Origin of the sequence: Citrobacter sp. T1.2D-1 (assembly GCF_950098555.1) — a bacterium.
Classification (GTDB): domain Bacteria; phylum Pseudomonadota; class Gammaproteobacteria; order Enterobacterales; family Enterobacteriaceae; genus Citrobacter_A; species Citrobacter_A telavivensis.
On the sequence record NZ_CATNHH010000056.1, the window covers coordinates 115,344 to 173,014 of the forward strand.

A 57,671-nucleotide genomic window follows, 5' to 3' on the forward strand; every position below is an offset into this window, starting at 1 on the left:
CTCACCCCGTTTGCACTGGCGGCAACATCGGTGTTGCCGTAGCGCAAGCGCAGATTCTGCGACACGGCGGGCGTGGCGGAGGTTACCCATGGCTGTTTCTGGATAGCGGCGAGATCGTCGTATTTCAGCGCCTGCTGGTACTGCGGGTCGTCGTCACCAAAATCTTTGCCGGGGTAGATATCAATGGTGTTGGTCCCGATGGCGCGGATGTCCGCCAGCACCAGTTGCTTCGCCGCATCACCGACGACCACAATCGACACCACCGACGCGATACCGATAATAATCCCGAGCATCGTGAGCAGCGTGCGCATTTTGTTGGCCGCCATCGCCAACCACGCCATCGTAAGCGCTTCACGGAATCCGCTGATAAACTGACTCCAGCCGGACGCCGTTTTCACCGTCGGTTCCTGAATCCCCTGTCCCTGAACGGCACGTTTTGCGGGCGGATTACGCACAATTTCGCCATCATGAATTTCAATCACCCGTTCCGCCTGGGCCGCGACCAGGGGATCGTGGGTGACGATAATCACCGTGTGCCCGCGATCGCGCAGCTGATGCAGGATAGCCATCACTTCTTCACCGGAACGGCTGTCGAGCGCGCCCGTGGGTTCATCGGCGAGGATCACCTGTCCGCCGTTCATCAGCGCGCGGGCAATACTGACGCGCTGCTGCTGACCGCCGGAAAGCTGCGAGGGTTGGTAATCGACGCGATCGCCCAGGCCAAGCCGCTGGAGCAGTTCCTGCGCACGCACCAGACGCTGTTTCCGCTCCGTTCCGGCGTAAACGGCGGGGACTTCGACGTTTTGCGCCGCCGTCAGGTGAGACAGCAAATGATAGCGCTGGAAAATAAAGCCGAAATGCTCCCGGCGCAGCTGCGCCAGCGCGTCACGATCCAACGTTGATACATCGCGTCCTGCCACCCGATAGGTGCCGCTGGTGGGTTTATCGAGGCACCCCAGGATATTCATCAGCGTGGATTTGCCAGAGCCAGACGCCCCCACGATCGCCACCATTTCGCCGGCATTGATCTGTAGCGTGATGCCTTTCAGCACCTCCACCTGTTCTTCTCCGGAGGGGTAACTGCGACGAATATTGCTCAGCTCAAGCAATGCCGTCATTGTACGGCTCCCGGTTTACCCTCGCCCGTCACCACTTCATCCCCGGCTTCCAGCCCTTTCACAATCTCCACGTCGGTGTCATTGCGCGCGCCAATTGACACCTCACGTTCACGGGTTTCGCCGTTACGCAGCAGAGTCACCTTGTAGCGATTGTCCCCGACCGGATCGCCCAACGCGGAAAGCGGGATCGTCAGAACGTTTTTTACATCGGTTAGCTGAATGTGGACCTGCGCGGTCATCTCCAGTCGCAGAATGCCTTTTGGATTGGGCACTTCAAAACGGGCGTAATAGAAAATGGCATCATTGACCTTTTCCGGCGTCGGCAACACATCTTTCAGCGTCCCTTCGTAACGGGTTTGCGGATCGCCCAGTACGGTAAACCAAGCCTTTTGTCCCGGTTTAAGGTGAATCACATCGGCTTCAGAAACCTGCGCTTTCACCAGCATCGTGCTCATATCCGCCAGCGTCAGAATGTTCGGCGCTTGCTGCGCGGCGATCACCGTCTGACCTTGTAGGGTGGTAATCTGCGTGACTTCTCCAGCCATCGGCGCGACGATGCGGGTGTAGTCGAGATTGGTTTTCGCGGTATCCAGAGACGCCTGATTACGCTTGATCTGCGCATCGATGGTGCCGATTTGCGCCTGCTTCACCGTCATCTCCGTCGCGGCGGTGTCCAGATCCTGTTGCGATACGGCCTGGGTTTTTGCCAGCTGCTGCTGGCGAGAGAGCGTTACCCGCGCCAGTTTCCACTCAGCTTCGGCCTGCTGGCGTTGGGCGCGCAGTTCCATTAGCGTCGCTTCCACCTCTTTGATCTGGTTTTGTGCCTGTTCAGGGTCGATAACGCCAAGCAACTGGTCTTTCTTCACCTTGTCGCCAATCGCCACCGACAGCGTTTTGAGCTGACCGCTCACCTGCGCCCCCACATCCACTTTACGCAGCGCGTCGAGTTTGCCGGTTGCCAGCACGCTTTGCTGCAGATCTCCCGGACGCACAATCAGCGTCTGATAATTTGGCACTGGCGCATTCAGCGTCCGCCAAAGGGCAAATGCCCCCAGGATGAGAATGAATATAAGCAGCAGATAGCGCTTTTTAATTTTATTTCCCTTAATACCCATAGCGATCCTGATGGTAAGTTTTCAGCTGAAATTCAACAGTATCTAAACAAACCGCAAGCGGAAAGGACAGCGCTCAGGGCATTGACGATTGGTTAAGATTCAGCGTGTTTCAATTTTCGCAATCATCGCATTGCGGATTATGATCATGTCACAGATTACTGATAATACCTTTTACACTTCAGACGTTGCGTCTCCTTTACAATTATTTATGCGCCTGACGCGTGGTCAATTACTGCCGGGTAAATTCTGGCGGAAAGCCAGCTTTCGCCGTAAGTTTTTAATTCGCTCGCTGCTGATGCCAAGAGCCACCCGTCAACTGCTGGAAAATCTGACCCAGTGGCCTGAGCTGAATACGTTACTGACACGGCAACCCCGGTTACCTATCCGTCTGCATCGCCCGTATATGGCCGTAAATATTAAGCGCGATACCGCGCTGACTGCGCTCTGTAGCCATTACGATCTGCTGCGTCAGTTGTTCAGCCGCGAACAACTGGCCTGTTATTTAAGTCAGGGCGGTCTCAACCTGGCAAAAATTGAGGCTAAAGATGGTACGCCATTCCAGCTTGATTTAGTCAGTCTGGTCTCGCTGGATAAAGAAGGGGAAAGTACCGTTGTGATCCGCGACGATCGGATGCGTATTCTGGCAGAAATTACGTTCACATTCTGCACGTTAAACGGAAAACGCACCCTGTTTATCGGGGGCTTGCAGGGCGCGGCCAATGATGTCCCGCATGATGTGATCCAGCAGGCCACCAAAGCCTGTTATGGCCTGTTCCCCAAAAGAATGGTGATGGAAGCGCTGTGTCAGTTTGCGCACATCGCCGGGGCGGAGCAGATTCTGGCGGTCAGCAACGCGGTACATGTTTATCGCAGTTGGCGCTATATGGATAAAAAAACGCAAATGCATGCCGACTACGACGCCTTCTGGACGTCACTGGGCGGTGAAAAGACCGAGGGGGAATACTTCTCTCTGCCGCTGACCATTGCACGGAAAAGCGAGGCGGATATTGCCAGCAAAAAACGGGCTGAATACCGCCGTCGCTATGCGCTGCTCGACAGCGTCGTCACGCAGGTTCCGCAGCGGTTACAGAGTTAATCCGCTCGACCGCGCGCCAGCCACAGCACCCGGGAGAACATATGTCTCAGCAGCGTCGGCACCGCATCCACACCCCGCCGCCCGGCTTCCATCGCCACTTCGATGGCTAAGTCGGGCTTCGATGAGCGATGGATCGCCTTCGAAATGATTTTACGCATATTCATCGGCACGTTTTCCGGGATTTGCGCCACCCGGTGAAAGACATCGGAAAATCCTTGCCGGTACATAAAGTGTTCCATATCCAGCGCGGGTAGCGTGGTCAGGTGCTCTCGCTCTTCCTCCCGGTCGTTATTCAGCAGGCTTCGCACCGTGGCGGCATATTTTTTCCCGGCTTCATCACCATCCACCAGCACATGCCACTCAATGCCCATCCGCCGGGCGAATTTCACCAGCGGCTTGAGACCGGACTGCGCAAATTCGATCACCTTAATCCCTTCGGCGTCAAAATGATGGCCGCACTGGCGGGCCAGTTCGTTAATCACCCAGGTTTCTGTTTCTCCTTCCACCAGCAGCCAGCAGCGGGCAAACAGCGAAGAGGCGCGGTTAAAGCGAATGTGAAAGGCAATGCGTCGGCCATCCTCGGCGCTCAGACCACCCGGCCCCAGACGCCAGGCCGCTACGCGCGAAGATTCACGCACCAGACGACAGACATGCTCCACGGGGGTCAACGAGAGTAATTCGCCCGAGTTAGTGGTCGTGATACGCTGAAGCGGCAGCAGATTCAGCAACTGCCACGCCACTGACAGCATAATAGGATGCAGGCGCGTTTCCGGGTCTTCCACCAACAGCAACGGCCTGGCATCTTTATGCAATCTGACCGTGCCCTTCGCCTGCAATAGCGTGGAGAACAGTCCCAGCAGAATCACCCGGTGAGTACGCCCGCCAGGTTTGTCAATCATCCGGTTGATGATATCGAGATAGCGCCAGCTTCGCTGTTCGTTGGCGGAGCGTCGGCGCATTAAGCGGTGGCGGGACTGTGAAGTACCCTGCTCGGTAAAATAGTGCTCCAGCAGTTGCACCATCGCCGAAAGCCCCTGGCGAATCTGTCCGTCGGTGAGATTCTGCGGGCGCATCGCCAGTTCCCGGGCGAGAAAATCCAGTTGCCGGGCGGTGACTTCCACATCGTCAACCTCCGGCACCGTACCGTTACGGATGCGGCGCATAAACCGTGCATCGCGTAAGCGCAGCACCGGCATCAGGCGCACCAGATGTCGCGCCTGTTCGTTGATATCGTCCACCGCCAGCGGGTGCCCGTCGCCGTCGAGAAAACTGCGCAGCGTCATCACGCTGCCGTCTTCTCCGCATTCGCCTTCAAGGCGATAAAAGATGCGCTGAAAGCCATCGTGGCACGGCGCCCAGCACGCCTCCAGCGACCGGTAGCGTCGAACCCGGTAGCGACCGGGTTGCGATTCACGAAACGTCAGCACGATATGCAGGTGATGTTCACGGCCTTTCATATCGCCAGGAGGAAACCAGAAATCGTCACGGTCAAAATGATACAACTCTGATTCGGGTGACAGCAGCAGCGTTAACGCATCCAGTAAACTCGATTTACCCCAGGCGTTCTCACCAATCAGGACGTTGTTCTGCTCGAGCATCAACGACAGTCGATTGATACCGCGAAATCCCACTATCTCAACGCGTTCGAGAATCATGTTTCCTCCAGAAAACCTTCACTTTTCCTTTAAGCTCCTCGCAGTATAACTGCAAAAGCCGGCGCGGGACGTGATATGGACATTATTACGCTGGCTAACTGTACGAAGGGTGAACGATTTATTCTTTTCTCTTTCATTCGTAATAGAGAGCAGGCATGTTTGGCAGGACATAAATAAATCCGTTTGCGTTAATTCTCCTTCATATGACTATGCGCTACACTTTCCCCTAAGAGAAATCTATGGAAGGAATGACGCCGCATTGCCCTAAATCAAACTAACAGGCTTTATTTGACTAGAGAACGGATGACGATCGTTTTTAAAATAGCGAGCTATTTATTTTGTCGTCATTCAGGCGAACAGTAAATATCAATTACCGCAACGCTTTTGCGGTTATTTTTACATTGAGGTGGATATGTTTAGAAAATTAGCAGCCGAATGTTTTGGTACATTCTGGCTTGTTTTTGGTGGCTGCGGCAGCGCCGTACTGGCAGCAGCGTTTCCGGAATTAGGTATTGGTTTTGCGGGTGTCGCACTGGCATTCGGCCTGACCGTATTAACCATGGCTTTTGCCGTTGGTCATATTTCCGGCGGGCATTTTAACCCGGCAGTGACATTAGGCTTATGGGCCGGCGGTCGTTTCCCGGCAAAAGACGTCATTGGCTACATTATTGCCCAGGTGGTGGGCGGTATTATTGCCGCAGCGGTACTGTATCTGATTGCCAGCGGTAAAACCGGCTTTGATGCGACGGCCAGCGGTTTCGCCTCCAACGGTTATGGCGAGCATTCACCGGGTGGTTACTCCATGCTGTCTGCGATCGTTATCGAAATCGTGCTGACTGCTGGTTTCCTGCTGGTGATTCACGGTGCCACTGACAAACATGCACCGGCGGGCTTTGCGCCAATCGCTATCGGTCTGGCATTGACCTTGATCCACCTGATCAGTATTCCGGTGACCAATACGTCTGTTAACCCGGCGCGTAGCACCGCGGTCGCCATCTTCCAGGGCGGTTGGGCATTAGAACAACTGTGGCTGTTCTGGGTGATGCCGATTATTGGCGGTATTCTCGGTGGCCTTATTTACCGTACGCTGCTCGAAAAACGCGATTAATGAGAAAACGTCCGACGGCATATGCCCGCCGGACCAAACACTCTTCAGCCGGATAAGGCATCGTCCCTGTCCGGCTTTTATTTTGCATCTTTACTGAACCCGCGTTATTGGGTAGTGTCATGGCGCTGTCTCGCTAATTCAAAGGACCCGGCTGTTCATGTTTTCAGGACTACTCATCATTCTGCTCCCGCTGATAGCAGGTTATCTCATTGTGCTTCGGCACACCGCGGCATTAAAACTGATCAATCGGCTCTTAAGCTGGATGGTTTATCTGATTCTCTTTTTTATGGGGATCAGCCTGGCCTTTTTAGATAACCTGGCGAGCAACCTGCTGGCGATATTTCACTATTCCGCCGTCAGTATTACCGTTATTTTACTGTGTAATATTGCCGCATTACTGTGGCTGGAACGCACGTTACCCTGGCGTCACCATCACCAGCAGGAGAAACTGCCCTCCCGTATCGCGATGGCGCTTGAGTCGCTGAAGTTGTGCGGCGTGGTCGTGATCGGCTTTCTGCTGGGCTTGAGCGGTCTGCCCATTTTGCAACACGCCACAGAGGCGAGCGAATATACGCTGATCCTGTTACTGCTGTTGGTCGGGATCCAGTTACGCAATAGCGGTATGACGTTAAAGCAGATCGTCCTGAACCGGCGTGGCATGATTGTGGCGGTCGTGGTCGTCGCCAGCTCCATGATTGGCGGCCTGATCAACGCGCTGATTCTCGACCTGCCAATGAAAACCGCGCTGGCGATGGCGTCGGGGTTTGGCTGGTACTCCCTGTCGGGTATTTTGCTGACCGAATCCTACGGTCCGGTGATCGGCAGCGCCGCGTTCTTTAACGATTTGGCGCGCGAACTGCTCGCGATTATGTTGATCCCGGGACTGGTGCGCCACAGTCGCTCTACCGCGCTGGGACTGTGTGGCGCCACATCGATGGACTTTACCCTGCCGGTGTTACAGCGTACCGGTGGGCTGGAGATGGTTCCGGCGGCGATTGTCCACGGCTTTATCCTCAGTTTGCTGGTGCCCATTTTGATGGCCTTTTTCTCCGCTTAACTCCCTCTCTGGCGGTAGGGTTCTGCCGCCAAAATTGAGCTAAATCAATCTCCCTGTAAATTGTATCAGAAATACCTTTTCTCCCTTTACGCACAGGCATAACCTTAAACATGTATATTAAATATAACTTTAAAAGGTGTGACCATGTTTTGTGTGCAATGTGAACAAACCATCCGTACTCCGGCAGGAAACGGCTGCTCTTACGCGCAGGGTATGTGCGGTAAAACGGCTGAAACCTCTGACCTGCAAGATCTGCTGATTGCCTCCCTACAAGGCCTATCTGCATGGGCGGCTAAAGCGCGTGAATATGGCATCATTAATCATGACGTCGATAACTTTGCGCCGCGTGCTTTCTTCTCCACGCTGACCAACGTTAACTTCGATTCCCCGCGTATCGTCGGCTATGCCCGCGACGCTATCGCGATGCGTGAAGCGCTGAAAGCCCAGTGCCTGAGCGTTGACGCCAATGCGCACTGCGACAACCCCATGGCTGACCTGCAACTGGTGAGCGACGATCTGGGCGACCTGCAACGTCAGGCTGCCGAATTTACCCCGAATAAAGACAAAGCCGCCATTGGCGAGAATATCCTCGGCCTGCGTCTGCTGTGTCTGTACGGCCTGAAAGGTGCGGCGGCCTATATGGAACACGCACACGTTCTCGGTCAATACGACAACGACATCTACGCGCAGTACCATAAAATTATGGCGTGGCTGGGCACCTGGCCTTCCGATATGAACGCTCTGCTGGAGTGCTCAATGGAAATCGGCCAGATGAACTTCAAAGTGATGAGCATTCTGGATGCGGGTGAAACCACCAAATACGGTCACCCGACGCCAACACAGGTCAATGTCAAAGCCACTGAAGGCAAATGCATCCTGATCTCCGGCCACGACCTGAAAGATCTGTACAACCTGCTGGAACAAACCGAAGGTACCGGCGTTAACGTCTATACCCACGGTGAAATGCTGCCGGCGCATGGCTATCCGGAACTGCGTAAGTTCAAACATCTGATTGGTAACTACGGCAGCGGCTGGCAGAACCAGCAGGTCGAATTTGCCCGCTTCCCGGGGCCTATCGTGATGACCTCAAACTGCATCATCGACCCGACCGTGGGCAGTTACGACGACCGTATCTGGACCCGTAGCATCGTTGGTTGGCCAGGTGTGAGCCACCTGGAAGGTGACGACTTCGGTCCGGTTATCGCACAAGCGCAGCAAATGGCGGGCTTCCCGTACAGCGAAATTCCGCATCTGATCACCGTCGGTTTCGGTCGTCAGACGCTGCTGGGCGCGGCGGACACCCTGATCGATCTGGTGAGCCGTGAAAAACTGCGTCACATCTTCCTGGTTGGCGGCTGCGACGGCGCGCGCGGCGAACGCAACTACTTCACCGATTTCGCCACCAGTGTACCGGACGACTGCCTGATCCTGACCCTGGCCTGCGGTAAATACCGTTTCAACAAGCTGGAGTTCGGCGATATTGAAGGTCTGCCACGTCTGGTCGATGCCGGTCAATGTAACGACGCTTACTCCGCCATCATTCTGGCCGTGACGCTGGCAGAAAAACTGGGCTGCGGCGTGAATGACCTGCCGCTGTCTCTGGTGCTCTCCTGGTTCGAACAAAAAGCGATTGTCATTCTGCTGACCCTGCTCTCCCTGGGCGTGAAAAACATCGTGACCGGTCCGACCGCGCCAGGCTTCTTCACGCCAGATCTGCTGGCGGTACTCAACGAGAAATTTGGTCTGCGTTCTGTGACCACCGTTGAAGAAGACATGAAGCAATTGCTGAGCGCGTAAGGAGTTAAGACATGACAATGCCAACGAATCAGTGCCCATGGCGGATGCAGGTTCACCACATCCATCAGGAAACGCCGGATGTATGGACAATTTCGTTGCTGTGCCACGACTATTATCCGTATCGCGCCGGGCAGTATGCACTGGTGAGCGTGCGTCATTCAGCGGACACGCTGCGCGCTTACACCCTCTCTTCAACGCCGGGCGTCAGCGAGTACATTACGCTGACCGTTCGTCGGATTGATGATGGTGCGGGCTCAAAGTGGTTAACCCGCGACGTGAAGCGCGGCGACTACATCTGGCTGTCCGATGCGATGGGCGATTTCACCTGCGAAGATAAAGCCGATGATAAGTTCCTGATGCTGGCGGCCGGTTGTGGCGTCACGCCGATCATGTCGATGCGTCGCTGGTTGGCAAAGTACCGTCCGCATGCGGATGTCCAGGTTATCTTCAACGTGCGTTCGCCGCAGGATGTCATTTTCGCCGAGGAGTGGCGTCAGTATCCGGTCACGCTGGTGGCGGAAAATAACGCCACCGACGGTTTCGTGGCCGGTCGCCTGACCACGGAACTGCTGCAACGTGTTCCTGACCTGACGTCTCGTACCGTGATGACCTGTGGTCCGGCACCGTATATGGATTGGGTCGAGCAGGAAGTGAACGCGCTGGGCGTGACGCGCTTCTTTAAAGAGAAGTTCTTCACCCCGGTGGCAGATGCAGCAACCAGCGGTCTGAAATTTACCAAACTACAACCGGCGAAAGAATTTTACGCGCCGGTCGGTACGACGCTGCTGGACGCGCTGGAAAGCAACCAGGTGCCGGTGGTTGCCGTCTGCCGCGCCGGTGTCTGCGGATGCTGTAAAACAAAAGTCGTGGATGGAAATTACACGGTGAGCAGCACCATGACGCTAACAGAGGCGGAAATTGCCGACGGCTACGTGCTGGCCTGCTCCTGCCATCCGCAGAGTGACCTGGTTCTCGCCTGACAGCAGATTGCCGCATGACGCTGCGCTTATCCGGCCTACGAGAACAATGGTAGGCCGGATAAGGCATTTACGCCGCCATCCGGCAATTTCTCACCGCCACGCCGAATTGCCAGCAACCGAAAACCGTCCCGCCCCTAAAAAAGCCACCGCCAGCGCGCCGATAAAGAAATAGACCAGGCTTTCAATCGCCCATGCCCCGGTTTTATCCAGCGCCCAGGTTTCATTGATCCCGACCATCAGCCACGCCACAATCATGGTGAACGCCAGTACCAGCGCCGCCGGACGCGTCAGGATCCCGAGAATAATCAGGCAAGGCGCAATCACTTCGCCCACCAGCACACCGTACGCAATAAAGCCCGGTAGCCCTTTGGCAATCAGCATTCCGCTGATGCCATCAATGCCGGCAAACAGCTTATGCAGCCCGTGAAACAGCATTAATCCCCCAACCGCCAGGCGTAATAAAAACTTGCCAAAATCCTCGTGCGTCAGCATCCGATTCACTGCATTTAACAATGTTGTAAGCATCTGAGTTTACTCCTGGTTCGCCCTGATTTTTTTTCACGCTACGCGTTATCCCCCCTGAAAGGAAGCTGCTGAAAATAAGGGGGTGCCACGCAGCGTAATCAGTATCTTCATCTAAACTTGTAACCGGTATCACAATTAAGGAGATGGAAAACCATGAAACAAACGGTTGCCGCTTTTATTGCTAAAACACTGGAACAGGCGGGTGTGAAACGTATCTGGGGCGTGACGGGCGATTCGCTGAACGGCCTGAGCGACAGTCTTAATCGCATGGGAACGATTGAGTGGATGTCGACCCGTCATGAAGAGGTGGCCGCCTTCGCGGCGGGTGCGGAGGCACAGCTAACCGGCGAACTGGCGGTTTGTGCAGGCTCCTGCGGCCCCGGTAACCTGCACCTGATCAACGGCCTGTTTGACTGTCATCGCAACCACGTCCCGGTGCTGGCTATCGCCGCCCACATCCCTTCCAGTGAAATTGGCAGCGGGTATTTTCAGGAAACGCACCCGCAGGAACTGTTCCGCGAATGCAGCCACTATTGCGAGCTGGTTTCCAGCCCGGAGCAGATCCCTCAGGTACTGGCGATTGCCATGCGCAAAGCGGTGCTCAATCGCGGCGTCTCGGTAGTGGTCTTACCGGGCGATGTGGCGTTAAAACCCGCGCCAGAAAGCGCCAGCACCCACTGGTATCACGCGCCGTTACCGATCGTCACGCCAGCGGAAGAAGAGTTAAGAAAGCTGGCCCAACTGCTGCGTTATTCCAGCAATATCGCCCTGATGTGCGGCAGCGGCTGTGCGGGGGCGCATAAAGAACTGGTCGAGTTCGCCGCCAAAATTAAAGCCCCCATCGTTCACGCCCTGCGCGGCAAAGAGCATGTCGAATACGACAACCCATATGATGTGGGAATGACCGGGCTTATCGGCTTCTCTTCCGGCTTCCATACCATGATGAACGCCGACACGCTGGTGCTGCTCGGTACGCAGTTCCCCTACCGCGCGTTCTATCCAATCGATGCCAAAATCATTCAGATTGATATCAACCCTGCCAGCATCGGCGCGCACAGCAAGGTCGACATGGCGCTGGTCGGCGATATCAAAGCCACGCTGACGGCGCTTCTGCCGCTGGTGGAGGAGAAAACCGAGCGTAAGTTCCTGGATAAGGCGTTGAGCGATTATCGCGATGCGCGTAAGGGCCTTGATGACCTCGCCAAACCCAGCGAAAAGGCGATTCATCCACAGTACCTGGCGCAACAAATCAGCCATTTCGCCGCCGATGACGCCATCTTTACCTGCGACGTCGGTACGCCGACGGTGTGGGCCGCCCGCTACCTGAAAATGAACGGCAAGCGCCGACTGCTGGGCTCGTTTAACCACGGCTCAATGGCTAACGCGATGCCGCAGGCGCTGGGTGCTCAGGCCACCGCCCCGGGACGTCAGGTGATCGCCCTGTGCGGCGATGGCGGATTCAGTATGCTGATGGGGGATTTCCTGTCGGTGGTCCAGATGAAGCTCCCGCTTAAAATCGTGGTTTTTAACAACAGCGTGTTGGGCTTTGTGGCGATGGAGATGAAAGCGGGCGGTTATCTCACCGACGGCACGGCGTTGCACGACACCAACTTCGCCCGCATTGCCGAAGCGTGCGGCATCACCGGCATTCGGGTGGAAAACGCCGCCGACGTTGATGAAGCGCTGCAGCGTGCCCTGTCGATTGACGGTCCGGTGCTGGTGGATGTGGTTGTCGCAAAAGAAGAGCTGGCCATTCCGCCGCAGATCAAACTGGAGCAGGCCAAAGGTTTCAGCCTGTACATGCTGCGTGCCATCATCAGCGGTCGCGGCGATGAGGTTATCGAACTGGCAAAAACCAACTGGCTCAGGTAAAACAATGCACATCGCCTTTCAAACAATAGGGATGTGCAATGATAGATCTACGCAGTGATACCGTCACCCGTCCGGGTCGCGCCATGCTCGAAGAAATGATGGCCGCCCCGGTCGGAGACGACGTGTACGGAGATGACCCTACCGTTAACGCGCTCCAGCAATACGCCGCTGACCTTTCTGGTAAAGAAGCGGCGTTATTTTTACCCACCGGTACCCAGGCCAACCTCGTGGCGCTACTCAGCCACTGCGAGCGCGGCGAAGAGTATATCGCCGGTCAGGGGGCGCATAACTATCTGTATGAAGCCGGTGGCGCGGCAGTGCTCGGCAGCATTCAACCGCAGCCCATTGACGCCGCGGGCGATGGTACGCTGCCGCTGGATAAAGTCGCCGCAAAAATTAAGGCCGATGACATCCATTTTGCCCGTACCCGCCTGCTGAGCCTGGAAAATACACACAACGGCAAAGTGCTGCCGCGTGAGTATCTGCGCGAGGCGTGGGAGTTTACCCGTGAGCGCGGTCTGGCGCTGCACGTTGACGGCGCGCGTATTTTTAATGCCGTCGTGGCCTACGGGTGTGAACTCAAAGACGTCGCGCAGTATTGCGACTCCTTTACCATCTGCCTGTCAAAAGGGCTGGGAACGCCGGTGGGATCGTTACTGGTCGGCAGCCGCGATTATATCAAGCGCGCCACGCGCTGGCGCAAAATGACCGGCGGCGGCATGCGTCAGGCCGGTATCCTGGCGGCGGCCGGACTGTATGCCCTGAAAAATAACGTTGCCCGTCTGCAGGACGATCATGACAACGCGGCCTGGCTGGCAGAACAACTGCGGGAAGCCGGGGCGGACGTGATGCGTCACGACACCAACATGCTGTTTGTCCGCGTGGGTGAAGCCAACGCGGCGGCCCTGGGCGAGCACATGAAGGCACATGGCGTGCTGATCAACGCGTCGCCGATTGTCCGTCTTGTGACCCACCTGGACGTCTCACGGGAACAGCTTGCCAATGTTGTCGCCCACTGGCGCACGTTCCTGAATCGTTAAGGAGAGAGATGTGCCGCAACGCATAGTGGTTCTTGGCGCCAGTGGTTACATTGGTCAGCATCTGGTGCAGGCGCTCAGCCAGCAAGGACACCAGGTGCTGGCGGCGGCACGTCGCATTGAGCGACTGGAAAAACAACAGTTACCCAACGTCAGCTGTCATAAGGTCGACCTGAACTGGCCGACGCATCTTTCTTCTCTGCTGACAAATGTCGATACCGTCTACTATCTGGTGCATGGTATGGGAGAAGGCGGCGATTTTATCGCCCATGAACGTCAGGTCGCGCTTAACGTACGTGACGCCCTGCGGGAAACGCCGGTCGGGCAGTTGATTTTTCTTAGCTCCCTGCAGGCACCGGAGCACGAGCAGTCCGACCATCTGCGGGCCCGGCAGATAACCGCCGATACCCTGCGTGAATCTGGCGTGCCGATGACGGAACTGCGCGCCGGGATTATCGTCGGTGCCGGTTCCGCCGCTTTTGAAGTGATGCGCGACATGGTCTACAACCTGCCGATACTGACCCCGCCGCGCTGGGTTCGTTCGCGCACCACGCCCATTGCGCTGGAAAATCTGCTGTACTATCTGGTGGCGCTGCTGGAGCACCCTTCCCCGACGCATCGGATCCTCGAAGCCGCCGGGCCGCAGGTGCTCAGCTACCAGGAGCAGTTCGAACATTTCATGGCGGTGAGCGGCAAACATCGCTGGCTTATCCCCATCCCCTTTCCGACCAGTTGGATTTCAGTCTGGTTCCTGAACGTCATCACCTCGGTGCCGCCGACCACCGCGAAAGCGTTGATACAGGGCCTCAGACACGACCTGCTGGCCGATGACAGCGAGCTACGGGCATTGATACCCCAGAAGCTTATCGCCTTTGACGACGCCGTACGCAGCACGCTAAAGGAAGAAGAGGAACTGGTGAATTCCAGCGACTGGGGCTATGACGCACAGGCGTTTGCCCGCTGGCGACCTGAATATGGTTTTTTCGCCAAACAGGCCGGATTTACCGTGAAGACGCACGCCAGCTTGTCGGCATTGTGGCGAGTCGTGAACCGTCTGGGCGGCAAAGAGGGCTATTTCTTCGGCAATGCCTTGTGGAAGATCCGCGCGGCGCTGGATCTGTTAGTCGGTCATCGGCTGGCAAAAGGTCGTCCTGAACATGAACTGCTTCAACCGGGCGATGCCGTAGACAGTTGGAAAGTGATTATCGTCGAGCCGGAAAAACAGCTCACGCTGCTGTTTGGCATGAAGGCGCCGGGGCTGGGACGGTTAAGTTTTACCCTTGAAGATAAAGGTGACCATCGCGAGATTGACGTCCGTGCCTGGTGGCATCCGCATGGTATGCCGGGGCTATTCTACTGGCTGCTGATGATCCCGGCGCACCTGTTTATTTTCCGGGGGATGGCAAAAAAAATTGCCAGACTTGCAGAACAAATCACAGATAAATCGTAAAAACTTACTGTATTGTTTCACGTTTCCCATTGCATACCGACGTAATTCACGGAAGAATGCGCACGACGTTTTATTAAACACAGTGGACTGATATGAAGGTACTGGTTACCGGCGCAACCAGCGGCTTAGGACGAAACGCGGTTGAGTTTTTGCGCAACAAAGGCATCAGCGTCAGAGCGACCGGTCGCAACGAAGCGATGGGTAAACTGCTCGAGAAAATGGGCGCGGAGTTTGTGCATGCGGATCTGACCGAGCTGGTCTCTTCGCAGGCGAAAGTCATGCTTGCAGGCATTGATACGCTGTGGCACTGCTCAAGTTTCACCTCCCCCTGGGGAACCCAGGAAGCCTTTGATCTGGCAAACGTTCGTGCGACCCGCCGTCTTGGCGAATGGGCCGTCGCATGGGGTGTGCGTAACTTTATCCATATCTCCTCCCCGTCGCTTTACTTCGATTATCACCATCATCGCGATATCAAAGAAGATTTTCGCCCGCATCGTTTTGCTAACGAGTTTGCCCGCAGCAAAGCCGCCGGAGAAGAGGTCATCAGCCTGCTGGCCCAGGCCAATCCGCAGACGCGGTTTACGGTGCTACGCCCGCAAAGCCTGTTTGGTCCGCATGACAAAGTGTTTATCCCCCGTCTGGCGCACATGATGCACCACTACGGCAGCGTGCTGTTGCCGCATGGCGGCAGCGCGATGGTTGATATGACCTATTATGAGAACGCTGTCCACGCTATGTGGCTGGCGAGTCAGACACTGTGCGACACCCTGCCTTCGGGTCGGGTGTACAACATCACCAACGGTGAGCCCAGAACCCTGCGCAGTATCGTGCAAAAACTGATTGATGAACTGAACATCCACTGCCGGATCCGCTCAGTGCCCTACCCGATGCTGGATATGATCGCTCGCAGCCTGGAGCACTTTGGTAATAAGTCAGCCAAAGAGCCGGCGTTAACCCACTATGGGGTGTCGAAGCTGAATTTCGACTTTACGCTGGATATCAGTCGCGCCGAAGAGGAACTGGGGTATAAGCCGAGGGTGACGCTGGATGAAGGCATTGTGCAAACCGCCGCGTGGCTACGCGACCACGGAAAACTGCATCGCTAGCCCTGCCCGTACTTCTCCAACAGCGCCTCAGCAATCGCCTGCGTTTCGGCATCGGCAACGCCGTTCCATAGCGTCGGGCGGAAATGCATCTGGAACGCCATCACCACGCGCTGCTGCTCACGTGCGGTCATTTCAGGCTTCACCTCATAACCATAACGCGACAACAGGTCCAGCAGTGATGCCATCTCAACAGGGGCGTTCGGTGCCCGTCCGGCAAGATAGAAATTGACCCGCTGCGCATCAGGCCAGGCGCCAATACCCTGCTCTGCCAGCGCCTGCCAGGGAAACCGCGGGCCGGGGTCGTCTTTTCGCTGCGGGGCGATGTCCGCATGCGCAACCACGTTCTGCGGCTTAATGTCATAACGGGCGATAATGTCTTTCGCCAGCGGTATCAGTGCCTGAATCTGCGCGGTTTCAAACGGGAAAAAATACTTTCCACCCGCCGATTTTTGCCAGCCGCGATTTTCCAGTTCAATGCCAATTGAGGTGTCGTTAATGCGCGTCGCACCGCGCCAAAAGCTGATGCCCGCATGCCACGCCAGATCCTGTTCCGGTACCAGTTGCCAGATACGCGGTATACCCCGATGTAACGGCGGCACCGCCGGGATCAGATAATGCGAGCTGACGTTTTTATCCGTCAACGTCGCCAGCGAGCCATCGAAATCGTCCGCCGTATAGTGGATCACTAACACTTTGATGCGAGGATACGCCGCCTGCGCCTGATGACGGGTATCGAGCTGGTAGCCTTCTCTGTCAACAATCCCCTTTTCACCCGTACACCCCGTTAACAGCAGTGCCAGGGCCACCAGCCACAGCCATGTCTTCATCGGCGGGTTTTCACCGCAGTCCCGCTCACGCTGACCATCAGCATGCTGCTGTCTTTGCCGACCGTTTCGTAATCGATATCAATGCCGACCACCGCGTCAGCACCCAGCGCTTTCGCCTGCTCACCCAGTTCTGCAAAGGCAATCTCACGCGCTTTACGTAACTCTTTTTCATAAGCGCCTGAACGACCGCCGACGATATCGCGAATACCGGCAAAAAAGTCCCGGAAGATGTTCGCGCCCAGAATGGCTTCGCCGGTGACCACACCGCAGTATTCCACGATGCTCTGTCCTTCAAGCGTGGGGGTTGTCGAAAATTGCATGATGTCTCTCCTGGTTACATTCAGCACATTATCAGCGCCATACACTATCATTGAAAGGATATAATTGATTATCGTAGATGACTGTTATCTTAGAAGACTCATGGCAGAAAGCTTATAAGGAAATCACTATGCGCTATTCGAAACTCTCCCTGCTTGTCCCCTGCGCGCTGCTGCTCAGCGCCTGCACCACCGTCACGCCAGCCTACAAAGACAATGGGCCGCGTACGGGTGCCTGTGTGGATGGCGGCCCGGACAGTGTGGCTCAACAATTCTATGACTATCGTATCCAGCACCGCAGTAATGATATCACCGCCCTGCGCCCTTACCTGAGCGACAACCTGGCGAAACTGCTGTCGGATGCCAGTCGGGACAGTGCGCATCGTCAACTGATGAGCAGCGATCCGTTCTCCAGTCGCGCAACGCCGCCGGACAGCGCCAGCGTTGCCAGCGCCTCGACCATACCGAATAGTGATGCACGCAACATTCCGCTGCGCGTTGCACTGAAACAGGGCGATCAGAACTGGCAGGATGAAGTGCTGATGATCCGCGAAGGTCAGTGCTGGGTCATTGATGACGTGCGTTATCTGGGCGGCAGCGTGCATGCCCCTGCCGGTACGCTTCGCCAGTCGGTAGAAAACCGTTAATCCCGCCGCTTTACCGCGATAAAAAACGTAACCCCCGTAAATTGTCTGGCATTCTGCATGGAATGCCGACAATTGTTCTTACCGCGCTTTGCCCTCGCTATTTTGTGCTATGTTTAAGGGGAAATGCGCGCTATATTTAACTTTTAAAGCATAAATATTGCATAACTATTCTGTCAAAGGTACTATCTGCGGCTTCAATAGCTATCAGACGGCCAGTATACGAGTATCAATGAGTATTCAATTAAACGGCATTAACTGCTTCTACGGCGCGCATCAGGCGCTGTTCGATATCACGCTGGATTGCCCGCAGGGTGAAACACTGGTGTTACTGGGTCCAAGCGGGGCCGGTAAAAGCTCACTGCTGCGGGTACTCAATCTACTAGAGATGCCGCGTTCAGGTACGCTCAGCATTGCGGGAAACCAGTTCGACTTCCGCAAAACGCCGTCAGATAAAGCGATTCGCGAACTGCGTCAGAATGTCGGAATGGTCTTTCAGCAATACAATCTGTGGCCGCACCTCACCGTGCAACAGAACCTGATTGAAGCGCCCTGCCGCGTGCTGGGCCTGTCAAAAGATCAGGCGTTAGCTCGTGCGGAAAAATTGCTGGATCGCCTGCGTCTGAAACCTTACAGCGATCGTTTTCCGCTGCATCTTTCCGGCGGTCAGCAACAGCGTGTGGCCATTGCCCGTGCGCTGATGATGGAGCCGCAGGTGCTGCTGTTTGATGAGCCCACCGCCGCGCTGGATCCAGAAATCACCGCGCAAATCGTCAGCATCATTCGTGAACTGGCGGAAACCAACATTACACAAGTGATCGTAACGCACGAAGTGGAAGTGGCGCGTAAAACCGCCAGTCGCGTCGTGTATATGGAAAACGGTCATATCGTCGAGCAGGGTAATGCAAGTTGCTTTGCCGACCCGCAGACCGAAGCATTTAAAAACTATCTCTCTCACTAAGATTCGGGACAACACAATGAAAAAAGTTCTGATTGCCGCGCTTATCGCAGGCTTTAGCCTTTCTGCTACAGCAGCCCAGACCATTCGTTTTGCGACCGAAGCGTCCTATCCTCCGTTTGAATCGATGGACGCTAATAACAAGATTGTCGGCTTTGATGTCGATCTGGCCAATGCGCTGTGTAAAGAGATCGACGCGACCTGTACCTTTACCAACCAGGCGTTTGACAGCCTGATTCCCAGCCTGAAATTCCGTCGTTTCGATGCGGTGATGGCCGGGATGGATATCACGCCTGAGCGTGAAAAACAGGTGCTGTTCACCACCCCTTACTATGACAACTCCGCACTGTTCATTGGTCAGCAGGGTAAATTCGCCAGCATTGATCAGTTGAAAGGTAAGAAAGTGGGCGTGCAGAACGGCACCACTCACCAGAAATTCATCATGGATAAACACCCGGAAATCACCACGGTTCCGTATGACAGCTACCAGAATGCGAAACTGGATCTGCAAAACGGCCGCATTGACGGCGTATTTGGTGATACGGCGGTGGTCACAGAGTGGCTGAAAGACAATCCGAAGCTGGCCCCGGTTGGCGACAAAGTGACGGATAAAGATTACTTCGGCACCGGCCTCGGCATCGCCGTCCGCCAGGGCAACGCGGAACTGCAGCAGAAATTCAACACTGCGCTGGAAAAAGTGAAGAAAGATGGGACTTACGAGACCATCTATAACAAATGGTTCCAGAAGTAAGCCTTGATGAACGAATTTTTCCCACTTGCAAGCGCCGCCGGGATGACCGTCGGCCTTGCCGTTTGTGCACTGATCCTCGGCCTGGCGCTGGCGATGCTGTTCGCCGTCTGGGAGTCAGTGAAATGGCGTCCTGTCGCGTGGACGGGTTCCGCGCTGGTCACCATTTTACGCGGCCTGCCGGAAATTCTGGTGGTGCTGTTTATCTATTTCGGCTCCTCTCAACTGCTGCTGATGCTCTCTGATGGCTTTACTGTCAACCTGGGCGTGGTGCAGATCCCGGTACAAATGGAGATCGAAAACTTCGACGTCAGCCCCTTCCTGTGCGGCGTGATTGCCCTCTCTCTGCTCTACGCGGCCTATGCGTCACAAACGCTGCGCGGCGCGCTGAAAGCCGTACCGCTGGGTCAGTGGGAGTCCGGTCAGGCGCTGGGACTGTCGAAGACCGCCATTTTCTTCCGGCTGGTGATGCCGCAGATGTGGCGTCACGCGCTGCCAGGGCTGGGCAACCAGTGGCTGGTATTGCTGAAAGATACTGCGCTGGTGAGCCTTATCAGTGTCAACGACCTGATGCTGCAAACCAAGAGCATTGCCACGCGAACTCAGGAACCGTTTAACTGGTACATTATTGCGGCGGCGATCTACCTGGTGATTACGCTGGTGAGTCAGTACATTCTCAAACGCATTGACCTGCGCGCGACACGTTTTGAGCGGAGACCGGGCTGATGCTTGAGTATTTACCTGAACTGCTTAAAGGGCTGCACACCAGCCTGACGCTGACGGTTGCGTCCATTGTCGTCGCCCTGATTCTGGCGCTGATTTTTACTATCGTTCTGACGCTTAAAACGCCGGTTGTGGTCTGGCTGGTTCGTGGCTATATCACGCTGTTTACCGGTACCCCGCTGCTGGTGCAGATTTTCCTGATCTACTATGGACCGGGGCAATTCCCGACGCTGCAAGAGTATCCGGTTCTGTGGCATCTGCTGTCGGAGCCGTGGCTGTGCGCGCTGATTGCGCTGTCGCTCAATAGTGCAGCCTATACCACGCAGCTGTTCTACGGCGCGATCCGCGCAATTCCGGAAGGCCAGTGGCAGTCCTGCGGCGCGCTGGGGATGAGCAAGAAAGACACGCTGGCGATCCTGTTGCCATATGCCTTTAAACGCGCCCTCTCCTCGTATTCCAACGAAGTGGTGCTGGTGTTCAAGAGTACCTCTCTGGCTTATACCATTACCCTGATGGAAGTGATGGGATACGGTCAGCTGCTGTATGGTCGCACCTACGATGTGATGGTGTTCGGCGCAGCGGGCGTCATCTACCTGGTAGTCAACGGCCTGTTGACGTTAATGATGCGTCTTATCGAGCGCAAAGCGCTGGCTTTCGAACGCCGCAACTAAGCATTATATTGCATAAAACACAATTCAAAAGACGGACAAGTTTATAACCTGTCCGTCTTTTTTTATTTTTAACAAAATAGTTAATCGTTTTTATTGCATATAAATTCAATTGCTGGCATTGTAAATCCATGCCGCAGAAACGGCGCCTCATCATAACGGGAGTCCAATCATGAAAAAGTTAGTTCTGGCCGCATTACTTGCCTCTTTTGCCGTCGGCGCCTCTGCCGCTGAAAAAATCAGCTTCGGCGTCTCTGCGACCTATCCACCGTTCGAATCTATGGATGCGAATAACCAAATCGTCGGTTTCGACCTCGATCTGGCAAAAGCCTTGTGCAAACAGATGCAGGCAGAATGTACTTTCACCAACCATGCGTTTGACAGTCTGATCCCGGCACTCAAATTCAAGAAATATGACGCGGTGATTTCCGGTATGGATATCACGCCGGAGCGGAGCAAGCAGGTGGCGTTTACAGCCCCCTACTATGCCAACTCGGCGCTGGTAATTTCGAAGAAAGGGACTTACAAAACCTTCGCCGATCTGAAAGGCAAACGTATCGGGATGGAAAACGGCACCACCCACCAGAAGTACTTGCAGGATAAGCATCCGGAAGTGAAAACGGTGGCCTATGACAGCTATCAGAACGCGTTTATCGACCTGAAAAATGGCCGTATTGATGGCGTGTTCGGTGATACCGCGGTGGTGAACGAGTGGCTGAAAACCAACCCACAACTGGGGCCAGCAACCGAGAAAGTGACCGATCCGCAGTACTTCGGCACTGGTCTCGGCATCGCGGTTCGCCCGGACAACAAAGTGCTGCTGGAGAAACTGAATGCGGCACTGGTGGCCATTAAAGCTGACGGGACTTACCAAAAAATCAACGATCAGTGGTTCCCGCAGTAAGTCGAGTCGCTGGTGGTAGAATGCCTGATGACGCTACGCTTATCAGGCCTGGAATATCTGCACCGCTCATAGGCCGGATAAGGCGCCAGCGCCGCCATCCGGCAAACCGTGACTAGTCCCTCAACAACAATGTCAGCACTTCATAATGCGCGGTATGTGGGAACATATCGAACAGCTGTACCCGTTCAATACGGTAGCCCGGCAACGCGGCAATGTCTTTTGCCATCGTCTGCGCATTACAGCTCGAATAAATAATGCACTGCGGCGCCATCTGTCCCAGATAATCGCAGAGCGGTTTGCCGATACCGCGCCGCGGCGGATTCACCAGCACCAGTTCCGGCACCGCCCCTTGCCCGGTGGCAAACTGCGTGGAATCCAGCGCCTGAAAATGAAGATTGGTTAAGCCCAGTTCCAGCGCAGATTGTCTGGCACAGGCAATGGCTTCCGGCGCGATTTCAATTCCAGTCAACTGCATGTCCGGCGTCGCGCAGTGCAGGCCAAAACCACCAACGCCGCAGAACAGATCCCACATGTGGTTCACCGGCAGCTGTCGCACCCAGTCACGCGCCGTCGCATACAACAGGCTAGCCACCGCCGGATTGGTCTGGAAGAAACTTTGTGGGCGAATCCACAGCGGCACGTCGTTAAACCGCTCCGCCAGCGCCTGCTGTTCGGTCAGGAAGATTTCCGTCTCCCCTTCCATAATCGCCATATGCACCGGCTGGAGATTAACGCTGATGACCTTCAGCTGCGGCAGTTGCGTCTGCAACCACGGCAGCGCAGCGCGTAACTGCGCCAGTTTGCTTTCGGAACGCAGCACAAAGCGCAGCATCATACCGCCATCAAACTGGCTTTCCGTCAGCAGGAGGTACTTCAGTTCCCCACGCTTGCGCGCCACGTTATAAGGGGTTAATCCGGCGCGCGCAATAAACGGTTTCAGCACGGCAAACACTGGCGCAAACGAGGCGGGATAGAGCGGGCAATCGCACAAATCTTCCGGCGTCCCGTCGCGGTGCAGCATCCCCAGCAGCGGTTTCTCCACGCTGCCACTGACCACCATTTTTGCTTTATTACGAAACGCCTTTTCCGGGCCGCTAACCGGTGCGCACCATTCTCCGACCGAAAAACCGGCAAGCAGATTTTTCAGATCGGCGGTTTTGGCGGCGTGTTGCTCGCCAACGGGCTGCGTTATCCACTGACAGGAGCGACAGCGACCGGCGTCATAGAGTGCGCACTGCATACAGAAACCTTTATCTAAACAGGGGCGAGGATTATACACATTATTGTAAGCGGAAGAAGCGACGACTGGCCGCGGGCACAAACAGTAATAACAGCACCAGCATATCGGGCAATTTTTGCATCACCAGCGTACGCAGAATCTCCCGCTTTGACTCACCGGCAATGCTGAACAGCTCGGGATAGCCGTAGCCCAGCGAGGCCGCCCACAAATAGCCTGCGGCAATCACCTGTGTGAGGAGATATAGCCACCGCGCCCAGTTGCGCCCTTTCACCAATGAAAATGCGCAGCCTATCTCAACAAACACCAGCACCAGACTGCCCAGAAAAACCAGCGTCAAATTCCAGGTTTGTACGCTGCGATGGATAAACTCAACCAGTCCGCGGACGCCGAGCGTGTTAAAGATCATCAGCAGGTCGAGCCCACGGATCATAATAATGGCGAGCGCCGCCACCTGAACCAGCGCAGGCACGTTCAGGCGGGCATGTGATGAGGATGATTTTTTAAAAAATCCCAACGAGTCGTCTTCCATGAAAACAATGCCGCGACGAGCGCGGCATTGTGTAGCCAGGTTGACCGATTTTAGTGTCTTCAGTCGCGTCTTGCACGTTGGATATCGCGGATCCGCTGTTTTTCCGTACGAGCCATCAGATACCAGGCGATAAAACCGACAATTCCGACCACGCCGAGGATCAGCGTCGCCAGGGCGTTGATTTCCGGATTAACGCCCATCCGCACGCTGGAGAAGACCAGCATGGGTAACGTGGTTGCGCCCGGCCCGGAGACAAAGCTGGCAATGACCAGATCGTCCAGCGACAGCGTGAATGCCAGCAGCCAGCCGGAGACCACCGCCGGCATAATCATCGGCAGCGTAATCACAAAGAACACCTTCAGCGGCGTCGCCCCCAGATCCATCGCCGCTTCCTCAATGGAGCGATCCAGTTCGCGCAGGCGCGATGAAATCACCACCGCCACATACGCCGTACAGAACGTGACGTGCGCCAGCCAGATGGTCAACATTCCACGATCCGACGGCCAGCCAATCGCGTGGCCCAGCGCAACAAAGAGCAGCAGCAGTGAGAGCCCGGTGATCACATCGGGCATAACCAGCGGCGCGGTTATCATAAAGGCAAAGCCGTTCGACCCGCGAAAGCGGCCAAAGCGCACCATCACCACCGCGGCAATGGTGCCGAGTATCGCCGCCATGGTCGCTGCACAGGCGGCGATAGTCAGACTCAGCCCCACCGCGCTCATCATCGCGCTGTCGCGGAACAGTTCGCCGTACCAGCGCGTTGACCATCCTGCCCACACCGTGACCAGTTTGGAACTGTTAAACGAGTAGATGACCAGCATCAGCATCGGCGCGTACAGGAAAGTAAACCCGAGCACCAGAATCACAATACGCCAGGGTGAACGAATTACCGGTAAGTTGTTCATCCGTGGACCCCTCCGCTTTTTTGCTGATGTTTGTGGAACCACATAATCGGTACGATCAACAGCAGCAGCATGACAATCGCGACCGCAGACGCCACCGGCCAGTCGCGGTTGTTAAAGAACTCTTGCCACAGCACGCGCCCAATCATGATGCTGTCCGGCCCGCCGAGCAGTTCCGGGATAACAAACTCCCCAACCGCCGGAATGAACACCAGCATAGAACCGGCAATAATGCCGCCTTTGGTCAACGGGACAATCACGCTAAAGAAGGTTTTCAGCGGGCGCGCGCCCAGATCCAACGACGCTTCCACCAGCGAATAGTCAATCCGCGTCAGTGCGGTATAAATCGGCAGCACCATGAACGGCAGATAGGCGTATACAATGCCGATATACACCGCCAGATTGGTGTGCAGAATGGTCAACGGCTGGTCGATCACCCCCAGCCACAGCAGAAAGTTATTCAGCACGCCATTATTTTTCAGGATCCCCATCCACGCATACACGCGGATCAGAAACGAGGTCCACGATGGCAGGATCACCAGCAGCAACAGAATATTACGCGTTGACGGCTTGCTGTGCGCCACCGCCCATGCCAGCGGATAGCCCAGCAGCAGACAACAAAGCGTCGAAATCCCTGCCACCTGTAGCGACTGCAAATAGGCGTCAAAGTAGAGCGGATCGTCCGTTAGCTGCAGGAAGTTACCGAGATTAAGGGTGACAGACAGTTGGCCGTCGGCCCACGCCATCAGTTCGGTATACGGCGGGATCGCCCGCGCCATTTCCGCGAGACTGATTTTAAAGACGATCAGAAAAGGCAGCAGAAACAGCAGGATAAGCCAGACGTAAGGCAGCGCAATGACCAGCTTGCGCCCGTGTTTCATCTGCACGCGCGCCAGCCAGAGCGTAAAGCCGCCCGGCTTTTCCACGCGTGCCGGAGGTTTAAATGTACTCATCTTCGCTCCTTAAACCGTCAGCACCACACAGCTGTCCGCATCCCAGCACAAACGCACCTCATCGCCCCAGGTCGGCAGACCTTTGCGATAACGGTGGGCATTCTGCAACTGAGCACTGATCATCTGTCCGCTTTTCAGGCGAACGTGATAAATGGAGAGATCGCCAAGATAGGCAATGTGCACCACTTCTCCCACGGCGAAGTTAAATCCGTCGGCGGGCGGCTCGTCGCACAGCATGATTTTTTCCGGGCGCAGCGCCACGTGCACCGGCACGTTGTCCACCACCGACGCATCCGGATCGACCTTCAGTGGATGCACCAGACCTGGGGAATACAGCACCAGACCGTCATCCTGCCGCTCTTTGATAACCCCCTCAAAAACGTTGACCGAGCCGATAAACTCCGCGCTGTAGCGGGTGGTCGGATGCTCATAAATCTCTTCAGGCTCACCGATTTGCACGAACTTGCCACGGTTCATGATGGCAATACGCCCGGCCATGGTCATCGCCTCTTCCTGATCGTGCGTCACCATCACGCAGGTCGCGCCGACGCGCTCAAGAATATCGACCACTTCAAGCTGCATACGGTCACGCAGTTTTTTATCCAGTGCGCCCATCGGCTCGTCGAGTAACAGGAGTTTGGGACGTTTTGCCAGACTTCGCGCCAGCGCCACGCGCTGACGCTGACCGCCGGAAAGCTGATGCGGTTTGCGTTTGGCGAACTCCTGCATATGCACCAGACCCAGCATCTCTTCAACCCGGCTGGCGATTTCCGCTTTCGGCAATTTGTCCTGCTTCAGGCCAAAGGCGATATTCTGTTCCACCGTCATATGAGGAAACAGCGCGTAGGACTGAAACATCATGTTGATGGGCCGCAAATAAGGCGGCACCTGGGACAGGTCGACGCCGTCCAGCATGATTTGTCCGGTAGTGGGTTGTTCAAACCCTGCCAGCATGCGCAGCAGCGTGGATTTTCCACAGCCGGATGCGCCCAGCAGGGCAAAGATTTCGCCTTTATAAATAGTCAGACTCACGTCATCAACCGCGTGCTGACCGTCGAAAGATTTGGTCAGATTGCGGATTTCGAGGAGCGGCGTCAGCGCTTTACGGGTTTTCGCCTGCGGGCGTGGGGTGGCATCATTCACGGGGTGCTCTCCGGCAGAAACAAATCATGGTGCAAACGCACCCAAAAGGTGCGTTTTGCCGGGCAGCGCAGCGCATACCCGGCGCTTCAACGGCGGATTATTTACCGCTCTTCACCTTGGTCCAGGCACGCGTACGGACGCGGTCAATCTTCGGATCCTGAACTTTCAGGGTAAACATTTTCGCGCGCACGTCGGCTGGCGGATAAATGCCTGGATTATCACGCACTTCAGGGCTCACCAGCGCCGTCGCCTCTTTGTTAGCATTGGCGTAGAACACGTGGTCAGAGATATGGGCAATCACGTCCGGGCGCAGCAGATAGTTGAGGAACTGATAGGCCTCGTCTTTATTTTTAGCATCTGCCGGCATCGCGAAGACGTCAAAGAAGGCCATTGCCCCTTCCTTCGGAATTGAGAAGGAGATATTGACGCCATTTTTCGCCTCTTTCGCCCGGTTAGCCGCCTGCCAGACATCCCCTGCCCAGCCAATCGCCACGCAGGTATCGCCGTTAGCCAGGTCGTTGATGTATTGCGAGGAGTGGAAGTAACGGATATTCGGACGCAGCTTAAGCAGCAGATCGGTGGCAGGCCCCGTGTAATCGTCCGCTTTGGTGCTGTTCGGATCTTTACCCAGATAGTTCAGCACGGTAGCAAACACCTCTTCCGGCGCATCGAGGAAAGAGACGCCGCAGCTCTTCAGCTTTTCGAGATTTTCCGGCTTCAGCACCAGATCCCAACTGTTGACGGGCGCATCAGCACCGAGTACCGCTTTCACTTTATCGACGTTATAGCCAATACCGGTGGTCGCCCACATATACGGCATGGCGAATTTATTGTCCGGGTCATGTTTGGCGACCAGTTTCAGCAGTTCCGGATCGAGGTTTTTCCAGCCCGGTAGTTTGCTCTTATCCAGCGGCTGAAAGACACCTGCCGTCAACTGACGCTCAAGGAAGCTCGCGGAAGGCACCACCAGGTCAAAACCGGTGCTGCCGGCCATCAGTTTGCCTTCCAGCACTTCGTTGGAGTCAAAGACGTCATAGACCACTTTGATACCGGTCTCTTTCTCAAAATTAGCCACCGTATCCGGCGCTATATAATCAGACCAGTTATAGATATGGAGTGTTTTTTGTTCCGCAGCGAGCGTGCCGACAGAGACGGCCATCAGAGCACCCGCAACCAGACCCGATAGCCATTTTTTATTTAAGGCGGTCATAATCTCTTTCCTTATCAAAGTTCGTTAACAAACGAACCAAAAAGTTGCACTCAATGCTATGCAAGAAACGTGCATAGTTTGTCATTCGGCAAAAACCAGGAAGAGTGGACGCTCCCCCGACCGTTATTGCTCGCTGTAATTAAGCTTCGCAAGAATAACTTTAGCCAGGGTTTCAGGCTATAGCCCAGATTAAAAAACGCCTTTTATCAATTTTTTATGCAATTTATGTCTATGTGATAAAGCGAAACGGCGGGAAAGGAGGTGAATAATTCTTTAAAGAAAGGTTAAATGCAGTATAAAAGAACGTAAACCGCAGCCGCTCTGGCAGCGACTGCGCTATACGGTCAGACTTCAAGTTGAAATCAGTGAAGAAAATGGCTCTCAGCGCTACTTTTTTGCGTGTCTTCTTCGGCGGTAAACAGCATCTGGTGCGCGCCTGCTTCCAGAATGACCATGGATATCTGCTCTTCGCTCTGGCGTACGAACCATTCGAACTGCGCGTAAGTCACCCCCTGCATAACGGATAAAGACTGGCAAACCACCAGCTTTGGCAGATTATCATCCTGCATATCCAGAAACGCTTTTACGGTGAGGGAGCTGGCATTAATGGCAGACAGATCCGCCGCCAGTGGCAGTAACGCAGAAGGCCTCACTTCCGCCATCGCAGAAAACAGCAGCGTATTGTCGACGAGATCTAATTTTGCATCATAGATGCCGTCAAAATTTTGCATGTGAGGTAAATGCAGTGCCTGACAGGTATCACATTCAAAAAAACTCATGCCCAGGTCGTCGAGCCATTGCCGCAACGTATCCAGAGTGGGAACGACCAATTCTGTCATAATAATGTGCTACCTCTTACGATGAAAAAATACCGGCACAGCTTACGCAAAAAGCGTTCGTCATTCCACGATCATCGGCGATATTAAGACTAGCCGCCCGTTTTGAGACAAAATTCAGCCGTCGCGTGGCGTTCGATCCACTGAATCATCCGCCCGGCGATATCGATGCCGGTGGTTTTTTCGATCCCTTCCAGACCCGGAGACGCATTCACTTCCATCACCAGCGGGCCGCGCTCGGCGCGTAAAATATCGACACCGGCGACGTCAAGCGCCATCGTCTGTGCGGCTTTTATCGCAATCTCTCGCTCACGGGGGGTAATGTTGGCAATGCAGGCCACGCCGCCGCGATGAAGATTAGAGCGAAAATCGCCGTCCTTCGCCCGTCGCTCAATGGCGGCAACCACCTCATCACCCACCACCAGGCAGCGAATATCGCGACCTTTGGCCTCTTGAATATATTCCTGCACCAGAATATGGGCGTTAAGCCCCCGAAAGGCATCCACGACACTCTCAGCGGCCTGACGGGTTTCTGCTAACACCACGCCAATCCCCTGCGTTCCTTCCACCAGCTTCACCACCAGCGGCGCACCGCCGACCATATCGATCAAATCGCTGGTGTCATCGGGCGAGTGCGCAATGCCGGTAATCGGGAGATCGATGCCCTGCCGCGCCAGCAACTGCAACGAGCGCAGTTTATCGCGCGCGCGGGTAATCGCCACGGATTCATTTAGCGGATAGCTACCCAACATCTCAAACTGGCGCAGCGCCGCCGTGCCATAAAAGGTGATAGCCGAGCCGATACGCGGGATGACGGCATCAAAATGAGGCAACTTGCGTCCTTTATAGTGAATCGAGGACGCAGCCGGATTGATGTTCATATAGCAAGAAAGCGGATCGAGTATTTCGACCAGATGGCCACGCTTCATCGCTGCTTCACGCAGGCGCTTACACGAGTAGAGCGTTCCATCCCGGGACAATATGGCAATTTTCACCCTGCACCTCTCTGCATAACCCGATCAAAAAAAATCCCGAGTATCATACACAGCGGCGGAATTTTTAGCGCGTGGCCCAACCCTGTTTATGCAAATATTCCAGGATAAAGGGACGATTTTCCTTAATCAGCGTGCGGCGAATATGATCGCTCCAGGTGTCACGGCGATTATTGCTGCCGCGGCTGAGATAATATTGCGCGAGCTGTTCGTCATAGTCCGCCAGCGCGTCTGTGTCGAGCGGCTGATAGTGGTTCTCATGCATCACAATCGCCGCAGGCAGGCGCGGCTTCAGATCCGGATTATCGGCAGGCCAGCCCAGACACAGCCCAAACAGCGGCAATACGTGTTTTGGCAGCGCCAGCAATTCAGTGACGGCCTCGATGTTATTGCGCAGTCCACCGATATAGACACCGCCCAGCCCCAGCGATTCCGCCGCCGTCAGCGCGTTTTGCGCCATCATCGCGGTATCCACCACCCCCAGCAGCAGTTGCTCTGCAAGACCTAATTGCGCTTCAGGGCAAATCTGCAGATGGCGATTGAAATCCGCGCAGAAGACCCAAAACTCAGCAGCCTGCGCGACGTGCTGCTGCCCCCCGGTTAATGGTACCAGCGCGTCACGTAGCGCCGGATCCGTAATACGAATTATTGACGTGCACTGCAAAAAACTGGAGCTGGACGTCGCCTGAGCGGCGGCCAGAATCGCCTCTCGCTGTTCAGACGTAATCGGTTGATCGGTGAAATGACGAATCGAACGGTGATGACGCAGAAGGTTAATGGTTGGAGTCATTCTCTTTTTCTCTGTCTGAATGGGATGAATTAGATGGGGCCTTCATTAGCTGTGGCGCGAGCCGCTGCGCGACTTGCCAGACAAACGCCAGCGCGGCGGGGATCATCAACAGTACACCCAGAAAAAGCATGACAACGACCGCGAGCGAGGTGTTAAACGGTGCGGGTAGTGTCAGGTAGTGGTTCAGCGACAGCAAAGCCAGCGCCAGAAGCACCATCCCCACTATTTCCAGGATCAATACACTTTTCGGTAACGCGCCAATTGTACGCACAGGAAGCCCTCTTTTGTGAGACATAGTGTAAGGCGTTCAGCGTGAATGTATTTAACAGATATAGACTAAATGTATTGAAGTAAAAGGTGCAACCTACTGTTCAAGGCTGACGATTGGCGTCATCATAGCAGTCATTCGCCGTCAGGCTTTGAGTTCGAGGAGAGAGACTACAATGTTCACCGTTATTTTTGGTCGCCCGGGTTGCCCTTACTGTGTTCGCGCAAAAGAACTGGCAGAGAAACTGAGCAACGAGCACGAAGATTTCAACTATCGCTACATCGACATCCACGCGGAAGGTATCACCAAAGCGGATCTGGAAAAGACCGTTGGCAAACCGGTTGAAACCGTACCGCAGATTTTTGTTGATCAGAAACACATTGGCGGTTGTACCGATTTTGAAGCCTGGGCGAAAGAGAATGTGAATCTGTTTGCTTAACCGCAGTGACAGATGCAAAAACGCCCTCTCAGGAGGGCGTTCGTTACTTTAACGCTACCGCGGTCTGAACAGACTGCTGATGAACAGGAAACACAAGGCACCCAGCGCACACCAAAACACCGCGCTGAATAACCATGCCATCTCCTGCCACAGCGAGCGAGTGGGCGTAAAGAAAAACCGCATGAGTAGCAGGCAACAAGGCGCTGCAACCATCGCACCGAGAAGCGGTTTGACTATTTCCCGACGTTGAGAGCAGTAGCTGGCCACCGCACCTGGCAACGTAAAAAACAGTAGCCCCATTTCTGGATGCCCGGTTGCCCGGAATGCCCCCCTCATGTGCATTGCCAGTGAAAGGCAGACGACCACAAAGAGCACAAAGCAGCAGACCGCGCTTGCCCAACCATGTTTATATTTCAATCATTTCTCCTGACACTGTCTCTATCAAGCACACTTTTCGCCAATGGCGTCCAGTCAGATAAAGCCGTTCAGCATTCCGTGCTAAAATACGCCAACACGATTCTTATAGCCGTTGATACGTAATGAGATTAAACTAGCCAAATATATTGTTGTGTTGCTTATATTCGGGGTGTGGATATGTCACAATCCCCTTAATTGATGGCAAAAACAGTAGCCCAAATTACTATTTCTTTCAACAGCTTACTCGTAAACAAGAAGTTAGTCTCCGTGAATATAAACGTCGCCGATTTGTTAAATGGGAATTACATCCTGTTATTATTTGTTGTACTGGCTCTTGGCCTGTGTCTCGGTAAATTGCGCCTGGGTTCTGTCCAACTGGGTAATTCCATTGGCGTTTTAGTCGTCTCTCTCTTATTAGGGCAACAGCATTTCACTATTAACACCGATGCACTAAATCTGGGCTTCATGCTGTTTATTTTTTGTGTCGGCGTCGAAGCGGGTCCTAACTTTTTTTCCATTTTTTTTCGGGATGGGAAAAATTACCTGATGCTGGCTCTGGTAATGGTCGGCAGTGCGCTGCTGATCGCCCTGGGGCTGGGTAAGCTGTTTGGCTGGGACATCGGCCTAACGGCCGGTATGCTGGCTGGCTCAATGACGTCCACCCCGGTTCTGGTCGGTGCTGGCGATACGCTACGCCATTTTGGGATGGAAAGTGCACAGCTTTCCCGGGCGCTGGATAACCTGAGTCTGGGCTATGCGCTAACTTACCTGATTGGTCTGGTCAGTCTGATCGTCGGCGCACGCTATCTGCCTAAATTACAACATCAGGATCTGCAAACCAGCGCCCAGCAGATTGCCCGTGAACGCGGTCTGGACACCGACACGAACCGGAAGGTGTACCTGCCGGTCATTCGCGCTTACCGTGTCGGTCCTGAACTGGTGGCCTGGACCGACGGAAAAAACCTGCGTGAGCTTGGCATTTACCGCGCGACCGGTTGCTATATTGAACGCATCCGGCGCAATGGTATTCTGGCAAACCCGGATGGCGATGCGGTATTGCAAATGGGCGATGAGATTGCGCTCGTCGGTTATCCGGATGCCCATGCCCGTCTCGACCCCAGCTTTCGTAACGGCAAAGAGGTCTTCGACCGCGACCTGCTCGACATGCGGATCGTTACGGAAGAGATCGTGGTGAAAAACCACAATGCAGTGGGACGCCGTCTTGCCCAACTGAAGCTCACCGACCACGGCTGCTTCCTGAACCGCGTGATTCGTTCGCAGATTGAAATGCCAATTGATGACAACGTGGTACTCAACAAAGGCGACGTATTGCAGGTCAGCGGCGACGCGCGTCGCGTGAAAACAATCGCAGACCGTATCGGCTTTATCTCAATTCACAGCCAGGTGACCGATCTGCTGGCCTTCTGCGCATTCTTCATTATTGGTCTGATGATCGGCATGATCACCTTCCAGTTCAGCAACTTCAGTTTCGGCATTGGTAATGCGGCAGGGTTGCTGTTCGCCGGGATCATGCTGGGCTTCCTGCGAGCCAACCATCCCACGTTTGGTTATATCCCGCAGGGCGCGCTGAATATGGTGAAAGAGTTCGGCCTGATGGTCTTTATGGCGGGCGTTGGCCTAAGCGCGGGCAGCGGCATCGGCCATGGTCTGGGGGCGATCGGCGGTCAGATGCTGATTGCCGGGCTGGTCGTCAGTCTGGTGCCGGTGATCATTTGCTTCCTGTTCGGTGCCTATGTTCTGCGCATGAACCGGGCACTCCTTTTTGGTGCCATGATGGGGGCACGTACCTGCGCACCGGCGATGGAAATCATCAGCGATACCGCGCGCAGCAACATTCCGGCACTCGGTTACGCGGGCACCTACGCGATAGCCAACGTGCTGCTGACGCTGGCAGGGACACTCATCATCATCATCTGGCCAGGCTTAGGATAAAACTGAAGTTGCCCCTTAAGCGAAAATTTTTTGCAGATACGTAGAACTTTTCCTCAAGGCGTCAGTCATAACTATTGCCACTGCTTTTCTTTGATGTCCCCAATTTGTGGAGCCCATCAACCCCGCCGTTTTGGTTCAAGGTTGATGGGTTTTTTGTTGTCTGAAATTCATCCCCCGTCCTTGCACCCCGCCATTCATCACCCATACTTCCTGATTATCGGCCCGTGAAGGTGAATGCCTTATGTTGCTTAAAAACAAAGTCGCTGTGATTTTTGGCGGTAGCGGCGCTATCGGAAGCGCCGTGGCGCGGAATATGGCGCGTGAAGGGGCGCGGGTTTATCTGGTCGCTCGCGGTCAGGAAAAACTGGATCGCGTGGCGCATGAAATTCGTGCCGCAGCAGGAACCGTTGATACCGCCCTCATCGATGTTCTCGACGAGCAATCGATGAGGACGCAAGTAGCAGAACTGGCGAGCAGGAGCGGCGGCTTCGATATTGTCGTCAATGCCACCGGTTTTATGCACGACCAGGGTAAGGAGGTCGCGGAATTAACCCTGGACGAGTTTATGCAGGGGATCCGCCCCTTCCTCACCGCTCAGTTCACTATCGCAAAAGCCGTTACGCCACATATGGGAGGTCAACGCGCGGGGGTGATTCTCAGCGTCGTCGCGCCCGCAGGTGCGATGGCGATCGCAGGCCATTCAGGTCACATTGTGGGCTGTGCAGGAGCAGAAGCGTTTGTTAAAGCTCTGGCTGCCGAACTCGCCCCCAGAAATATCCGCGTCATCGGTATTCGTTCCCATGCGATCGTCGATGCCGTTAAGGCCGGTTCTTATACCGGTGAGATTTTTGCCGCAAAGGCGCAGGAAATGGGATTAACAACAGAAGAATGGCTGGGAGGGGCAGCGCAAAGCACAATGCTCAAACGCCTGCCAACGCTTGCAGACATCGCCGCGCTCATGAGCTTTCTGGCCTCGGATAACGCCAGCGCCATGACGGCAACCATTGTGAATATGACCGCCGGCGCCACGACAGGATAACGGAACCTCACCCGGCGATACGTTTAACCATCAGTAGGATCTCTTCGCGCGTCATCGGTGTCCGGTCGGTCACAAAATGCAGCGTCATCCCTTCAATAAAGGCGTCCAGCGCACGCGCAGTACCCGGTTCGAACCACCGGGAGAGCGTTTGCTGGCTGCGCTGCATCCAGTTTTGCATCACCGTTTTTAACGCAGGTTTGCGATTGGCAAAGGCATACAGTTGATACATCAGTTCCATATTATCCGGCGTGGTAACCTGAGAACTGTAGATCATGTCGGCGATCGCGTGACACGCCCCCTCTTCGTCCGGAACCTGCGTAAAAAAGTCCTGATACTGCACGGACATCGTCTGCGTAAACTGCGTGAATGCTTCGGTCAGCAACTCTTCGATGCCGGAAAAATAGTAGGTCAGCGATCCCAGTGGCACGCCGGCCATCGCGGCGATTTTTCGGTGCGTCACTGCATGAATGCCATGCACTTTCACTGCTTCCAGCGTCGCGGCAACGATTTTCTCTCGCCGCTGCGGATCGTTAGCACGTCGCACGTTTATTCCTCTCAACAGGTTTATGTACAAATGTACACAAGCTTGATAATGTTGTCTTCTCTCTTTTATGCCGATCTGGAATTATGACTGCCATCTCTTCACGCAAAGCCCTGCAACGCCGAACCTGGGCACTTTTTATGTTCTTCTTTTTGCCCGGCCTGCTTATGGCCTCCTGGGCCACACGTACGCCAGCCATTCGTGACACGCTCTCGGTCTCGACGGCGGAAATGGGGGCGGTGCTGTTTGGCCTCTCAATAGGTTCGATGAGCGGTATCCTTTGTTCGGCCTGGCTGGTGAAACGATTTGGCACGCGCAAAGTGATTCGCACTACGATGTCCTGCGCGATTGTGGGGATGCTGGTGCTGAGTCTGGCGCTATGGTTGACCTCCCCACTGTTGTTTGCGCTGGGTTTAGGTGTGTTCGGTGCCAGTTTTGGCTCCGCGGAAGTGGCGATCAATATTGAAGGGGCGGCCGTCGAACGGGAGATGAACAAAACCGTGCTGCCGATGATGCATGGATTTTACAGCTTCGGCACGCTGGCGGGCGCGGGCGTCGGGATGGCACTGACGGCCTTTGGCGTCGCGGCAACCACCCATATTGTGCTGGCCTCGCTGGTGGCGATTGCGCCGGTTTTTATTGCGATCAAAGCCATTCCCGACGGAACAGGCAAAAACGCCAGTGACGGTTCTCATCCCGAAGAGAAAGGCGTTCCCTTCTGGCGTGATATTCAGTTGCTGCTGATTGGCGTTGTGGTGCTGGCGATGGCGTTTGCTGAAGGCTCCGCCAACGACTGGTTACCGCTGCTGATGGTGGACGGCCACGGGTTTAGCCCAACGTCAGGTTCACTGATTTACGCGGGCTTCACGCTCGGGATGACCGTCGGGCGCTTTACCGGCGGCTGGTTTATTGACCGCTACAGTCGCGTGGCGGTGGTGCGCGCCAGCGCCCTGATGGGAGCGCTTGGAATCGGTTTGATTATTTTCGTCGACAGCGCCTGGGTGGCAGGCGTCTCCGTGGTACTGTGGGGCCTGGGGGCATCGCTCGGCTTCCCGTTAACGATTTCAGCGGCCAGCGACACGGGGCCGGATGCGCCCACGCGCGTCAGCGTCGTGGCAACCACCGGCTATCTGGCATTTCTCGTTGGCCCTCCGCTGCTGGGCTACCTCGGTGAGCACTACGGCTTACGCAGCGCCATGCTGGTGGTGCTGGCGCTGGTGCTGCTGGCCGCAGTTGTCGCCAGAGCCGTTGCTAAACCACATTCAACTACGCAATCTGCGATGGAGAAGGGATAAATGGGTATTAAGTTAATTGCAGTCGATATGGATGGCACCTTTCTGAGCGATCAAAAGACCTATAATCGCGAACGTTTTCTGGCGCAGTATCAGCAGATGAAGGCACAGGGTATTCGTTTTGCGGTCGCCAGCGGCAACCAGTATTACCAGCTTATCTCTTTCTTTCCCGAGATTGCCCATGAGATCTCCTTTGTCGCGGAAAACGGCGGTTGGGTGGTGAGCGAAGGTCAGGATATCTTCAATGGCGATCTGGCGAAGTCCGACTTTACCGCCATTGTCGATCATCTGTTGACCCGTGCCGACGTAGAGATCATCGCCTGCGGTAAGAACAGCGCGTATACCCTGAAAGCGTACAACGACGAGATGAAAGCCACTGCGGGTATGTACTATCACCGCCTTGAGTTCGTGGATGACTTCGACAATATCAATGATGTGTTCTTCAAATTTGGCCTCAACATCTCTGACGATCGGATCCCGGAAGTTCAGCAAGCCCTGCACGACGCCATTGGCGATATCATGGTACCCGTTCACACCGGCTATGGCAGCATCGATCTCATTATCCCCGGCGTACACAAAGCGAACGGTCTGCGCCTGCTCCAGCAGCGTTGGGGAATTGATGATAACGACGTGGTGGTGTTTGGCGACGGCGGCAACGATCTTGAAATGCTACGCCAGGCGGGCTTCAGTTTTGCGATGGAAAATGCGGCGGATGTGGTGGCGAAGGCCGCGAAATACCGCGCAGGCTCGAACAACAAAGAAGGTGTCCTGGACATCATTGATTGCGTGCTGAAGAACGACGCGCCGTTTAATTAACGCCTGCCAGGTCTAAAATAGCGTCATTCACCAGGCCGGATAAGGTGTTTACACCGCCATCCGGCTTTATTGCCTGATAGCGGGCACCATTACCCTTCCCGCGTATTTCCGACCTGTTTATCTTTCAGGAAGATAAACATCAGCAGCAGCCACAGGATACCGTTTGCCAGGTTAAACAGGCTGAACAGGCCGTTTCCTCCGCCCAGCCAGGCGTATTTGCTCAGCTCAATTCCGACGGTAAAGATCAGCATTTGCAGCATCCCCATCGCCGCAGAAACCGTGCCTTTACTCATGTCGCTGGCGAACAGCGTGAGGCGCACCAGTCCGGCGTTTGCCACGCCGATGCCGAAAGCGTAAACGCTCAGTCCTGCCGTCATCCACAGGTAGGCGTGAGACGCGACCACCGTTGCCGCTGCGGCGATAACCAGCCCGAGCACAATCGGCCAGCCGCCCATGATGATGAGCGAACGCACCGTACGTCGCGAGGTCAGGCGCGCCAGCACCAGATTCCCTGCAATCAGCGCACCAAAAATCGGTACCTGTAGCAGGCCATACTCGTAGCTACTGAGCTGCTCACCGCTGATGATGATAATCGGCGACTGGGCAATCCAGGCCAGCAGCGGCAGGCTGACAAATCCCAGCGCCAGCGCGCCGGCGACAAAGCGACCATTCTTCAGCACCAGTTTGTAATCGCTGCCCAACGCCTTCAGGGACAGCGGTTCGCCGATTCGTGTGGCCGTCTCCGGCATCGCACGCTGCAGGCCAAAGAAGGCGACTGCCGCCAGTGCCGCGAACAGCACAAACATGCCTTCCCACGGCAGGACATGCACCCAGGCGGCCCCCACCAGGGGTCCCAGCAGCGGCGCTATTAGCGCGACGTTCGCCATCAGCGCCGTGATTTTGATACACACCGCCTCTTCAAAGGACTCCTGAATGGCCGCATAGCCCACTGCGCCAATGAAGCACAGGCTGATACCCTGCAAAAAACGCAGCAGCGTAAACTGTTCAATGCTTTGCGCCAACAGCGTGGCCAGACAGGTCACAATAAACCACACTACGCCCGCTAACATCACCGGACGGCGACCTATTCGATCCGACAACGGCCCTAGCAGCCATTGCAGAAACATCCCCCCGGCCAGATAGGCGGTCATGGAGGTCGGAACCCAGTCTATTCCCGCCTGAAATTGTTCCACCACCGCCAGCATGCCGGGTTGGATCATATCGTTGCCAATGTAGGTGGAAAATTCGTAGAGCACCAGACAGAGAGGGAAAAGCAGCGCCTGACGTCCAAGACGGGCACCTTGTTGTAAACGGTTTTGCATGCAATCTCTTCGACAGTAAAAATCGCGCAAAGTGTAATGAAAGTGCCTCACCTGAGATAGTGAATTATGTCTGGTAAAGGCAAAATGCGCACATTTTTACACGCTCATTGAAAATCCGCCCCTGGGTTTAAGGTTAATCTAAGTTACTGCTGCTACTCTGGGGTAAATCGCGAGCGGTGTCTGAAACACCTTCAATTTACAGGTAAATAAGACTATCCCTCTTTACCCCGAGGATGGACACTTTTATTCTCGCCCTGCCTGGATATTCATTAAACGTACTGAGTCTGAATGCTATGCTGGAAAATATTAACTATTCGCTGTTCTACTTAATCAATGCCACGCCGGACTCGGCATCGTGGATGATTTCCCTTGCCATTTTTATCGCCAAAGATCTGATTAACAGCGTCCCGCTGTTAGCCGTTGTCCTCTGGCTGTGGGGACCGCGCGAACAGGTTTGCGCACAGCGGCAGATGATCGTCAAAATGGCGATGGCGCTGGTGGTCAGCCTGCTGGTGTCCTGGGTAATGGGACATCTGTTCCCGCACGACCGTCCGTTTGCCGATCACATTGGCTATAATTATCTCCAGCATGCGGCTGATGACTCGTTCCCCAGCGATCATGGCACGGTGATTTTCACCTTCGCGCTGGCGTTTTTGCTCTGGCATCGTCTCTGGTCCGGCGTTCTGCTGATGGCGCTGGCCGTGACCATCGCCTGGTCCCGAGTGTATCTCGGCGTACACTGGCCGCTCGACATGCTCGGCGGACTGCTGGCGGGGATGATCGGCTGTCTGAGCGCGCAGATTTTGTGGCAAAAATTCGGCCCGGCCCTCTATCGTGGCCTGCAATATTGTTACCGTATCTGCTTCGCCCTGCCGATTCGTAAAGGCTGGGTGCGTGACTAAACGAAGGAAAAAAGAGTAATATTAGGCACTCTGTAGCGGACAGAGCGCTTAATTATTCATCCAGGGGAATTATGGAAACACGTCGCGAAGAGCGTATTGGTCAATTGCTGCAGGCGCTGAAACGCAGCGATAAGCTCCATCTTAAGGAAGCCGCGACCCTGCTGGGCGTCTCTGAAATGACCATTCGTCGCGACCTGAATAACAACAGCGCGCCGGTGGTGCTGTTAGGTGGTTATATTGTGCTGGAACCCCGCAGCGCCAGCCACTATCTGCTCAGCGATCAAAAGTCCCGTCTGGTGGAAGAAAAGCGTCGCGCGGCGCAACTGGCAGCAAATCTGGTGCAGCCACATCAAACGCTGTTTTTTGACTGCGGCACCACCACACCGTGGATCATCGAAGCTATCGATAATGACATCCCGTTTACTGCTGTCTGCTATTCCCTGAATACGTTTCTGGCGTTGCAGGAAAAACCGCTCTGTCGGGCGATCCTCTCTGGCGGCGAATTCCACGCCAGCAATGCGATTTTCAAACCGCTTGATGCCAGGGAAACGTTAAACACGATCTGTCCGGATATTGCCTTCTACTCGGCGGCGGGCATCCACATCAGTAAAGGGGCGACCTGTTTTAATCTGGAAGAGTTGCCGGTGAAACACTGGGCGATGTCGATGGCTCAGTACCACGTGCTGGTGGTTGATCACAGCAAATTTGGTAAGGTCCGTCCGGCGCGGATGGGGGATTTAAAGCACTTTGACGCGGTGATCAGCGACAGTTGCCCTGACGATGAATTTGTCAGCTTCGCCAAAGCACAGCGGATTACGCTGATGTACTAATTGCCGCTTGCCGGACAGGCGTCAGCGCTATCCGGCAATCCACAAACGCTTAAGAGAACCAGCTACCGAACCACTGATGGAATTTCATCAGCACGAAATCCCACATCCGGCCAAAGAACCCGCCCTCTTCTACCGCTTCCATCACGATCAGCGGACGCTGTTCAATCGACTTGCCGTTCAGTTGGAAATCAATGGTCCCAACCACCTGGCCTTTTTTCAGCGGCGCGGTGAGTTGCGGTTCGGTCAGCGTAAAGCTGGCTTTCAGGTTTTTCAACTGACCACGCGGAATGGTCACGGAACCGGCTTCACCCGCCCCCAGGTTCACCTCACTCTTGTCACCAAACCAGACGCGCTGGGTCACAAAGGTGGCATCCGGTTTGATAGGCGTTACGGTCTCAAAGAAGCGGAAGCCCCAGGTCAGCAATTTTTCTGATTCATTAAAACGGATACGGTCGGTTTTGGTGCCCAGCACAACCGAAATAAGCCGCATATCCCCCTGGGTGGCCGACGCGACCAGGTTGTATCCGGCTCCCGCCGTGGTGCCTGTTTTCATGCCATCAACGTTAAGGCTGGAACTCCAGAGCAGACGGTTACGGTTGGGCTGGCGAATCTTGTTAAAAGTGAACTCTTTCTCTTTATGAATCGCATACTCTTCCGGTACATCATGGATCAGCGCTTTACCCAGCAGCGCCATGTCGCGCGCGGTGCTGAACTGGCCCGGCGCATCCAGACCGTGTACCGTCTGGAAAGTGGTGTTTGTCAGCCCGAGCTTTTTCGCATAGCCGTTCATCAAACCGATAAACGACTCCTGGCTGCCCGCAACATAGTCTGCAAGCGCGATACAGGCGTCGTTGCCGGACTGAATAATCACGCCTTTATTGAGATCGGAAACCGCCACCTGATCGCCAGGTTTCAGGAACATGACCGAGGAGCCGCGCAGCGCCGGGTTACCGGTCGCCCAGGCGTCTTTGCCTATCGTCACCATGTCGGTCAGTTTAATTTTCCCTGCTTTTAGCGCCTGTCCCACCACATAGCTGGTCATGATTTTCGTCAGACTGGCAGGATCCAGCTTCTCATCGGCATTGCCTTCTGCCAGTACCTTACCGCTGGAGTAATCCATTAAAATCCACGCGCGCGCATCGACGCCTGGCGCGTCAATCGTCTGTTCCGCCGCCATCACCGTTGGCGCGAAGAGAAATAAAAGTGCTGAACCCGCTGCGAAATTACGAAGGGAAGAAACGTATTGCGTCATAAATGCCACCCGAGTATCCATTCAAAAAATATACGTCATACCACCGTATAATAAGTGCGGTGAGTAATAACGCACTAAGAAGCGTAAGGGAACCGTAAGTTGGTAAAGTTTTTAAAGTTTATGCAATAACCCCTCGCTACGCTGCAACTGAGAGGAATTTTTTGTTGGCTGTTGCGTAAATGTTGGGTTTATCTCACCATGTGGAGTGAACGCAGCCCTGAGGCTGTCCATTTTTGAGGGGTAATTATGATTACGCTGTGGGGCAGGAATAACTCAACCAACGTCAAGAAAGTGTTGTGGACGCTCGAAGAACTGGAATTGCCGTTTAACCATATCCTGGCGGGAGGACAGTTTGGCCTGAACCACGACGCAGACTATCTGGCGATGAACCCAAACGGTCTGGTGCCTTTGCTGCGTGATGATGAAAGCGATCTGCTGCTGTGGGAATCCAACGCCATCGTACGTTATCTGGCTGCACAGTATGGACAAAAACGTCTGTGGGTCGAGTCTCCGGCGCGTCGGGCGGAAGGCGAAAAATGGATGGACTGGGCTAATCAAACCTTGAGTCCGGCGCACCGCGTGGTGCTTTTTGGTTTAGTGAGAACGCCGCCGGAACAGCGCGATCGCGCCGCCATTGATGCGGGAGCGAAGCGCTGCGACGAGCTGTTTGCAATCCTCGATGCAGCACTGGCTAACCAGCCCTGGTTTTCAGGTAACGAGTTTGGCACCGGTGATATCGCCATCGCCCCGTTCGTCTACAACCTGTACAACGTGGGGCTGACGTGGACGCCGCGTCAGCATCTTGAGCGCTGGTACCAGCAACTCAGCGAACGCCCGGCATTTCGTAAAACGGTCATGATTCCGGTCAGCTAAGTCATTCAGGTGCGCGGTCTGCTGCCGCGTGCCTGTGTTCCGTCAAAATCATCATTCACGCTTATCATTTTTTTCTTTATATTTCATCACATTATCCTTCCACGACTCCCTCTCAGAATACGGTACTGAATTCGTGAAGCGCTTTGCAGAAAGTCGCTGCGGCCATTGCCGCAAATTCGAAACTCATAAACATTAGCGAGCAAACTATCTGCATGGAGACCAACGATGCCACAACAATGGAGTACCGCCCGGGCGCAGTCCTGGTATCAACATCATGGATGGGCGTGCGGGTTCAATTACCTGCCACGAACCGCCGTCAACTGGAACGAGATGTGGCAGGCCGACACTTTCGATTTACCGGTCATTGAGCAGGAACTCGCCTGGGCGGAACGCTACGGCTATAACGCCTTACGGACCAACCTGCCGTTTATCGTCTGGCAGCACGACCGGGAGGGGTTACTGTCACGGATTGACGCGTTTCTGGAAGTCGCCGCGCGTCACCAGATTCAGGTGATGATGACGCTGATGGACGACTGCGGCTTTTCTGGCGATGAACCGTGGTTCGGTCCGCAAAAAGCGCCTACGCCGGGAGTGCATAACAGCCAGGCGGCGGCCAGCCCAGGCAGAGCCATCGTGATGGATCCCGACCAGTGGCCGCAGGTTGAAGCTTACGTTCACGATATCCTCACGCACTTTTCCCGCGACACGCGCATTGCAATCTGGGATTTGTACAATGAACCCGGCAACCGGGGGATTTTCCTCTCCCCGCAAGAGTATGCCGAAGCGGATGTGGCGCTGGAAGAGTATGCTCTGCAATTGGTGCGAGCCGTTTTTCGCTGGGCGCGCAGCGTGGATCCGTTGCAACCGTTAACCGTCGGTGCATGGCATGTGGATCATGAACGCTGGGGAACGCTTAAGCACCCGATCGACGTCGCTGCGCTGGCGCTCTCGGATATCATCAGCTATCACGCCTACGTGCCTGCCGCCAGGCAGTCGGACATTTTGCGCGCCCTTTCGCAGTTTAATCGCCCGGTGCTGTGTACCGAGTGGCTTTCACGCCATACCCACTGCGTGTTCAGCGAACAGCTTCCCCTTTTTAGCGCTTTTGATACAGGTTGTTATCACTGGGGACTGGTGCAGGGAAAAACCCAGACCTGGATCCCCTGGCCTGGTGTGAATCAATCTCATCCGGTTCCGCAATCACTGTGGTTTCACGATGTTCTGAAACCGGATGGCACGCCCTGGTGTGAGGAGGAAATGCAACTGGTGAAACGGCTTACGGATTCCCGGCGGAACGGGGACTGACTTTAAGTAACTCGCCGTCGGACTCGTCGGTTAACACGTACAGATAACCGTCAGGCCCGACGCGTACATCACGGATCCGCTGCCTCCGTTCTCCCAGAATACGTCCGTCTTCAGTCACCTTATTGCCGTCAACGCTCATCACAATCACATCCTGATCCTTCAGTGCACCAATAAACAGTTTCTTGTGCCATTGGGGGAACGTCTCGCGGTTATAAAATGCCATTCCGCTGACGGCAGGTGATTTCTGCCAGTAGAAAATGGGCTGTTCGGTGCCTGCTACCTTTTCGCCCTGCGCTTCCGGGATCTTAAGCCCGCTGTAGTTGATACCCCAGGTCGCCAGCGGCCAGCCATAGTTTTTCCCTTTTTCAGGGATATTGATCTCATCCCCGCCGCGCGGCCCGTGTTCGTTCAGCCACAGCACATCGCTCCACGGATTCATCGCCATCCCCTGCGGGTTGCGAATGCCGTAAGACCAGATTTCCGCACGCGCCCCCGGCTGATTGACAAACGGATTGTCCTGCGGGATTTTCCCCTGTTCGGTCAGACGCACCACTTTACCCTGCAATTTATCGAGATCCTGCGCGGTCGACCGCTGGTTGTTTTCTCCCAGTCCAATGAACAGGTAGCCCTTGCCATCAAAAACCAGCCGCCCACCGAAATGGTTGCCGGTTGACAGTTTTGGCATCTGGCGGAAGACGGTCTGGAAGTTTTCCAGTCGCGAAAGATCGTCGCTAAGTCGACCATAGCCCACCGCGGTTCCTGCCTTACCCTGCGTATCGGCCTGCGCAAAACTGAGCCAGACGCGTCGCGACTGGCTAAAGTCCGGCGCCAACGCCACGTCCAGAAGGCCGCCCTGACCGTTCGCCCAGACCTTAGGTACGCCAGGGATCGGATCAGAAAGCCCTTTACCTGCCTGCCAGTGGCGCAACTGTCCGCCCTTCAGGGTGATAAGCATGCCGTTGTCGCCTGGCAGAAAGGCCAGCGCCCACGGATGGTCAAGTTTGGTTTGCAGCACCTCGACATTAACCCCAGGCGTTTCAGCCTGCGTAAACCAGGGAATAATGCACAATGGAATTAAAGGGATAAGCGAGCGACGCATAACGCCTCCTTGTTGACTCTGGTTAAAGCGTAGTCAGCGAGGAACGTCAGGTGGGCATTTTTACAAAAACTTAACGATGAAGGGGGGAGTCGCCTCCCCCCGAAAATCAGGCATTTTCAAGCGTTGAATGAGCCTGCAAACTCTGAATGCTCAGCGTTAAGGCTGTCAGGCAGGTATTGAGTTTTTCTGCATTGACGGCAATAAAAGTCGGACAGTCGTGGTGTCCGCTCATCAGGCACACCGCCGCAGCGGCGAGTGCACCTTCGGCATGGTGCAATGCATCCCACTCTTCTTGATCGAGATGCAGATTCAAGCGCAACGATTTATCGTGCAGCTCGCGGTTCAGTTCGAAAAAGTTCTCACGTAGATGATCATTCTCGCTGACTGACATGTATCCTTTCGCCATCCTTAGCTGCAGATACGCAGCGAGGTCGATCCTGGCGTTGATGAGCTTATTCAGCAGATCGGTTCTCAGTCTGTCAACGAACATACTTCGTTCCTCCTCTTCCAGCCATGGTGCAACTTAATAGTATGGCTATTTTTTGTACAAAAGGATGCCTGGGATCAACAATTCACTCAGAATTAACATTATTTACATACTAGTTATAAGCCGATGCAGCTTTCCCCTCACCGATCGGGTGAGATAGCAATACAATTTTTGTGCGGAACTCTGTAGAATCCCTGCCCTGAACATTCCAATAACTGAACAATTTTTAAGCTATGAGCAAAGTAACCCACCAGCCGAAAATCGGCTTCGTTTCCCTCGGCTGTCCGAAAAACCTCGTCGATTCGGAACGAATCCTGACTGAACTGCGTACCGAAGGCTACGATGTTGTCCCGAGCTACGACGACGCCGATATGGTGATCGTCAACACCTGCGGCTTTATCGACAGCGCAGTGCAGGAATCACTGGAAGCCATTGGCGAAGCGCTGAATGAAAACGGTAAGGTGATCGTCACCGGCTGTCTGGGTGCGAAAGAAGATCAGATCCGTGAAGTCCATCCGAAAGTGCTGGAAATCACGGGTCCGCATAGCTATGAACAGGTTCTGGAACACGTCCACCACTACGTGCCGAAACCGAAGCACAATCCGTTCCTGAGCCTGGTGCCTGAGCAAGGCGTGAAGCTGACTCCACGCCATTATGCCTACCTGAAAATTTCTGAAGGTTGCAACCATCGCTGCACCTTCTGCATCATTCCCTCGATGCGTGGCGATCTGGTCAGCCGTCCGATTGGCGATGTGCTGAGCGAAGCAAAACGTCTGGTCGATGCGGGCGTCAAAGAGATCCTTGTAATTTCACAGGATACCTCCGCCTACGGCGTAGACGTGAAGCACCGCACCGGGTTCTATAACGGTGAGCCGGTGAAAACCAGTATGGTCAGCCTGTGCGAACAACTGTCAAAACTGGGCATCTGGACGCGTCTGCACTATGTCTACCCGTATCCGCATGTCGACGATGTCATCCCGCTGATGGCGGAAGGCAAGATCCTGCCATACCTGGATATCCCACTTCAGCACGCCAGCCCGCGCATTCTCAAACTGATGAAGCGCCCTGGCTCGGTCGACCGTCAACTGGCACGCATTAAACAATGGCGCGAAATCTGTCCGGAACTGACCCTGCGCTCGACGTTTATTGTCGGTTTCCCGGGGGAAACGGAAGACGATTTCCAGATGCTGCTCGACTTCCTGAAAGAAGCGCGTCTTGACCGCGTAGGCTGCTTCAAATACAGCCCGGTAGACGGCGCAGGTGCCAATGAACTGCCGGATCAGGTACCGGAAGAGGTTAAAGAAGCGCGCTGGAACCGTTTTATGCAACTGCAGCAGCAGATCTCCGCTGAACGCCTGCAGGAGAAAGTGGGTCGCGAAATTCTGGTGATCGTCGATGAAGTCGACGAAGAAGGCGCGATTGGCCGCAGTATGGCCGACGCACCGGAAATTGACGGCGCAGTCTATCTGAACGGTGAAACCAACGTGAAACCGGGCGACGTGATCCGCGTGAAAGTGGAAAACGCCGACGAGTACGATCTGTGGGGCACGCGCGTTTAATGTTTTAACGCCCTGTACTTCAGCCCTCTTCATACAGAAGAGGGCTATTGCAAGGCGCCCTTATCGTCCGAGCGCTTTTTCCATCTTCGCCACCAGCGCATTATCAATTTTAAAATAACACACGGTGACAGCCAGTAACGCATGCAACACGCCAGGAATCACCGTCGAGAGCAACGTGATACCCGTCAGCGAAGCTGTCGTTTGATTTTCCATTCCTGAGCGATAAGAAACCGCCATCAGTGTCAGGCTAATAATTACGCCTGCTATTGCCCATGCCAGCTTGACAAAAAAAAGATTGAACGCGAAATTCATCCCCGAGGAACGTCGCCCCGATTTCCATTCGCCGTAGGTATCAGCGAAAGTCACAAGCGTAAAATGCATCGGCAAAATAAATCCCAGAACCATGCAGCAGATAAACACCAGTATCAGCCACAGCGTGGCGGCATTCCCTGGAACAAACCAGACGATAAAATGCGCGACTGCCAGCACCACGTTGACCCAAAAATAGATGCGGCGAATTTCAAAATGCCGCGTCAAATATTGAACCAGTACCGACCCAATAATCCCACCAAGCGTTGCCATACCAAAAAATAATGAGGTGTAAGTTGCATCCCCATGCAACACATAAGTGATGAAATACATTGCCGCACCGCCTTTAGTATTGAAGATGCTGATAATCAGCAACGACATGACAAAAGTCAGCAAGAGCTGTTCGTTATGACGAATGCTTTTTAAACTCTCCTTAAGGTTGAAGGTGTGACGAGTGCGCGTGGCGCTCCGCTCTTTTACGCCGTAAAAGCAGACTAAAAACATCAGAATCGCCAGCAAGGCTAATACGCCAACGCCCCACTGATATCCCTGAGCCTGATCCCCGCGACCAAAGTATTTCACCATCACCGGCAAGCCCACAGAGACCGCAAATCCAGCGACACCACATAATGCAAAGCGCCAGGATTGACACGAGACAAGCTCCACCGGATTTGAGGTGATTTTTGTGACCAGCGCGCAATAAGGAACATTATTGAGCGAATAGAGCACAGACAATGCAAAATAGGTCGCTATGGCGTAAACCACTTTCCAGTGATAAGCCAAATCAGGGACGCTGAAGGTCAAAAACGCAATAAGTCCAAGCGGCACTGCCGTCCAGAGAATAAAAGGGCGAAACTGTCCCATTTTTGTGGATGTCCGGTCTGCGGCAATACCAATAAGCGGATCGGAAATCGCGTCAATGACTCTCAGGACCAGAAACAGCGTCCCGACAATGGCGGGCGTTAAACCAAAAATATCGGTGTAGAAAAAGGTCAAAAAATTGGAGATCAATCCAGTGACAATCGTTCCCCCCGCATCGCCGAGTCCATAGCTGACTTTTTCCGCGATCGAGAGTTTTTCCGGGACAACGAGTCCCTCAGCTTGTTCTGTATTATCTGAGAGTTCACTCATTTTCCTCTCTCCATGCAGTCAGTAATGCCAGGATATCGGCTCCTTCACGAACAAACAGCGGCAGCACATCGATAGGTGCTTCCACACTGACTTCTTGCCCCCCTTCATAACGCGCGCCTGAATTGGCATCTATCCATATCGTGTCGCCCGGCAACCAGACAAGGCGACGGGTCTCTCCTGCGTGAACCACCGGGGCCACCAGCAGTTCTTCGCCAAACAGATACTGATCTGTCACTTCCCAGGCGTTGGCATCCTGCGGATAGTGATAAAACAATGGGCGCATGAGCGGTTCGCCTGTTTCATGCGCCTGCGCCATCAATTTGCGCAGCCATGGGCGTAAACGTTCCCGAAGAGACGCATAACGGCGGAGAATGGCAAAGGTGGCGTCGCCAAAACTCCAGAGCTCGTTCCCTGCCCCCGTATTACACTGGGCAATGCCATCGCGATGTGCGCTCTCAGGCTCTGTTATCGGGTCACGATGCCCGTGCATACGTAAAACGGGACTAAATACCGCCCACTGGAACCAACGAATCAACAACTCGTGGAACGCAGGATCGTCAACATCACCACCGTGAAAACCCCCGATATCTGTTGTCCACCAGGGAATCCCCGCCATCCCCATACTTAATCCCGCGCAAATCTGGTTACGCATGGACTCAAAAGAAGAGTGAATATCCCCTGACCACACCAACGCGCCATAGCGCTGACTGCCAGCCCAGGCACAGCGCACCAGATTAACAGGGGTTTCCAGCCCCGTATCACGCAGCCCTTCATAGAACGCTTGCGTATAATGCAGCGGATAAATATTGCCAGTTTCTACTGTATTGCCAATGTGATAGCGGTAGTTATCAAAGTCATATACCCCGAATTCAGGTTCAGCTTCATCAAGCCAGAAGAGGTCGATGCCTTGATCAAAATAGTTCTTCTTGCAAACCTGCCAGACGAATTTTCTCGCGTCGGGGTTTGTGGGATCGAAAAAGCGTGTGTTGCCCAAAAAATCGAAATTGATATTGAGCCCTTTGCGCGTATTGACTAAAAAACCCTGCTCGTTCATGTGCGCATAGTTTTCGCTTTTTACGTCAACGGTTGGCCAGATGGAGACCATGAGTTTCGTCCCCATCGCGTTTAACTCCGCAGTCATCGCGGCGGGGTCTGGCCATTCTCGCGCATCAAAACGCCAGTCTCCCTGCACTGGCCAGTGGAAAAAATCAGCAACGATTACCGCCAGCGGAATTCCTGCATCACGATACTGGCGCGCCACCGACAGCAGTTCGTCCTGAGTACGGTAACGCAATTTCGATTGCCATAAACCCAGTGCAAATTCCGGCATAAGTGGAGGGGTTCCGGTCACTGCCGCATACTGGCGAACAATCTCCGCCGGGGTATCTCCTGCGGTGATCCAGTAATCAATTCGCCTTGCGGCTTTCGCGCTCCAGCGTGTTTCATTGCGAGCAAAAACTACCTCACCCACTGCCGGGTTGTTCCATAAAAAACCGTACCCCAGGCTCGATACCATAAACGGTACACTGGCCTGTGAATTGCGCTGCGCCAACTCCAGTGCGCAACCTTTTAAATTAATAAACGGCTGCTGGTACTGCCCCATTCCGCCTATTTTTTCTTGTGGTCTGGATTCGAAACGCACGTTAATTTCCACGGCGTTTCCGGCAAGCGGTTTACATTCCCTTCCCGATATTTTTAAGGCGCTTATTTTCTTTTTTTGCTGTTGCCCGACATTCCAGAATTGTTCGCCATTATCCCGTTGTCGCCATAATTCCTCGAGCAGGCAATCATGATGTTGATTATAAAAAGTAATACGACCTTGCAAATCAACCGTCGCGCTCATTTTGCCGTTGATGATGGTCAGTGCGCTCTCTTCTTGTATAAATTTGACATCGCAATCAGGTGCAGGAAGCAGCGCCCATAAGGGTGGCGTGCTGGTATCTGGCTGGATCCCAGACAATATGCGCAGGCTGTTCTCTCCCCACGCCATGATTTTAAGATACTGCCCGTTCCACGCCCAACATAGCGTATTCTCTTTTATTTGTAAGGTATTCATTAAGCCCTCGGATAAATTTTTACAGGATTTAACATTGATTCCGGAAACGTTTCCGATCCTGTTTAAAATCTTTTCTTCTGTCAATGGGCAACACTCACCAGGAGCCAAAATGAAATGAATAATGTGATCGAAGATTTAATTTTGACGGCTTTTTAATTCAGCGCGTTATATTTATGAGAAGATTATCTCAATTGGCTAATGTGAGCAGAATAAGATATATATACAGTCATGTTTTCCATGTCGTATAAAGGGAACAAATGAATATCAAAGAGTTGGCGAAAAAACTGGATCTTTCCATTGCCACCGTTTCCAGGGCGTTAAACAGCCACCCGGAAGTGAGTGCAGCCACACAAAAACGCGTACGCGACGCGGCGACCCTGTATGGTTATTCTCCCAATGCCGCCGGGCGAAACTTACGTAAAGGGAAAGCGAATACGGTGGCTTTGCTTTTGCCTCCTGGTGACAGAGACAACTTTTACACGGCTCCATTTTTCATGCGTGTGGCGGCCAGTTTACAGCGAGAATTACGCACGCAAGATATCGATACCATTTTGCACCTCGCCCTTGACGAAGCCGATGAGAAATTGTGGTTGCGCAAGATCATTGAGCAGCGTAAAGCCGATGCCGTGATCCTGACCAATACGACCCTCAATGACTCCCGCATCGACTATCTTAATCAACAGCAGTTTCCATTTGCCACTCTGGGACGCAGTAATGCGCTTAACGGCAATTTCAACTGGGTGGATCTGGATTTTGCCACCGTGGCGGAAACCGCTGTCGAGCAGGGATATCAGGCTGGCTATGCTCGCCATGCATTAGTTACGCTGGGAAATGACAGCATGCAGGGACAGATATTCACCGAGACATGGCGCAATGCCCTATCTGCTCGCGGACTGCCCGTTAATGAATCGTGGGTCTATTATGGTGATATCAGTGAAGCAGCGGGTTTTGACGCGTTACGCTATTTCCATTCGCTTGCTGTACCACCCGAATACGTCATTTTCTTGAGCGATCTCCAGATGCTGGGCGCTACGTTCTGTGCACAGGAGTCAGGCTGTCACTATCCGTTTTTTGCCGGTGTATTCAGCAGCGATATCTCCTCATTTCTCCCCCAGAAACCGACGGGCTTCGAGATCCCCTATACGCAACTGGGTGAGAATCTGGCTAAAGCGACCTTAAATGCCATGCAAAACAACCCGAATGCGGTGCAGTCATTACCTGCGCTCACGCTGGTTAATCAGCGTGAGCATAAAATGGCTTAGCCCTTAATCTTCGGATCCAGCGCGTCGCGCAGGCCATCGCCGAGCAGATTAAATGCCAGTACCGTCAGAAAGATGGCCACTGCCGGGAACAGCGCCACGTGCGGTGCTATTACCATATCTGCCCGCGCTTCATTTAGCATCGCGCCCCACTCCGGCGTCGGCGGTTGTGCGCCCAGCCCCAGAAATGACAGGCTTGCCGCTGAGATTATCGAGGTGCCAATGCGCATGGTAAAAAAGACCACAATCGACGAGACGGTTCCTGGCAGGATATGGCTGAAAATAATCGTCGCATCGCTGGCACCAATGCTGCGCGCCGATTCGATAAACGTCTGCTGCTTCAGTACCAGCGTATTACCGCGTACCAGACGGGCGAACGCCGGGATGGAGAAAATCGCCACCGCGATAATCACGTTTGCGATGCCGCTACCCAGCACCGCCACCACGGCAATCGCCAGCAGGATCCCTGGAAACGCAAACAGCACGTCGCAGATACGCATGATTACCCGGTCCCACCAGCCTTCATAGTAGCCCGCCAGCAGTCCCAGTACGGTGCCAATGGCCGCGCCAATCAATACCGCAAACACGCCTGCCGCCAGCGAGATTTGCGCGCCAACCAGCACGCGGCTGAAGATGTCTCTGCCCAACGAATCCACGCCGAACCAGTGCATCATCGACGGTCCGTCATTCAGCCTGTCGTAATCGAAATAGTTTTCTGCATCGAAGGGCGTCAGCCAACGAGCGAAGACTGCCACCAGGATAAGCAACAGCACAAACAGACCTGCAATCAGCGCCACATGCTGACGACGAAAACGTCGCCAGAATTCGTGCCACGGCGTGCGCACCCGTTCGGGTTTCACCATCGGCATGGCATTTAAAATCGCCTGACGGCGCCAGTTAAGTAATCGCATCCTTACTTGTACCTGATAGCCGGGTTAATGGCGGCATACAGCACATCCACCACTAAGTTGATAAGAATAAATTCCAGTGAGAACAGGAGGACTTCCGCCTGAATCACCGGATAATCACGCATCTCCACGGAGTCCACCAGCAGTCGTCCGAGACCAGGCCAGTTGAAGACCTTTTCGACCACGATAGAACCGCCGAGCAAAAAGCCGAACTGTAACCCCATCATGGTGACGACAGGGATCATCGCATTGCGCAGTCCGTGTTTGAGCACCACCCATGTTTCACTGACCCCTTTCGCCCGGGCGGTGCGCATATAGTCTTCATTAAGCACATCGACAAACGAGGCGCGGGTAAAGCGCGCCATCACCGAGGCCACCGCCGCACCGAGAGTGACAGATGGCAGAATATAGTGCTGCCAGCTATCGGCCCCGACGGTCGGCAACCAGCCTAACTCCACGGAGAACACCTGCATCAACAACATCCCCAGCGCGAACGCCGGAAAGGAGATCCCGGTAACGGCCAGCGTCATGCTGAGGCGATCCGGCCAGCGATTACGCCATACCGCCGCGACAATCCCCGCCGCCATACCGAACAGAACGGCCCAGATCATACTGGTCAACGTCAGCCACAGCGTAGGCATAAACCGGCTGGCGATCTCCTCCGAGACAGGTCGGCGAGAAACCATCGAGAGTCCAAAATCGCCCTGCAACACATTCGTCATGTAATGCCAGAACTGGACGTGCAGCGGCCGGTCGAGACCGAGCTGCTGACGAACCAGTTCAATCACCTGCGCGTCGGCTTCCGGCCCGGCAATCAGCCGCGCCGGGTCACCCGGCAACAGGTGGACAAATAAAAACACCAGCACCGCAACAATGAACAGGGTCGGAATCAACCCCAGCAGGCGCTTGATAATATAGTTAAGCATCAGGTTTCCGCTGTGGCTTATTTCAAATCTGCATCATCAAAGCTGAACCCCGTATCTGGCATGATCCAGAAACCGGTCAGTTTGTTACTGTGCGCCGAGACCAGTTTTTCCACCACCAGCGGGATCCACGGCGACTCTTTCCAGACGATATCCTGCGCCGCTTTGTACAGCCGCGCTTTCTCTTGCGGATCGGTTGTTTTCAGCGCATCGGCAAGGTCGGTATCAACCTGCGGATTGCTGTAAAACGCGGTGTTAAACAGCGTTGGCGGCCAGTTTTGCGAAGCAAACAGCGGCGACAGCGCCCAGTCCGCTTCACCGGTCGAGGCCGACCAGCCGGTGTAGAACATTCTCACACCGCTCTCTTTCTGTCCTTTCCCTTCAACTTCAGACGCGCGCTGACCGGCATCCATCGCCGTCACCTGCACTTTAACCCCCACCTGCGCCAGCTGCTGCTGGGTAAACTGCAACACTTTCTGGGCGGTACTGTGATTGTGCGATGACCACAGCGTAGTGCTAAAACCGTTCGGGTAACCCGCTTCTTTCAGCAGTTCACGTGCTTTTGCCGGATCGTAAGGCCAGGCCGTGAAGCTTTGCGCATACGCAATCGACGGCGGCACCACGCCGGTCGCCGGGGTCGCGTATCCCGCAAACGCCACTTTCACCAGCGCCTGGCGGTTGATAGCGTAGTTTAACGCCTCGCGGACTTTCGGATTGTCGAACGGCTTTTGCGTCACGTTCATACTGATGTAACGCTGCATAATCGACGGACTGGCGACCAGTTGCAGATTTTTGTTTTTCTCTAACAGCGCCGCCTGCTCGTAGGGGATCGGGAAGGCAAACTGTGCTTCTCCGGTTTGCAGCATCGCCGCACGGGTGTTGTTATCGGTGACCGGGCGCCAGGTGATGCTATCCAGCTTCGGCAATCCCGACTGCCAGTAACCGGCAAATTTCTTCACCTTCACAAAATCGGTTTGATTCCAGGTATCCAGCACGTAAGGACCGGTGCCTACCGGGTGGAAGCCAATCTCTTTCCCGTATTTCTCCAGCGCGGCCGGTGAGATCATCGCTGTCGCCGGGTGCGCCAGGATATTAATAAACGCGGAGAACGGCTGCTTCAGGGTGATTTTTACCGTTGCGGGATCGACGGCCTCTGTTTTGGCGATGTTCTTATACAGGTTATAACGCTTGAGGCTGTTGGCGGGATCGCTGGCACGGTCGAGGTTAATTTTCACCGCCCCGGCGTTAAAGTCGGTACCGTCCTGGAATTTTACCCCCTGACGCAGTTTGAGGGTATACACCAGACCGTCGTCAGAGACGGTGTAACTCTCCGCCAGCACGTTCTTCAGCTTCATCTCTTTATCCAGACCAAACAGTCCCTGATAAAACGACTTCGCGACCTGCTGCGATAACGTGTCATTCGCATCATACGGATCGAGCGTGGTGAAGTTGGACCCCACCGCCACTACCACATCTTTCGCGGCAAACGCCGGGGACGCAGCCAGCGCGGTCGTCGCGCCTAATGCCAGCAGCCAATGTCGGGCGAGCAATTTTGTCATCTTTTTTCTCCTGAACCCTGCCTGAATGTTATAAGCGCGATAGCGCATTTTCTCGTTGTGGACGCGCGACATAATGTCCGGGCCCGACTAACTGCAATGAAACAGGTGCTGGCGCTTCACCGCGCCGGTAAATGTTGCTCGGCAGCTCATCCGACAGCAGCACCCGCTGCGGTCGGGGATGTCCGGGGTCGGCAACCGGAACCGCCGCCATGAGCTTACGGGTATACGGATGCTGCGGATCCTCAAACAGCGCGGCGCGCGGACCAATCTCCACAATCTGCCCCATGTGCATCACCGCAACGCGGTGGCTGATCCGCTCAACAACGGCCATGTCATGCGAGATGAACAGCCAGGCGATCCCCAGTTCCCGCTGCAAATCGAGCAACAGGTTGATGATTTGTCCGCGAATCGACACATCCAGCGCGGAGACCGATTCATCGGCAATAATGACTTTAGGATTGAGCGCCAGCGCGCGGGCAATGCAGATCCGCTGACGCTGCCCGCCGGAAAACTCATGCGGGTAGCGCCACGCATGTTCAGGTTGCAGCCCGACGCGCTCCAGCAACCACGCCACGCGATCGGCCGCCGCCTTACCCTGCAATAAACCGTGGACGCGCAGCGGCTCCATGATGGAATACCCCACGGTTTGCCGTGGGTCGAGCGAGGCGTAAGGATCCTGAAAAATAAACTGAATATCGCGGCGCAAAGGCTGTAATTGACTGTCGGACAGCGTATCGATTCGCTGACCGTTAAAAATAATCTCGCCGGACTGCGATTCCACCAGGCGCAGTAGCGCACGTCCGGTCGTCGATTTGCCGCAGCCCGATTCGCCGACCAGCGACAGCGTCTCACCGGGCCAGAGATCAAAGCTGACATTTTCCACCGCGTGTACTTCGCGGGTCACTCGATTAAGAACGCCGCTGCGTAACGGAAAACGGGTGACCAGGTTGCGAACCTGCAAAATGGGCTCTCCCTCAACCACCGTATTTTGATCGACGGGTCGCTCCTGCTTTTCCGGCGCACTCAGGGAGATAACCGGGAAGCGGCGCGGATAAGGCAGACCTTTCATCGCCCCGAGTTGTGGTACCGCCGCTAATAACGACTGCGTGTAGGGATGCTGCGGCGAGCGGAAAATCTGTTCCACACTGCCGGTCTCCACGCCCTCCCCCTGGTACATTACCAGCACACGGTCGGCGACATCCGCCACCACGCCCATGTCGTGAGTAATGAAAATCACCCCCATCGACATCTCTTGTTGCAGAACTTTGATCAGTTGCAGGATCTGCGCCTGAATCGTGACGTCCAGCGCGGTTGTCGGTTCATCGGCAATCAGCACCGCCGGACGACAGGAGAGCGCCATCGCAATCATCACCCGCTGGCGCATACCGCCGGAAAGCTGATGGGGGTAGCGCGAAAGAATTGCTTTCGCCTCTGGAATGCGAACCTGATCGAGCATCCGCTTGGCCTCCGCCATCGCCGCTTCACGCCCCGCCCCTTGATGCAGGCGGATGGACTCGGCAATTTGCTCTCCTACGGTAAACACCGGGTTGAGCGACGTCATTGGCTCCTGGAAGATCATGGCGATATCGGCACCCCGCACCCGCTGAAGCTGCGACGTGCTCTGTTCGCCCAGTTCAATCACCTCACGGTTACGGCGGCGCAGCAGCATCTGCTCACACTGAACCTCACCACCAGACTGTTCAATCAGTCGCATCAGCGACAGCGCGGTGACCGATTTTCCCGAACCGGACTCACCGACAATCGCCAGCGTCTCGCCGCGCCTGAGACGAAACGACAGGTTCCGCACCGCCTCAGTACGCTGCTGGTCCTGTTGAAAGGCAATATTCAGATTGCTGACAGCCAGCACGTCGCTGACGTCAAGCGCATCACTGTGTGGCAACGGTGTCCCCTTTTTCCCGGTAGATCCCGGTCGTTGGTGTATCCCCGGCATAACCCCAGGCGCGATACATTCCTTCGCAATTAAACGGCAAGGCCACATTTCCCTCATGATCGATGGCGATAAGCCCGCCACTCCCACCCAGCGCCGGTAATTTCTCCATTACCACCCGCTCGCAGGCCTCCGATAAGCTCAGACCACCGTAGTCCATCAACGCGGCAATGTCATAGGCGGCCAGCGCGCGGATGAACACTTCACCCGTACCGGTGCAGGAAACCGCCACGCTGGCATTATTGGCATAACAACCCGCGCCCACGAGCGGACTGTCGCCGACGCGCCCCGGTAGTTTGTTGGTCATGCCTCCTGTCGATGTCGCCGCCGCCAGATTGCCGTGGACATCCAGCGCCACCGCGCCCACGGTGCCCATTTTTTTGCCTTCATCGAGCGGTGCGCCGCTGTGATCCAGCACGGTTTCGCCGCTCGAACGCGCGGCCAGCAGTTGTTCATAACGTTCAGGCGTTGAAAAGAGATCCGCAGAGACAAGTTCCATCCCCTGCCTGGCCGCAAATTTTTCTGCCCCCGCACCAATCATCATGACATGCGGGCTGTGCTCCATCACCAGTCGGGCAGCGAGAATCGGGTTACGCAAATGGCTGACTCCCGCCACTGCCCCGGCTTTCAGGGTATTGCCATCCATGACGCAGGCATCCAGTTCATGGGTCTCGTCACGGGTATACACCGCGCCGATCCCGGCATTAAACAGCGGGCACTCTTCAAGCAGTCGCACGGCTTCGGTGACCACGTCCAGCGCGCTTTCTCCCGCTTCCAGCATCTTTTGCCCGGCGTCGACAATGTCGGAAAGCGCCTGGATATAGCGTAATTCCTGCTCCTGGCTCATCTGCGCGCGGGTAATCGCCCCGGCGCCGCCGTGAATT

55 protein-coding genes (2 of these 55 cut by a window edge) are annotated in these 57,671 nt (G+C 54.8%); 26 read left to right on the plus strand and 29 right to left on the minus strand.

Annotated elements, in window-relative coordinates; genetic code table 11:
* Together macB and macA are read right to left on the minus strand one after the other, a co-directional pair.
* On the minus strand, positions 1-1,118 hold the 5' portion of the coding sequence (macB, locus tag QQZ17_RS21705) for a macrolide ABC transporter ATP-binding protein/permease MacB (protein ID WP_152405283.1). The gene continues 829 nt to the left of window position 1, outside the view; only the first 1,118 of its 1,947 coding nucleotides appear in the window; its start codon is at positions 1,116-1,118; its stop codon lies beyond the left edge, outside the window.
* On the minus strand, positions 1,115-2,233 hold the full coding sequence (macA, locus tag QQZ17_RS21710; protein WP_152405284.1) for a macrolide transporter subunit MacA: 1,119 nt from the start codon (positions 2,231-2,233) through the stop codon (positions 1,115-1,117). The genes macB and macA overlap by 4 nt, the downstream gene beginning before the upstream one ends.
* 145 nt (positions 2,234-2,378) lie before the next feature.
* Between macA and QQZ17_RS21715 the strand changes: the two genes are divergently transcribed.
* A complete protein-coding gene (locus tag QQZ17_RS21715; RefSeq protein ID WP_152405285.1) occupies positions 2,379-3,329 on the plus strand; it encodes a VirK/YbjX family protein in 951 nt (316 codons plus the stop codon).
* Here the strand turns inward: QQZ17_RS21715 and QQZ17_RS21720 are convergent.
* The gene (locus QQZ17_RS21720; RefSeq protein ID WP_152405286.1) at positions 3,326-4,984 is read right to left on the minus strand and encodes an ATP-dependent endonuclease; all 1,659 of its coding nucleotides are present in this window, start codon (positions 4,982-4,984) and stop codon (positions 3,326-3,328) included. The genes QQZ17_RS21715 and QQZ17_RS21720 overlap by 4 nt on opposite strands.
* A gap of 412 nt (positions 4,985-5,396) precedes the next feature.
* Here QQZ17_RS21720 and aqpZ point away from each other — a divergent pair, with 412 nt between their 5' ends.
* From aqpZ to hcr, 4 genes are all read left to right on the plus strand, one after another.
* Positions 5,397-6,092 carry an aquaporin Z gene (gene aqpZ, locus QQZ17_RS21725; protein WP_152405287.1) on the plus strand — a complete coding sequence of 232 codons (696 nt, stop codon included), beginning with the start codon at positions 5,397-5,399 and terminating at the stop codon, positions 6,090-6,092.
* A 157-nt stretch (positions 6,093-6,249) separates the two neighbouring features.
* Positions 6,250-7,149 (plus strand): lysine exporter LysO family protein, encoded by a 900-nt coding sequence (locus tag QQZ17_RS21730; protein ID WP_152405288.1) that lies wholly within the window; start codon positions 6,250-6,252, stop codon positions 7,147-7,149.
* A gap of 144 nt (positions 7,150-7,293) precedes the next feature.
* On the plus strand, positions 7,294-8,946 hold the full coding sequence (gene hcp / locus QQZ17_RS21735; protein WP_061076999.1) for a hydroxylamine reductase: 1,653 nt from the start codon (positions 7,294-7,296) through the stop codon (positions 8,944-8,946).
* Between the two features lie 11 nt (positions 8,947-8,957).
* Positions 8,958-9,926, plus strand: coding sequence for an NADH oxidoreductase (hcr, locus tag QQZ17_RS21740; RefSeq protein ID WP_152405289.1), 969 nt, complete (start codon positions 8,958-8,960; stop codon positions 9,924-9,926).
* Between the two features lie 90 nt (positions 9,927-10,016).
* Here the strand turns inward: hcr and QQZ17_RS21745 are convergent, their stop codons facing one another.
* Complete coding sequence (locus QQZ17_RS21745; RefSeq protein WP_046477860.1) at positions 10,017-10,451, minus strand: DoxX family protein; 435 nt, start codon at positions 10,449-10,451, stop codon at positions 10,017-10,019.
* A gap of 153 nt (positions 10,452-10,604) precedes the next feature.
* Here QQZ17_RS21745 and poxB point away from each other — a divergent pair, with 153 nt between their 5' ends.
* From poxB to QQZ17_RS21765, 4 genes are all read left to right on the plus strand, one after another.
* Positions 10,605-12,323 (plus strand): ubiquinone-dependent pyruvate dehydrogenase, encoded by a 1,719-nt coding sequence (poxB, locus tag QQZ17_RS21750; RefSeq protein ID WP_152405290.1) that lies wholly within the window; start codon positions 10,605-10,607, stop codon positions 12,321-12,323.
* 38 nt (positions 12,324-12,361) lie between these two features.
* A complete protein-coding gene (gene ltaE, locus QQZ17_RS21755) occupies positions 12,362-13,363 on the plus strand; it encodes a low-specificity L-threonine aldolase (RefSeq protein ID WP_152405291.1) in 1,002 nt (333 codons plus the stop codon).
* A 10-nt stretch (positions 13,364-13,373) separates the two neighbouring features.
* The gene (locus QQZ17_RS21760) at positions 13,374-14,810 is read left to right on the plus strand and encodes an SDR family oxidoreductase (RefSeq protein WP_152405292.1); all 1,437 of its coding nucleotides are present in this window, start codon (positions 13,374-13,376) and stop codon (positions 14,808-14,810) included.
* Between the two features lie 92 nt (positions 14,811-14,902).
* On the plus strand, positions 14,903-15,916 hold the full coding sequence (locus QQZ17_RS21765) for an NAD-dependent epimerase/dehydratase family protein (RefSeq protein ID WP_152405293.1): 1,014 nt from the start codon (positions 14,903-14,905) through the stop codon (positions 15,914-15,916).
* Here the strand turns inward: QQZ17_RS21765 and QQZ17_RS21770 are convergent.
* Positions 15,913-16,743: an N-acetylmuramoyl-L-alanine amidase gene (locus QQZ17_RS21770; protein WP_152405294.1), complete on the minus strand. Its 831-nt coding sequence runs from the start codon at positions 16,741-16,743 to the stop codon at positions 15,913-15,915. The two genes, QQZ17_RS21765 and QQZ17_RS21770, sit on opposite strands and share 4 nt — an antisense overlap.
* Complete coding sequence (locus QQZ17_RS21775; RefSeq protein WP_042320310.1) at positions 16,740-17,063, minus strand: heavy metal-binding domain-containing protein; 324 nt, start codon at positions 17,061-17,063, stop codon at positions 16,740-16,742. Before QQZ17_RS21775 ends, QQZ17_RS21770 begins: the two co-directional genes overlap by 4 nt.
* Positions 17,064-17,191: 128 nt before the next feature.
* Between QQZ17_RS21775 and QQZ17_RS21780 the strand changes: the two genes are divergently transcribed.
* The 6 genes from QQZ17_RS21780 to artJ all read left to right on the plus strand — a co-directional run bounded on the left by QQZ17_RS21780 (position 17,192) and on the right by artJ (position 21,705).
* Positions 17,192-17,707, plus strand: a complete 516-nt coding sequence (locus tag QQZ17_RS21780; protein WP_042320313.1) for a lipoprotein — start codon at positions 17,192-17,194, stop codon at positions 17,705-17,707.
* 229 nt (positions 17,708-17,936) lie between these two features.
* The gene (gene artP, locus QQZ17_RS21785) at positions 17,937-18,665 is read left to right on the plus strand and encodes an arginine ABC transporter ATP-binding protein ArtP (protein ID WP_152405295.1); all 729 of its coding nucleotides are present in this window, start codon (positions 17,937-17,939) and stop codon (positions 18,663-18,665) included.
* 16 nt (positions 18,666-18,681) lie between these two features.
* On the plus strand, positions 18,682-19,413 hold the full coding sequence (artI, locus tag QQZ17_RS21790; protein WP_152405296.1) for an arginine ABC transporter substrate-binding protein ArtI: 732 nt from the start codon (positions 18,682-18,684) through the stop codon (positions 19,411-19,413).
* Between the two features lie 6 nt (positions 19,414-19,419).
* Positions 19,420-20,136, plus strand: a complete 717-nt coding sequence (gene artQ, locus QQZ17_RS21795) for an arginine ABC transporter permease ArtQ (protein ID WP_046477814.1) — start codon at positions 19,420-19,422, stop codon at positions 20,134-20,136.
* The gene (artM, locus tag QQZ17_RS21800) at positions 20,136-20,804 is read left to right on the plus strand and encodes an arginine ABC transporter permease ArtM (protein WP_152405297.1); all 669 of its coding nucleotides are present in this window, start codon (positions 20,136-20,138) and stop codon (positions 20,802-20,804) included. Before artQ ends, artM begins: the two co-directional genes overlap by 1 nt.
* A gap of 169 nt (positions 20,805-20,973) precedes the next feature.
* On the plus strand, positions 20,974-21,705 hold the full coding sequence (gene artJ / locus QQZ17_RS21805) for an arginine ABC transporter substrate-binding protein ArtJ (protein ID WP_152405298.1): 732 nt from the start codon (positions 20,974-20,976) through the stop codon (positions 21,703-21,705).
* A 112-nt stretch (positions 21,706-21,817) separates the two neighbouring features.
* Here artJ and rlmC read toward each other — a convergent pair whose 3' ends face one another.
* From rlmC to QQZ17_RS21855, 10 genes are all read right to left on the minus strand, one after another.
* Positions 21,818-22,945, minus strand: coding sequence for a 23S rRNA (uracil(747)-C(5))-methyltransferase RlmC (gene rlmC, locus QQZ17_RS21810; RefSeq protein ID WP_152405299.1), 1,128 nt, complete (start codon positions 22,943-22,945; stop codon positions 21,818-21,820).
* A 40-nt stretch (positions 22,946-22,985) separates the two neighbouring features.
* Positions 22,986-23,474, minus strand: coding sequence for a YbjO family protein (locus QQZ17_RS21815; RefSeq protein ID WP_152405300.1), 489 nt, complete (start codon positions 23,472-23,474; stop codon positions 22,986-22,988).
* A 59-nt stretch (positions 23,475-23,533) separates the two neighbouring features.
* Positions 23,534-24,379, minus strand: coding sequence for a putrescine ABC transporter permease PotI (gene potI, locus QQZ17_RS21820; protein ID WP_042320333.1), 846 nt, complete (start codon positions 24,377-24,379; stop codon positions 23,534-23,536).
* Positions 24,376-25,329: a putrescine ABC transporter permease PotH gene (potH, locus tag QQZ17_RS21825; RefSeq protein ID WP_152405301.1), complete on the minus strand. Its 954-nt coding sequence runs from the start codon at positions 25,327-25,329 to the stop codon at positions 24,376-24,378. The genes potI and potH overlap by 4 nt, the downstream gene beginning before the upstream one ends.
* Positions 25,330-25,338: 9 nt before the next feature.
* Positions 25,339-26,472, minus strand: a complete 1,134-nt coding sequence (gene potG / locus QQZ17_RS21830) for a putrescine ABC transporter ATP-binding subunit PotG (protein WP_152405302.1) — start codon at positions 26,470-26,472, stop codon at positions 25,339-25,341.
* A 97-nt stretch (positions 26,473-26,569) separates the two neighbouring features.
* Positions 26,570-27,682: a spermidine/putrescine ABC transporter substrate-binding protein PotF gene (potF, locus tag QQZ17_RS21835; protein WP_152405303.1), complete on the minus strand. Its 1,113-nt coding sequence runs from the start codon at positions 27,680-27,682 to the stop codon at positions 26,570-26,572.
* Positions 27,683-28,044: 362 nt separating this feature from the next.
* Entirely contained in the window at positions 28,045-28,521 is a 477-nt protein-coding gene (locus QQZ17_RS21840; protein WP_152405304.1) for a YbjN domain-containing protein, read from the minus strand.
* 89 nt (positions 28,522-28,610) lie between these two features.
* Positions 28,611-29,513, minus strand: coding sequence for a 30S ribosomal protein S6--L-glutamate ligase (rimK, locus tag QQZ17_RS21845; RefSeq protein ID WP_046477799.1), 903 nt, complete (start codon positions 29,511-29,513; stop codon positions 28,611-28,613).
* Between the two features lie 64 nt (positions 29,514-29,577).
* Entirely contained in the window at positions 29,578-30,300 is a 723-nt protein-coding gene (nfsA, locus tag QQZ17_RS21850) for a nitroreductase NfsA (RefSeq protein ID WP_152405305.1), read from the minus strand.
* A complete protein-coding gene (locus QQZ17_RS21855) occupies positions 30,284-30,571 on the minus strand; it encodes a DUF1418 family protein (RefSeq protein WP_152405306.1) in 288 nt (95 codons plus the stop codon). Before QQZ17_RS21855 ends, nfsA begins: the two co-directional genes overlap by 17 nt.
* 172 nt (positions 30,572-30,743) lie before the next feature.
* On the opposite strand from QQZ17_RS21855, the gene QQZ17_RS21860 reads away from it, so the two are divergent.
* Complete coding sequence (locus QQZ17_RS21860) at positions 30,744-31,007, plus strand: GrxA family glutaredoxin (protein ID WP_152405307.1); 264 nt, start codon at positions 30,744-30,746, stop codon at positions 31,005-31,007.
* Positions 31,008-31,061: 54 nt separating this feature from the next.
* On the opposite strand, the gene QQZ17_RS21865 is transcribed toward QQZ17_RS21860, so the two are convergent.
* Entirely contained in the window at positions 31,062-31,424 is a 363-nt protein-coding gene (locus QQZ17_RS21865) for an inner membrane protein YbjM (protein ID WP_152405308.1), read from the minus strand.
* A gap of 267 nt (positions 31,425-31,691) precedes the next feature.
* Here QQZ17_RS21865 and QQZ17_RS21870 point away from each other — a divergent pair, with 267 nt between their 5' ends.
* Entirely contained in the window at positions 31,692-33,377 is a 1,686-nt protein-coding gene (locus QQZ17_RS21870) for an aspartate:alanine antiporter (protein ID WP_046477790.1), read from the plus strand.
* Between the two features lie 241 nt (positions 33,378-33,618).
* Positions 33,619-34,416 carry an SDR family NAD(P)-dependent oxidoreductase gene (locus QQZ17_RS21875; protein WP_152405309.1) on the plus strand — a complete coding sequence of 266 codons (798 nt, stop codon included), beginning with the start codon at positions 33,619-33,621 and terminating at the stop codon, positions 34,414-34,416.
* Between the two features lie 7 nt (positions 34,417-34,423).
* Here the strand turns inward: QQZ17_RS21875 and QQZ17_RS21880 are convergent, their stop codons facing one another.
* Positions 34,424-34,960, minus strand: a complete 537-nt coding sequence (locus tag QQZ17_RS21880) for a TetR/AcrR family transcriptional regulator (protein ID WP_152405310.1) — start codon at positions 34,958-34,960, stop codon at positions 34,424-34,426.
* Positions 34,961-35,043: 83 nt separating this feature from the next.
* Between QQZ17_RS21880 and QQZ17_RS21885 the strand changes: the two genes are divergently transcribed.
* Positions 35,044-36,252: an MFS transporter gene (locus tag QQZ17_RS21885; protein ID WP_152405311.1), complete on the plus strand. Its 1,209-nt coding sequence runs from the start codon at positions 35,044-35,046 to the stop codon at positions 36,250-36,252.
* Entirely contained in the window at positions 36,253-37,065 is an 813-nt protein-coding gene (locus QQZ17_RS21890; RefSeq protein ID WP_152405312.1) for a Cof-type HAD-IIB family hydrolase, read from the plus strand. It begins immediately after the preceding gene.
* A gap of 89 nt (positions 37,066-37,154) precedes the next feature.
* Here the strand turns inward: QQZ17_RS21890 and QQZ17_RS21895 are convergent, their stop codons facing one another.
* Positions 37,155-38,387, minus strand: coding sequence for an MFS transporter (locus QQZ17_RS21895; RefSeq protein ID WP_152405313.1), 1,233 nt, complete (start codon positions 38,385-38,387; stop codon positions 37,155-37,157).
* Positions 38,388-38,680: 293 nt separating this feature from the next.
* Here QQZ17_RS21895 and ybjG point away from each other — a divergent pair, with 293 nt between their 5' ends.
* Together ybjG and deoR are read left to right on the plus strand one after the other, a co-directional pair.
* Positions 38,681-39,289: an undecaprenyl-diphosphate phosphatase gene (gene ybjG, locus QQZ17_RS21900; RefSeq protein ID WP_152405314.1), complete on the plus strand. Its 609-nt coding sequence runs from the start codon at positions 38,681-38,683 to the stop codon at positions 39,287-39,289.
* Between the two features lie 71 nt (positions 39,290-39,360).
* Complete coding sequence (deoR, locus tag QQZ17_RS21905) at positions 39,361-40,119, plus strand: DNA-binding transcriptional repressor DeoR (protein WP_152405315.1); 759 nt, start codon at positions 39,361-39,363, stop codon at positions 40,117-40,119.
* Positions 40,120-40,168: 49 nt separating this feature from the next.
* Here deoR and dacC read toward each other — a convergent pair whose 3' ends face one another.
* On the minus strand, positions 40,169-41,371 hold the full coding sequence (gene dacC / locus QQZ17_RS21910) for a serine-type D-Ala-D-Ala carboxypeptidase (RefSeq protein ID WP_152405316.1): 1,203 nt from the start codon (positions 41,369-41,371) through the stop codon (positions 40,169-40,171).
* Positions 41,372-41,617: 246 nt separating this feature from the next.
* Between dacC and QQZ17_RS21915 the strand changes: the two genes are divergently transcribed.
* Both QQZ17_RS21915 and QQZ17_RS21920 read left to right on the plus strand, forming a co-directional pair.
* Positions 41,618-42,244 carry a glutathione S-transferase family protein gene (locus QQZ17_RS21915; RefSeq protein ID WP_152405317.1) on the plus strand — a complete coding sequence of 209 codons (627 nt, stop codon included), beginning with the start codon at positions 41,618-41,620 and terminating at the stop codon, positions 42,242-42,244.
* Positions 42,245-42,469: 225 nt separating this feature from the next.
* The gene (locus QQZ17_RS21920) at positions 42,470-43,549 is read left to right on the plus strand and encodes a 1,4-beta-xylanase (protein ID WP_152405318.1); all 1,080 of its coding nucleotides are present in this window, start codon (positions 42,470-42,472) and stop codon (positions 43,547-43,549) included.
* On the opposite strand, the gene QQZ17_RS21925 is transcribed toward QQZ17_RS21920, so the two are convergent.
* Positions 43,521-44,648: a PQQ-dependent sugar dehydrogenase gene (locus QQZ17_RS21925; RefSeq protein WP_152405319.1), complete on the minus strand. Its 1,128-nt coding sequence runs from the start codon at positions 44,646-44,648 to the stop codon at positions 43,521-43,523. The two genes, QQZ17_RS21920 and QQZ17_RS21925, sit on opposite strands and share 29 nt — an antisense overlap.
* Before the next feature lie 106 nt (positions 44,649-44,754).
* The gene (bssR, locus tag QQZ17_RS21930) at positions 44,755-45,138 is read right to left on the minus strand and encodes a biofilm formation regulator BssR (protein WP_152405320.1); all 384 of its coding nucleotides are present in this window, start codon (positions 45,136-45,138) and stop codon (positions 44,755-44,757) included.
* Positions 45,139-45,368: 230 nt separating this feature from the next.
* Here bssR and rimO point away from each other — a divergent pair, with 230 nt between their 5' ends.
* The gene (gene rimO / locus QQZ17_RS21935; RefSeq protein ID WP_046477768.1) at positions 45,369-46,694 is read left to right on the plus strand and encodes a 30S ribosomal protein S12 methylthiotransferase RimO; all 1,326 of its coding nucleotides are present in this window, start codon (positions 45,369-45,371) and stop codon (positions 46,692-46,694) included.
* Positions 46,695-46,754: 60 nt separating this feature from the next.
* Here the strand turns inward: rimO and QQZ17_RS21940 are convergent, their stop codons facing one another.
* Positions 46,755-48,134 carry an MFS transporter gene (locus QQZ17_RS21940; RefSeq protein WP_152405321.1) on the minus strand — a complete coding sequence of 460 codons (1,380 nt, stop codon included), beginning with the start codon at positions 48,132-48,134 and terminating at the stop codon, positions 46,755-46,757.
* Entirely contained in the window at positions 48,127-50,190 is a 2,064-nt protein-coding gene (locus QQZ17_RS21945; RefSeq protein ID WP_152405322.1) for a glycoside hydrolase family 31 protein, read from the minus strand. The genes QQZ17_RS21940 and QQZ17_RS21945 overlap by 8 nt, the downstream gene beginning before the upstream one ends.
* A 257-nt stretch (positions 50,191-50,447) precedes the next feature.
* Here QQZ17_RS21945 and QQZ17_RS21950 point away from each other — a divergent pair, with 257 nt between their 5' ends.
* Complete coding sequence (locus QQZ17_RS21950; protein ID WP_152405323.1) at positions 50,448-51,452, plus strand: LacI family DNA-binding transcriptional regulator; 1,005 nt, start codon at positions 50,448-50,450, stop codon at positions 51,450-51,452.
* Here QQZ17_RS21950 and gsiD read toward each other — a convergent pair.
* The 5 genes in view from gsiD to iaaA are tightly spaced (at most 28 nt apart) and all read right to left on the minus strand, a layout consistent with a single transcriptional unit that may run on beyond the window.
* A complete protein-coding gene (gene gsiD, locus QQZ17_RS21955) occupies positions 51,449-52,360 on the minus strand; it encodes a glutathione ABC transporter permease GsiD (protein WP_152405324.1) in 912 nt (303 codons plus the stop codon). The genes QQZ17_RS21950 and gsiD overlap by 4 nt on opposite strands.
* A gap of 2 nt (positions 52,361-52,362) precedes the next feature.
* Complete coding sequence (gene gsiC, locus QQZ17_RS21960) at positions 52,363-53,283, minus strand: glutathione ABC transporter permease GsiC (protein ID WP_152405325.1); 921 nt, start codon at positions 53,281-53,283, stop codon at positions 52,363-52,365.
* A gap of 17 nt (positions 53,284-53,300) precedes the next feature.
* Complete coding sequence (gene gsiB, locus QQZ17_RS21965; RefSeq protein WP_152405326.1) at positions 53,301-54,839, minus strand: glutathione ABC transporter substrate-binding protein GsiB; 1,539 nt, start codon at positions 54,837-54,839, stop codon at positions 53,301-53,303.
* Between the two features lie 28 nt (positions 54,840-54,867).
* Positions 54,868-56,739, minus strand: a complete 1,872-nt coding sequence (gene gsiA, locus QQZ17_RS21970; RefSeq protein ID WP_152405327.1) for a glutathione ABC transporter ATP-binding protein GsiA — start codon at positions 56,737-56,739, stop codon at positions 54,868-54,870.
* Positions 56,726-57,671, minus strand: the 3' portion of a protein-coding gene (gene iaaA / locus QQZ17_RS21975; RefSeq protein WP_152405328.1) for a beta-aspartyl-peptidase. The gene runs 20 nt beyond the window's last position; 946 of the gene's 966 nt are visible here — the last part of the coding sequence; the start codon falls outside the window, past its right edge — the gene reads right to left on this strand; the stop codon is at positions 56,726-56,728. Before iaaA ends, gsiA begins: the two co-directional genes overlap by 14 nt.

Bases quoted from the DNA above. Each gene is read 5' to 3' on its own strand.
- gsiC (WP_152405325.1), bottom strand. From the start codon at position 53,283: ATGCTTAACTATATTATCAAGCGCCTGCTGGGGTTGATTCCGACCCTG.
- ybjG (WP_152405314.1), top strand. From the start codon at position 38,681: ATGCTGGAAAATATTAACTATTCGCTGTTCTACTTAATCAATGCCACG.
- QQZ17_RS21770 (WP_152405294.1), bottom strand. From the start codon at position 16,743: ATGAAGACATGGCTGTGGCTGGTGGCCCTGGCACTGCTGTTAACGGGG.
- QQZ17_RS21925 (WP_152405319.1), bottom strand. From the start codon at position 44,648: ATGCGTCGCTCGCTTATCCCTTTAATTCCATTGTGCATTATTCCCTGG.
- QQZ17_RS21920 (WP_152405318.1), top strand. From the start codon at position 42,470: ATGCCACAACAATGGAGTACCGCCCGGGCGCAGTCCTGGTATCAACAT.
- QQZ17_RS21895 (WP_152405313.1), bottom strand. From the start codon at position 38,387: ATGCAAAACCGTTTACAACAAGGTGCCCGTCTTGGACGTCAGGCGCTG.
- bssR (WP_152405320.1), bottom strand. From the start codon at position 45,138: ATGTTCGTTGACAGACTGAGAACCGATCTGCTGAATAAGCTCATCAAC.
- poxB (WP_152405290.1), top strand. From the start codon at position 10,605: ATGAAACAAACGGTTGCCGCTTTTATTGCTAAAACACTGGAACAGGCG.
- QQZ17_RS21730 (WP_152405288.1), top strand. From the start codon at position 6,250: ATGTTTTCAGGACTACTCATCATTCTGCTCCCGCTGATAGCAGGTTAT.
- QQZ17_RS21840 (WP_152405304.1), bottom strand. From the start codon at position 28,521: ATGACAGAATTGGTCGTTCCCACTCTGGATACGTTGCGGCAATGGCTC.
- QQZ17_RS21715 (WP_152405285.1), top strand. From the start codon at position 2,379: ATGTCACAGATTACTGATAATACCTTTTACACTTCAGACGTTGCGTCT.
- QQZ17_RS21890 (WP_152405312.1), top strand. From the start codon at position 36,253: ATGGGTATTAAGTTAATTGCAGTCGATATGGATGGCACCTTTCTGAGC.
- QQZ17_RS21720 (WP_152405286.1), bottom strand. From the start codon at position 4,984: ATGATTCTCGAACGCGTTGAGATAGTGGGATTTCGCGGTATCAATCGA.
- artM (WP_152405297.1), top strand. From the start codon at position 20,136: ATGCTTGAGTATTTACCTGAACTGCTTAAAGGGCTGCACACCAGCCTG.
- QQZ17_RS21780 (WP_042320313.1), top strand. From the start codon at position 17,192: ATGCGCTATTCGAAACTCTCCCTGCTTGTCCCCTGCGCGCTGCTGCTC.
- QQZ17_RS21950 (WP_152405323.1), top strand. From the start codon at position 50,448: ATGAATATCAAAGAGTTGGCGAAAAAACTGGATCTTTCCATTGCCACC.
- aqpZ (WP_152405287.1), top strand. From the start codon at position 5,397: ATGTTTAGAAAATTAGCAGCCGAATGTTTTGGTACATTCTGGCTTGTT.
- potF (WP_152405303.1), bottom strand. From the start codon at position 27,682: ATGACCGCCTTAAATAAAAAATGGCTATCGGGTCTGGTTGCGGGTGCT.
- QQZ17_RS21775 (WP_042320310.1), bottom strand. From the start codon at position 17,063: ATGCAATTTTCGACAACCCCCACGCTTGAAGGACAGAGCATCGTGGAA.
- artP (WP_152405295.1), top strand. From the start codon at position 17,937: ATGAGTATTCAATTAAACGGCATTAACTGCTTCTACGGCGCGCATCAG.
- ltaE (WP_152405291.1), top strand. From the start codon at position 12,362: ATGATAGATCTACGCAGTGATACCGTCACCCGTCCGGGTCGCGCCATG.
- macA (WP_152405284.1), bottom strand. From the start codon at position 2,233: ATGGGTATTAAGGGAAATAAAATTAAAAAGCGCTATCTGCTGCTTATA.
- QQZ17_RS21945 (WP_152405322.1), bottom strand. From the start codon at position 50,190: ATGAATACCTTACAAATAAAAGAGAATACGCTATGTTGGGCGTGGAAC.
- QQZ17_RS21745 (WP_046477860.1), bottom strand. From the start codon at position 10,451: ATGCTTACAACATTGTTAAATGCAGTGAATCGGATGCTGACGCACGAG.
- QQZ17_RS21815 (WP_152405300.1), bottom strand. From the start codon at position 23,474: ATGGAAGACGACTCGTTGGGATTTTTTAAAAAATCATCCTCATCACAT.
- gsiD (WP_152405324.1), bottom strand. From the start codon at position 52,360: ATGCGATTACTTAACTGGCGCCGTCAGGCGATTTTAAATGCCATGCCG.
- potH (WP_152405301.1), bottom strand. From the start codon at position 25,329: ATGAGTACATTTAAACCTCCGGCACGCGTGGAAAAGCCGGGCGGCTTT.
- potI (WP_042320333.1), bottom strand. From the start codon at position 24,379: ATGAACAACTTACCGGTAATTCGTTCACCCTGGCGTATTGTGATTCTG.
- artI (WP_152405296.1), top strand. From the start codon at position 18,682: ATGAAAAAAGTTCTGATTGCCGCGCTTATCGCAGGCTTTAGCCTTTCT.
- hcp (WP_061076999.1), top strand. From the start codon at position 7,294: ATGTTTTGTGTGCAATGTGAACAAACCATCCGTACTCCGGCAGGAAAC.
- QQZ17_RS21915 (WP_152405317.1), top strand. From the start codon at position 41,618: ATGATTACGCTGTGGGGCAGGAATAACTCAACCAACGTCAAGAAAGTG.
- artJ (WP_152405298.1), top strand. From the start codon at position 20,974: ATGAAAAAGTTAGTTCTGGCCGCATTACTTGCCTCTTTTGCCGTCGGC.
- QQZ17_RS21765 (WP_152405293.1), top strand. From the start codon at position 14,903: ATGAAGGTACTGGTTACCGGCGCAACCAGCGGCTTAGGACGAAACGCG.
- nfsA (WP_152405305.1), bottom strand. From the start codon at position 30,300: ATGACTCCAACCATTAACCTTCTGCGTCATCACCGTTCGATTCGTCAT.
- hcr (WP_152405289.1), top strand. From the start codon at position 8,958: ATGACAATGCCAACGAATCAGTGCCCATGGCGGATGCAGGTTCACCAC.
- artQ (WP_046477814.1), top strand. From the start codon at position 19,420: ATGAACGAATTTTTCCCACTTGCAAGCGCCGCCGGGATGACCGTCGGC.
- QQZ17_RS21875 (WP_152405309.1), top strand. From the start codon at position 33,619: ATGTTGCTTAAAAACAAAGTCGCTGTGATTTTTGGCGGTAGCGGCGCT.
- QQZ17_RS21860 (WP_152405307.1), top strand. From the start codon at position 30,744: ATGTTCACCGTTATTTTTGGTCGCCCGGGTTGCCCTTACTGTGTTCGC.
- QQZ17_RS21885 (WP_152405311.1), top strand. From the start codon at position 35,044: ATGACTGCCATCTCTTCACGCAAAGCCCTGCAACGCCGAACCTGGGCA.
- dacC (WP_152405316.1), bottom strand. From the start codon at position 41,371: ATGACGCAATACGTTTCTTCCCTTCGTAATTTCGCAGCGGGTTCAGCA.
- rimO (WP_046477768.1), top strand. From the start codon at position 45,369: ATGAGCAAAGTAACCCACCAGCCGAAAATCGGCTTCGTTTCCCTCGGC.
- rlmC (WP_152405299.1), bottom strand. From the start codon at position 22,945: ATGCAGTGCGCACTCTATGACGCCGGTCGCTGTCGCTCCTGTCAGTGG.
- QQZ17_RS21940 (WP_152405321.1), bottom strand. From the start codon at position 48,134: ATGAGTGAACTCTCAGATAATACAGAACAAGCTGAGGGACTCGTTGTC.
- gsiB (WP_152405326.1), bottom strand. From the start codon at position 54,839: ATGACAAAATTGCTCGCCCGACATTGGCTGCTGGCATTAGGCGCGACG.
- deoR (WP_152405315.1), top strand. From the start codon at position 39,361: ATGGAAACACGTCGCGAAGAGCGTATTGGTCAATTGCTGCAGGCGCTG.